The following is a 55,773-nucleotide window of genomic DNA, read 5'->3' as shown; positions in this document are numbered from 1 at the left end:
CAGTGACAAGCATAACTGCACTGATCAATACCTTTCTTATACTTGTTTTTGTTATTTGTTTAGCCATTACCTAGCCTTTGCAACCTACATGCTTATCATTAAGCCAGTTATAGTAGATATAACTCTCAAATTTTTGAAAAATTTACAAAAATAAAACGTTATTTATAAATCTAATAAACTTAGTGTAGCAAAGGGAAAAAATAAAAATAACTAAAAATTGCGATGTTGCTTATGCTATTTTTCTCTAAGTTTGAATAAATTCATTCTTTATTCTTAGAAATCCCAGCATTGAGATTCGGGTTTGAAAAATAGTGTCTGAGCAAGTAAGGATATTTAATTTGGGGCCATTCAAAATCTAGTTCTGTTGAATGACCCATAGCTAATAAAACTTAAGATTTTTGAGCGTGGTACACCGCAAATTTGTTATTTTTAGCCAGTGTTTCATAATCACTGAATTGTGCTTCTAAAATCGGTGGATATTTCAAGAAACTATTCGCTACTATGGTGAGCTTGCCTTTGGGTTTTAAGAATTGTTTAGAAAGAGCTAAAAAGTCTTCAGCAATTTGATAATCTGTTGAAATCCCGGTGTGGAATGGCGGGTTACTGATGATTAGATCAAATTGACCAGACACAGCTAGCATGCCATCACTCAAAATCACATTGCCTTCGAGGTTGTTTAGCTTTAGCGTCTGTTCGGTAGCATATACAGCTAACGCGCTGACATCTAAACAGTTCAGTTTCAATTCTGGTGTTTTTAGCCCTAAGTAAGTGGCGATAATGCCTGCACCACAGCCAAAATCTAGCACTTTGCCTTTGTACGGCACGGCAATTTGCTCGAGCAACAGACGAGTACCATCATCCAGTTTACCATGATTGAAAACGCCAGGCACACTTGCTACTTCAAAGCTTTGGTCGTTCACACTAACAGTGAATGTAGTTTGGTAGCTGCTGATATCAAAACGCTCTATTAAAGTTAAATCAGCAAATTCAAACAATACGCAGTGTTTCGCGCTTTCTAATTTATAAAATTCACCTGCAAAAGGTTTAAACTGCTTTTCAGCAGATTTAACGCCCCCTTTGTTGTCTCCAACAATTAATAAACGTGTTTTAGGTGAAGCGATAGCTCGGATATTATCAAGCATCATCAAGGCTTCTGGCTTTGACTTTGGATAGTAATAGATTATTAAATCTAGCTCTTCAAGAACTGGCAAACTATGACCAACATGACTAGTAATGCCTTTGTGTTTTTGTGAGTCTTGATGAGCAGCCACGTTGTAGCTAAAAGCGTGAATATCGCTATTTGGGTTTAATTGCTTTAACTCGCGAAGAAAGCCGTCGCGCATGGTGTTAATCACTAAAATGCGTTCGCCTGTCAGTTCTTCTTCGTTGCGAAGAAGCAATAAACTTGGATTTGCTAATCGACTCATAAATACTCTATTTAAAATCTCTACTTAATTTTGCGCAAAGGCAAAATTGTACCAACCCTGTTCATTAAGAATTACTGAGGATAGGTATTAACCCTATACCATTAAGATAAAAGAGCCATCAGGCTCTTTTAACTAACTAAACATTAATCCTAAAATTAGAATTTACTTTTAGTTGCTACGTTTGAACATTAAGTCCCAAACGCCGTGACCTAGACGATGGCCGCGCTGCTCAAACTTAGTCAGTGGACGATTGTCTGGACGAGGCACATAATCTTGTGTCTCAGAGATATTTTCGTAACCAGGTGCTGCAGTCATTACTTCTAGCATATGCTCTGCGTAGTTTTCCCAGTCAGTAGCCATGTGGAATACGCCGCCAATTTTTAGCTTTTGGCGAAGGCTTTCTACAAACTCTGGCTGCACAATACGGCGCTTGTGGTGGCGCTTCTTGTGCCAAGGATCAGGGAAGAATAACTGCATGGTTGTTAGGCTGCCATCGGCGATGCAATCAGCAAGTACTTCAACAGCATCATGTTCAAATACGCGCAGGTTAGTTAAACCTGCTTCGTCGGCTTCCATTAAGCACGCACCAACACCTGGGCGGTGTACTTCAATACCGATGAAGTTTAAATGCGGCGCATTTTTCGCCATTTCAACTAACGATTTACCCATGCCAAAACCGATTTCAAGTACGACGTCGTTGTCGTTGCCGAATACTTGTGAGAAATCTAGTAAGCCTTGGCTATGCTCTAAGCCCATGCTTGACCAACATTTTTCAATGGCAGCAGCTTGTCCTTTTGTTAAACGGCCTTCGCGCTTTACAAAACTACGGACTTTGCGGATGTATTTACCTTCATTTAGAGCTTCTTCTAAATTGGCTTTACTCGATTCGTTCATAATCAATTCTGTGCTGTAAAAATGGGCGCATATTATCCCTGTTCCACGGCCGAAGTACAATACTTGACTGGATATAAAAGGCCTCTACACTGTGCGCCGAGTAAAGTAATCATAGTCGTGGTGATATGCAGGTTTCAAAACAGCAAGCTAAATGGTTTGCCGAGCAAGTAGTAGAGTGGTACCACCTACATGGTCGTAAGACCTTGCCTTGGCAATTGGGCAAAACGCCTTATAAGGTATGGGTGTCGGAAGTGATGTTACAGCAAACACAAGTTGTTACTGTGATCCCTTATTTTGAGCGTTTTATGGCGCGCTTTCCGACGATTGTCGATTTAGCTGATGCACCAGAAGATGAAGTGTTGCACCATTGGACGGGGTTAGGTTATTACGCCAGAGCACGTAATTTACACAAGACAGCGAAAATTGTGCGTGACCAATATGGGGGTGAGTTTCCTGAAACTTTTGAACAAGTTCTCGATTTACCGGGTATAGGGCGCTCGACCGCTGGGGCGATTTTGTCGCTTTCACTAGGTCAGCCGCATCCGATTTTAGATGGTAATGTAAAGCGTGTCCTAGCTCGATTCTTTATGGTTGAAGGCTGGTATGGGGTTAAAAAAGTAGAAAATTTACTTTGGTCCTTAAGCGATACCATCACGCCAAAAGACAATGTCACTGAATTTAACCAAGCCATGATGGATTTAGGTGCTAGCCTTTGTTCACGCAGTAATTTTAATTGTGAAGCGTGCCCGTTAATGAGTCAGTGCCAAGCCTATGCAAACAACCAAGTTAAAGTTTTCCCTAACTCTAAACCGAAGAAAGAAAAGCCAAAAAAGCAGGCGTATCATTTGATAATTAACGCAGATAATAAGGTGCTTATGGAAAAGCGCCCAAGTTCGGGCATTTGGGGCGGTTTGTTTGGCTTCTTTGAATTTGAGTCATTACAAGACGTTGAGACTTTTATTGCTCAGCAGGGGCTTAAAGGAAAAGTACAATCTCTAGAATCGTTTGTGCATATTTTTACTCACTTTGAACTGACGATACATCCGCAAATTTTAAAGCTAGATACAATTGCTGATTGTGTTCATGATAATCAGCTTATCTGGTTTGACTTAGCAGAGCATCCAGAAGTTGGGCTTGCAGCTCCAACGAAAAAGTTAGTTAAACTCCTAGGCACAATGGGGTAGACTAACGTCATTAATCGAGCATTTAATTAGGTGATGAACTATGGCACGCACAGTGTTTTGTCAGAAATTACAAAAAGAGGCTGAAGGCCTTGCTTTTCAACTTTACCCTGGTGAAGTGGGTGAAAAGATTTTCAATAATATCTCTAAAGAAGCTTGGCAACAGTGGCAGCATAAGCAAACTATGCTGATCAATGAAAAGCACCTAAACATGATGGACCCAGATCACCGTCAGTTGCTAGAAGAGCAAATGGTCGGTTTCTTATTTGAGGGTAAAGAAGTAGAAATCGAAGGTTATCGTCCACCTGAGAAATAATCTTCTTAATCTTAATTTTTATCTAAATTAAAAAAGCCCCGCAAACTTGAGTTTGCGGGGCTTTTATTTGTTTCTTACTTTTCGGTGCTATTTGCGATTAGTGAAGAATACGCGCTCTGATGGTACCTTCAACTGCACTCAGCTCTTTTAGGGCCACTTCAGAATGGTCGGTATCTACATCAATAACGACATAACCAATTTTGTCATCGGTTTGTAGGTACTGAGCAGCAATGTTGATGCCGTGCTGAGCAAATGCTTGGTTAATTTGTGTAAGCACACCCGGGCGGTTGACGTGCACGTGCAATAAGCGGCTACGGTTCGCAAGCTCAGGTAACGATACTTCAGGGAAGTTCACCGCGCTTAGTGTAGAGCCATTATCTGAGTATTTAGCCAGTTTACCCGCGACTTCAATACCAATGTTTTCTTGTGCTTCTTGTGTCGAACCACCTACGTGTGGGGTTAAGATCACGTTATCAAATTCGCGCAGTGGAGAAACAAACTCTTCGTCGTTAGATTTTGGTTCTACCGGGAATACGTCGATTGCAGCACCAGCTAGCTTTTTATCTCTTAGAGATTCTGATAGAGCATCGATATCGACTACCGTACCGCGAGAAGCATTAATTAAAATCGCACCTTGCTTCATCACTTCAAGCTCAGCCATGCCGATAAGGTTTTTAGTCGATGGTGTTTCAGGAACGTGCAAGCTTACAACATCGGCGCGTTGTAAAAGTTGCGTTAGATTTTGAATTTGTTGTGCATTACCTAAAGTGAGTTTGTCTTCAATGTCGTAAAATTCAACTTTCATACCGATATTTTCAGCCATAATACCAAGCTGAGTGCCGATGTGACCGTAACCAATAATACCTAAGGTTTTACCACGGGCTTCATAAGAGCCAATTGCTGATTTGAACCACTCACCACGGTGAGCCATGGCGTTACGCTGTGGAATGCCACGAAGTAATAAAAGAATTTCACCTAGTACGAGCTCTGCAACTGAACGTGTATTTGAGAATGGTGCGTTAAATACCGCAATACCACGCTCTTTAGTCGCTTGTAAGTCAACTTGGTTTGTACCAATACAAAAGCAGCCTACCGCAACCAGTTTTTCTGCTGCATCAATAACGCGTTGATTTAAGTGAGTACGCGAGCGAATACCCACAAAATGAACGTCTGAAATACGTTCGATGAGTTCATCTTCAGGTAAGGAAGTCTTAACATAATCAATGTTGCTATACCCATTGCGCTTTAGGGTTTCAACTGCGCTTTGGTGTACGCCCTCTAACAACAGTATTTTGATCTTTTCTTTTGCTAAAGAAACCTTACTCATGACTCATTCCTATTTTACAATTTTAGGACCTTCTGGTGTCCCTGTGATAACGATGTCTGCGCCGCGCTCAGCAAATAAGCCGTTAGTAACTACGCCGACGATTTGGTTAATTTGTTGTTCAAGCTGCTTTGCATCGTTGATCTCTAAACCGTGCACATCCAAGATCACATTACCGTTGTCAGTGATCACGCCCTGACGGTAAACCGGATCGCCACCAAGTTTAAGAAGTTCTCTTGCCACATAACTACGTGCCATAGGGATCACTTCAACTGGAAGTGGGAATGCACCCAAAGTCTCTACATGCTTAGTGTTATCAACAATACAAATAAATTTATCAGCTACTGCCGCTACGATTTTTTCACGGGTTAATGCTGCGCCACCGCCTTTGATCATGTCATTACGTACATTGATCTCATCAGCGCCGTCAACATACACGTCTAGCTTAGCTACATCGTTTAACTCGTAAACTTCAATGCCTAGTGCTTTTAACTTTTCAGTAGAAGCTTCTGAGCTAGATACTGCGCCTTTAATGTCATCTTTAATGCTGCCTAACGCATCAATAAAATGATTTACCGTAGAGCCTGTGCCAACACCTACAATAGTGCCTTCTTCTACAAACTCTAGTGCAGCCCACGCCGCTGCTTTTTTCATTTCGTCTTGAGTCATTTCAGTTCCAAGGTTGTTGTCAAAAGTTGTCAATGCAAGTATACCGAAATCGTAGGCAAAATGACGTGTTTTAAGTGTTCATCTTTGAAGTTTTACCACTGGTAAAACTTCGTCGGTGTTAAAATCTGCTGTAAAGGCACATCCCATGCTTCTATTGGTAAGCTTTCTACTTTCTGACAATCGTGGGCAAGACCAATTAACTTAGGCTTTTCACGTTGTTCAGCATAGTGCTTGGCCAATGTTCTATCGTAGTAGCCACCACCCATTCCAAGTCGATTACCTTGCTCATCAAATGCAACTAAGGGCATTAGCAAAATATCTAATTCTGGAAGCGGGCAAATTTGGCTGCAATTCAGCTTAGGTTCCAAGATAGCATAGCGATTCGCCACCATGGGTGAGTTTTCTTCATATTGCTGAAATAGCAATGAGGCGCCGTTGAAAGGGTGAATTATAGGTAGGTAAACTTGATGTTTTTTAACTCTAAGCTCTTGAATTAGCTTGTTTGTGTTGAGTTCGCCATCATTGCTTAGATAAAGCCCTGTTTTGGCCTTTTCAGGGAGTTTTATGTGTTGAAAAAAATTAATAGTTAAGTTTTCTTCGGCTTGGTTTTGAAATGATGGAGTTAGGTTTCTTCTAGCTTCGCGCACTTTTTTTCTGATTTCAGTGCGCGATATTTTTGAATTGTGAATTTTACTCATGTTAAAAAGCGACTAGTTCAGGGAAAGCAAGTGCGATAGCTAATATGATCAACAGAACTATGAGTACAATGCCAAGACCATATTGCACTTTTTTACTGCGTTTAGGGGGGGGATCAAGCTCAAGTTCATCAAAAAGGTCGTCTTCTTGCCAATCATCTTCAACTTTATTTTCTTTCACGATCTCTTGTGAAGGTAAACGTTGCTCTAATTCTTCTAAGCGTTCTTCGATTCGAATAAGGCTAGAAGTAATGTAATCAAGCGCTTCTAGAATGCGCTCATCTTTAGAGTTTTGAATTGAGCTGGCGTTATTTGCATTGCTCTCAGCTGATTGCAGCTTGGCATGTAAACCAAAGCTGGCCAATAACTTTACTTGTTTTAGGCATTTTGCTTTTTCGCTGGGGGCAAATAAAGATTTGCCTTGCGTGAACGCGGTGATTTTTTGCGGCGTTGTTTTAAGTTTTAAGCTGAGCTGCTCGATGACGGCTGATTCACTCACGCTGCTATCGAAGCCGGCAAATACAACACGGTATTTGTCAGTCATGGAAAAACATCCTTAAATTCGCTAATGCTTCGAGTATACCCAAATTTTAAAGACATGCGAATGAAGGAGGGGCTTTATAATGGCCTTATATGCAAGATATAAGGCCATGATATAAGTTTTTAGTACTTAGCTGATTTGCCATTCGGTAGGGCGTTTTGAATAAATTCACGTAAGTCTTGATTCGATTGTTCTAAATCAGCACGACGTAAATACATCATATGACCTGAGCGATAACCTTTAAAGCTTAAACGGTCGCGCATTTTTGCACTTGGGTCGAGTTGCCACATTGTATATTTTGCATCGAAATAATTGGTTGCACCGTCATAGTATCCCGCTTGCACTAACACATTAAGGTAAGGGTTTTGCGCCATGGCTAAACGTAGTTGCTCGCCGGTGTTGTTGTTTGTTCGATCCCATGGATGAACCGAGCCAAACATATTGTATTTAATGTCGGTTTTGTAGTTTAACTCTTCACGTAGATAGTAATTAATAGCTGGCGTGAAAGAGTGTAGCCATGAGGTAAGCTCAGGCCAATAATCAGGGCGACTGCCAGCATCGCGTTTATCAATACCTAAATAACGAGAGTCTAAACGGCCAAGTGTTTGACCTCTGTCTCTTAGCAGCTCTTTCCAAAAAGCGCTGGTCGGAATATCTAAATTGTTCTGAGCGACAAAGGTTTCTGATAAACCACTGAACTTAGCAACTTGCTTAATTGTTTGTTGCTTTTCAGCATCGCTGATAAATGCACCTTTTGCCAATGCTGGTAGGTATTGGTTAATGGTGTAAGTTTCAACTTCGTCTAATACATCTAATAAGTCTTTATTTTGTAGCTCCGATGCTAAAGCTTTGTGGTACCAAGCCGCCGCCGCATAGTAAGGTAAGCGATTTGCAGCCTTTACTGGGCCTTGGCGTTTAATGCCAATGTCGGTAGGTGAAACCAATACCACGCCATTTAAGTACATCCATTGGCTGTTTTGTAGTTCGTGAGCAAGACCTGATACACGTGTAGTGCCATAGCTTTCACCAATTAAAAATTTAGGCGATAAAAAGCGGTTGTTGCGATTTACAAAAGTGTTTAGCCATTCAGCGAGGTATTTGATATCAGCATTAACACCAAAGAAACGCTTCTTCTGCTCTGCCTTACTAGGCATTTTTCCATCTTTGTTTGGTAAAACTCGCGAATAGCCAGTATTAACTGGGTTTACGAAAACAATGTCAGCGACGTCTAAAACTGAGTAAGGGTTGGTTTGTACACCGTACGGTTGAACCGGGTAACCTTCAGTATCGATATTTAAAGTTTTAGGGCCAGTGTAAGCAATATGCATCCACACTGACGCAGAGCCAGGACCACCATTAAAGGAGATTAGTAGTGGGCGCTTACTTAAGTCTTTAACATCGGTTTTTTTGTAATAGGTGTAATGTAAAGTGGCGATCGGGTGACCTTCCTCATCCCATACTGGCTGAGTCCCTGTGGTCGCAGTGTAATTAATTCTCTCACCAAGAATTTTAGTTTTATGTTTTGTGACAACTTGGTTGTCTATGTCGATTTGGCGGTTATGTTCACTTGCATTAACCGCTTGGCCGATCAGCAATGCTGCACTGATGATGATGTATTTTAGTTTCATTTTTTGATGTCCTCCGAAACTAAATAATGTTCTGCTCTTATTGAATATGCAAAGTTTATGAGTCCAAGTAAGGGCAAATTGAGATGGGTGTAAAAGTGATTGAAATTTATGCACCAGCTCAGTTCAATTTGCATAACTACGCACTTAATTGGTGCATTTTATCTAATTTTAAATGTTCTTAAATTGTTAACTTTATGTATTTTTTAAAGTTTTAATTTTGGTATAGAGCTTGATTATTCATTGCCAACATAACGCATCACAATGTCGAAGGGGGCAATATGAAAATGATCAGCGCTATCATCAAGCCATTCAAACTTGATGAAGTCAGAGAAGCATTATCGGAGCTGGGTGTAGAAGGTATGACAGTTGTTGACGTAAAGGGTTTTGGTCGTCAACGCGGTCACACCGAGCTTTACCGAGGTGCTGAATATCAAGTTGATTTTATTCCAAAAATCAAAGTTGAAATCGCAACACAAAGCGAAAATGCAGAGCGTATTGTTAACACCTTAAGCGAAGTGGCTCGCACCGGCAAAATCGGTGACGGTAAGATTTTTGTGTATGACCTAGACCAAATTGTACGTATCCGTACTGGTGAATTCGACGAAGAAGCGATTTAGGAGCAATAACAATGGAAAACAGCATTATAGAACTCAAGTTCTCTTTAAATACTTTTTACTTTTTAATATCAGGCGTATTGGTTATGTGGATGGCAGCGGGCTTTGCCATGCTTGAAGCGGGTTTGGTTCGCTCAAAAAACACCACTGAAATCCTAACAAAAAACATCGCGCTCTATGCCATTGCTTGTACAATGTTTTTGCTGGTGGGTTACAACATTATGTACGTTGACAATACCGCTGGTGGCATAGTGCCGAACTTTGGCGCGCTTATCGGGAGTGCTGCAGATGATGCAACCCATGCATTAGAAGCTGACTTTTTCTTCCAAGTTGTCTTTGTGGCAACTGCAATGTCAATAGTGTCAGGCGCTGTCGCTGAGCGAATGAAACTTTGGGCTTTCTTGGTATTCACCGTCGTTTTAACTGGTTTAATTTACCCAGTTGAAGGCTTCTGGACTTGGGGCGGTGGTTTCTTATCAGAAATGGGCTTTGTAGACTTTGCAGGTTCAGCGATTGTACATGGTGCAGGTGCAGCAGCGGCATTAGCGGGTGTATTACTGCTAGGAGCTCGTAAAGGTAAGTATGGTAAGAACGGTGAAGTTTACCCAATTCCAGGTTCAAATATGCCACTTGCAACACTAGGTACATTTATCTTATGGATGGGTTGGTTTGGTTTTAATGGCGGTTCGCAATTATTCATTGCTGATAAAGCAAATGCGGTGGCAGTCAGCCAAATTCTAGTAAATACTAACGCAGCTGCGGCAGCAGGTGCGATATCAGCATTACTAGTATGTAAATTACTTTGGGGCAAAGCAGACCTAACTATGATTTTAAATGGTGCATTAGCTGGTCTAGTTGTGATAACTGCTGAACCAGCTTCGCCATCACCTACACTGGCGGTACTACTTGGTGCACTAGGTGGTTCACTGGTGGTTTTCAGCATTGTTTTCCTTGATAAGGCTAAGATTGATGATCCAGTAGGTGCGATTTCTGTGCACGGTACCTGTGGCGCTTTAGGCATTATGTTAGTACCACTCTCAAATGGCGATGCGAACTTTGTGACACAGTTAATTGGTTTAGTCAGTATCTTTGCTTTCGTATTCATCGCTTCTTACATTGTATGGGCCGTCTTAAAGTCAACAATGGGCATTCGAGTTGGTGAAGAAGAAGAGTTATCAGGTATGGACCAGCACGACTGTGGTGTTGATGCTTACCCTGAGTTTGTTACGGTTCGCGGTCAATAGTTGTCAAAGTTTCAATTTGCACGTAGTGGGTGAAGAACAAATATCAGAAGTATCGAGTTAAGATTAACTGAGTGGTGTTCATGTGATGAGAGTTACCCACTACGTGCATTTTGAATACTAAATGATATCAAGCCTAACTTAGCAATGAGTTAGGCTTTCAGCTGTGATTAATCTAAGGTAATCTATGTTGAATTAACTGGCATTAATCATTCGTGAACTCAGGCATGGCCGAAAAAAAGACTCCTACCTCAAAATCGTCTACAAAAAAAGCAACACCGAAAAAAAGCGCTGCGCCAAAATCGAAAAGCACAAAAAAAACAACGAATAAAACCACAAAACAGTCAAAAGGCAGATTTGCCCAAATTAGACAAAGAACCTTGCTAGGACTTTGGCGTTTATTTTGGAAAGGCAGTATTGCTGTTATCGCGGTGTTAGCCTTTTATGTGATTTATCTTGATGCCAAAGTGACTAAGCAATTTGAAGGGAATAAATGGCAGTTGCCAGTACAGGTTTATGCCCGCACTATGGATTTTCGACCTGATCAATATTTATCAGAAAAAGAAGTGCTTTGGGAGTTAAAGCGCTTAAATTATTCAGAAGTAAATCAGCTTAGCCGCACAGGCCAGTATGTGATTGAAGGGCGAACTATCCGTATCTATCGACGCGCTTTTGAGTTTTATGATGGCGTTGAACAAGGCAAAGTATTTACCTTAAATTTTGCCGGTAAAAAATTAGCCAGCATAGTCAATGAGTCTGGTCGTCGTGTGCCAAAAGCTCGATTAGAGCCCGTACAGATTGCTCGTATTGGCAATGACTCAAAGCAAGACAGAGAGTTTGTACCACTCGATAAATTCCCCACGATATTAAAAGATGCGTTATTGGTTGTGGAAGATAGAAACTTCTATGAACATCATGGTGTATCTGTCATGTCTATTCTTAGAGCGCTTTATACCAATATTAAAGCAGGAAGAACGGTACAGGGTGGTAGTACTCTGACTCAGCAGTTAGCAAAAAACTTTTACCTAACTCGTGAACGTACCTTAACACGTAAGATCAATGAAGCCTTGATAGCGATGATCTTAGACTTCAGATATAGTAAAGATGCCATTTTAGAAGCCTATTTAAACGAGGTGTACTTAGGGCAGGCATATAATCAAGGTGTGCATGGTATGGGACTGGCGGCAGAGTTTTACTTTGCAAAGCCTGTCGATGAGCTTGAATTTGACCAAATTGCATTATTAGTCGCGATGGTCAAAGGGCCTTCTTATTACAACCCGAGACGTTATCCTGAACGTGTCCAAGAACGTCGTGATCTGGTACTTAGACTGCTAGCTGAAAATGGTTACTTAAGCACTAATGAATATCGTCAGTCATTAGAGCGACCGATAAAAGTTGAGCCACTTAACCGTAATCGCCAGCAAAGTTACCCCGGCTATCTTGAGTTGGTAAATCGAGAGCTAAAAGAATTGCTACCTGATAAGCAAGTGATTAATGCTGGTGTGAGGATATTTACCTATTTCGATTTGCAGAAACAAACGGCTATGGAGGAGTCTATTCGCAAAGGGCTGCCATATTTAGAGCGCAAATATAAAACAGAAAAGCTTGAAACAGCGATGCTTTCAGTCAATCTTGAAAAAGCGGGGGTATCTGCTTTGGTAGCTGGTCGAGATATGCGCTTTAGTGGTTTAAACCGCGCACTCGATACCAAACGACAAGTGGGATCGCTCGTCAAGCCTGCAATATATCTTTCGGCCTTTGAACAAAACACGCATAGTCTCGGCACCTTGTTAGAAGATGGGCCGCTAGAGGTCAAAGATAGCTCAGGGGATGTATGGACCCCTGAAAACTTCGATCATAAATTTAGAGGCAAAATGCCTTTGTATGAAGCATTCAGTAAAAGTATTAATATTCCGGCGGTAAACCTAGGATTAGATATTGGCGTGCATAAAGTCGCTGAAACCCTAAATGAATTAGGTATTCAGCAGCAGGTTGAACAATACCCTTCGTTACTTCTTGGCGCTCTAGAGCTTTCTTCATTCGATGTGGCACAGATGTATAGCACTATTGCTAGACAGGGCCGTTATCAGCCGTTAACCAGTATTGCAGCTATGACTAACTCTGTTGGGCGAGTATTGTATGAACATCGCACGCGTTCAGAGCAACGCTTTGCTGAAGAGTCGATTTATATGACCAATTATGGTTTAAAACGAGTGACTAAAGACGGCACTGCGAAACGTATTAATCTGCATTTCCCGTCTATTCAGCTAGCAGGAAAAACAGGTACCAGTAATGATTTAAGAGATAGTTGGTTTGCAGGCTTTGATCATAATACCGTTACAGTGGCTTGGCTAGGGCGTGATGATAACAAACCAACTGGGTTAACAGGCTCAAGTGGTGCATTGGAGTTGTATATTCGCTATTTGAAACCGCTGAATCCACAGGCCATTGCAGATCAAAGACCTGACGGTTTGCGCTGGGCGTTTGTGAACCCGAAAACAGGGCGCCAAGCTGCACCTAGTTGCGGTAAAGTTATTCAACTACCTATCCGTCGAGAGCAATTTAACCCTGCACCAACCTGCTTATAGTTTAAATTGCTTTATCGCTCCCTCAAGTTGCGTGCTCATGGCTGATAATGTATGAGCATCATCTTGAGTTGCTATTGCAGACTCTAGAGTGTGCTGTGCTACATCATTAATCGCAGTAGCATCACTAAGAGCTTGTTGTGTAGAGACTGATTGTTGTTGAACTAGTTGGCCAATGTGCTGGCCTTGGTTATCAATATCAATCATGCTGCTTTGCGCTTCTTGTAACACCTGATTAGTTTTTTCTGCTGCAAGCACGCCTTGTTCCATTTGCTCAACACTGCGGCGCATTTTATCTTGAGTAGTGTGTGAAGCCTGTTGAAGTGCATTAATGATGGTGTGAATCTCTTCAGTTTGCTGTTGAGTACGCTTGGCTAAAGTGCGGACCTCATCGGCAACCACAGCAAAGCCTCGACCTTGTTCACCTGCTCGAGCAGCCTCAATAGCAGCATTAAGCGCGAGTAAATTGGTTTGTTCGGCTATTTCACTGATTGCGACACTGACCTTACTAATATCTTGGCTATCTTGTGCCAGCTTATCAAGTGCTTGTCGACTTTCTTCAAACTCTTGTTGCAACATAGTCATATGTTTAGCAAGTTCAGTTGTGTTTTCACTGCCTTGTTTGACATGCTCGGCTGCTTTACTTGCTAATTTAGTCGCTTCTTGTGAAGAGTGTTCGACAGCGTTTGCGGCTTCGGTCATGTTTTCTAACGCAAATACGATAGTACTTATTTTTTGCTGTTGCTGGCTGACGTCTTCACGGGTACTTTGGCTGATTTCATTGAGTTTGCTGGTGGCATTTTGTAGGTTGCCACTGGTACTTTTTACATCCCCTAAAAGATTGACCATAGCATCAAGTACTTGATTGTATTGGTAAGCAATAATACTCATCTCGTCATTACCAATCGCCGTTGCTTTGGCGCTTAAATCACCTTGTGCAGCTTTGCTTGCGTTGTATTCAAATGCGCGAATATTGTCTACCACAGCAAAGTAAAAGCCGAACATAAGGTAACTCGCTAGCAGCAGTGACACAATCGCTGCAAGCACGACACTGTTTCTGAGCATTTGTTGAGACGATAGACGTTCGTTTAGTAATGTTTTTAAAAGTGGTGTTGCCGTATTGATGAGCATACTCACTTGTTCAAGCGTATCGCTTTTTAAATTATTGAATTGGCTCTGTGATAATTCTAATTCATCAGGGTCAAGTAAGTTGTTTTGAATACTGTTTTTAAAAGCCTGTACGGATCGTGTCACTTTATCTAGTTGCTGTGATAGCGCTGATTTTACAGCTTGATTATCTGTGATAGCCACAGCCAGTTTACCTTCTAAACGTTCAGCGTAACTGGGTAATGATTTATTGTAATTCGAGAGTGCAATAAAGGTGTCTGGGGTAAATGAACCCGCTTGGATCACCAATAATGCTTGCTCAGAAGTGAGATTTATTTGTTCGATCAAGCTCGGAACAGACTCAACCAAAGAGCGATTTATATAAGAGCGTGCAATATCGCCATCAATGGCAAGTTTTGATTGAATAGAGACTTGTTCGAGCGCGTGTTGTTGCACGCTATCTGTGATAATAAAGCCGTTGCTTCTGGCTAACTGACGATTTGCCTGCTTATTTTCAGACATAACATTTTGTAAAAGCGTTGGGTAGAGCGCTAAACCACTTTGTTGCTGCTGTGTGAGTGCAATATTTTGGCTGAGAATAGAGCTTAAGAAGAATAAGCTGACACTAAGAGGAACAAGTAAAATACCAAAAATTAGACTTATTTTGCTTTTGTATTTCAAATTGGCCATTAAAGAAATAGCGGGTGAGAAAAGCGTTTTTGATCCTTGCATGAGCGTCACTTGTTAATTGTGTGTATTAGATAGACCGAACAACTTTTAATTTTAGTTCAAAATTATTTTTTTCTTTAAAAAACAAAAAAGCCCACAAATGTGGGCTTTTAATTTATTGCTACAAAACTTCTTATAACTTTTTAAATACTTTTGCTGCTGCGGCAATCGTGTCAGCAATATCAGAATCTGTATGCATTGAGCTTACAAAGCCAGCTTCAAAAGCAGAAGGGGCAAGGTAAACACCTTCTTCGAGCATTAAATGGAAAAATTGTTTAAAGCGTTCTAAATCACATTCAGTTGCTTGCTGATAGCTGTTTACAGACTCAGCTGTTGTGAAGAAGAAACCAAACATGCCACCCACATAGTTTGTGGTCAGTGGAATACCCGCTTCATCAGCAGCTTGTTGGAAACCTTCGCACAGTGCTTTGCTTTTCGCTTCAAGCTCTTGGTGTAAATTACCCTGGCTTAATAGCTCAAGGGCTTTTAGACCTGCAGCCATAGCAATAGGGTTACCTGATAAAGTACCAGCTTGATACACAGGACCTACTGGCGCGATGAAATCCATGATTTCTTTTTTCCCACCGAAAGCACCTACTGGCATACCGCCGCCGATGACTTTACCTAAACAGGTTAGATCAGGCTGAATGTTGTAGTAAGCCTGTGCGCCGCCAAGAGCCACACGGAAACCCGTCATTACTTCGTCAAAAATAAGTACTGATTTGTGCTCATCACACACTGCGCGAAGTCCTTCAAGGAAACCTTCAACTGGCGGAATACAGTTCATGTTGCCCGCAACCGGCTCTACGATAATACAAGCAATTTCGTCTTTGTACTCATTGAAGATAGCTTTAACTTGCTCAATATCGTTGAATGCTACCGTTAATGTATGCTTGGCGAAATCTGCAGGAATACCCGGAGAGTTAGGCACACCCATAGTTAAGGCACCAGAACCTGCTTTAACTAATAGTGAATCAGCGTGACCGTGGTAACAGCCTTCAAACTTTAGAATTTTGTCACGGCCTGTGAAACCACGAGCAAGACGAATAGCACTCATTGTTGCTTCAGTTCCAGAGCTTACCATGCGTACTTTTTCGATTGATGGCACTAGTTCTTTTACTTTCTCAGCCATCAATATTTCAGTTTCAGTCGGAGCACCGTAACTAAGGCCGCGCTCAACTGCTTCTAAAACGGCTTGTTTAATTTCTGGATGGTTGTGGCCTAAAATCATAGGACCCCAAGAGCCCACATAATCAATGTATTTTTTATCGTCAGCGTCGTAAGTATAAGGACCTTCAGCATTGGTGATGAATAGCGGCGTGCCACCTACACCATTGAATGCACGCACTGGTGAGTTAACGCCACCAGGAATTGATTCTTGAGCGCGAGAAAATAAATCTTGGCTAATTGTCATGTATATAGTCCTATTTTAACTGTTACGTTTACGGCTGAACCAAGGTACATCTACTTCGTAGTTTTGTACTTGGTTTTCAACGCCTAAAGTTAACGCGAATAACGCCATGCGGATCAATACGCCATTTTGTACCTGGCGGAAGATTGCTAAATTGTCGTTATTGTTTAAATCATTGTCTAGCTCGTTCGCATCACTGCGGCTATCGCGAGGCAGTGGATGCATAAGCACAGAAGTAGGTTTACAGTGCGCATTATAAATAGCTTGGCTGATTCTAAAGCCACCACGGTATTTGTTGGCTTCTTCTTGGGACGGGAAGCGCTCTTCTTGAATGCGTGTTTGATAAACGATATCAGCGGCTAGGTTACCTTCCATCTTAGAAACAAGTTCGATTTGATGCCCTGCGTTCGATACAGTATCAAGAATATAGTCTGGCATTTGTAAGCCATCAGGTGCAACCATAGTAAATTTTACATCTTTATAGTGGCACAGCAGCTTTGATAAAGAGTGCACGGTACGACCATATTTTAAGTCGCCTACCAGCGCAATGTGCATGCCATCGATGCCACGCTCAAAGCGGTGTAGTTCTTTATCTATGGTTAAAAGGTCAAGTAATGCCTGAGTAGGGTGCTCATTTGGACCGTCACCACCGTTGATAACTGGCACGTCAGAGCCTGTTGCAAATTCAGCTACCGAACCTGCATCTGGATGACGCATAGCAACTGCATCTGCATAAGCTGAAATAACGCGCGCGGTATCGTATAAAGATTCACCTTTTGCAAGGGCTGAACTTTGCATGCCCGTCGTTTCACGAACCAAACCACCTAGCAAATTGAACGCAGTACCAAAGCTGACACGCGTACGTGTACTTGGCTCAAAAAATAGGTTAGCTAGAACAGCACCTTCAAGTACATTGGTACGTTTTTGCTTTTTAGCATATGGTTCCATTTTCTTTGCTACAGCAAAGATCTGTTCAATGGCATCTCTGTTTAATTGATTTACAGAGAGAATATTTTCACCTTGGAAACTTAACATGAGGCGATCCCTAATCAGAAAATGACGAGCGATTAAAAGCGAGGCTTTCAACCAATATATTTAGCAGGCCAAGACTGGCTGACTTGGCGCAGTATAATAGCATAATTAACCTGAGCTCTGGATAATAAATCTATCTCCAGCGCCTACTTTCAACGTTAACTGCGTTGAATTTACTTGCAATAGACCAGCTATTGACGCGTAAATTCGCCTGGTTATCGCTAAAAGTCTCCGGCTGCAGACTTGAAAAATTACTTATCATTTCAATATCAATACGTTAGTAAATCTCTTAACCAAAGTTCAGGTTAATTAAAAGCTAGGTTTGAGTATTGCGAGCATGATTATCGCTAAAAGCAATAACACCGGAAATTCATTAAAGATCCGATAAAAGCGGTCACTGCGCGTATTTCTATCATGTTTAAAATCGACAAGCAGTTTAAAGCAGTAGCCGTGGTAAATATAAAGGATGATCACTAAGACAAGCTTGTAGTGTAGCCAGAGGTTATATTTAAACCACTCTCGGCCGTACTCGAAAATCATTAACAGGCCAAAAACCAGAGTGAGCACAGCAAAAGGCGTCACAAAGAACAGTAATCTGCGCTCCATCACTTTTAACATGGCACTACAAGGAGGCTCTTGATTGATAGCGTGATATACAAATAAACGTGGCAGGTAAAAAATACCGGCAAACCATGCCACCATAAAGAAAATATGCAGTGCTTTATATATAAGTAATGCTGTCATTTAGCCTCCAGCTTAACTGGTTCTTATTGTTAGAATTTGACGGATCTGATCCCAGCGGACGACACCCATAACATGGTGTTCATCTTTTTGATTAAACACATATACGGCGCCACTTCGTTTATCGTTTAATAAATCAAAAGCGTCTGACATGGTTGCTTGGCTACTTAAGCCTTGCATCGGAATGTAAGAAATATTCATAGAGTCGTCAGACATCAAACTTAAATCGTATTCTGCCAGTCGATAGCCATTTTGTTCATCAAATACGATAAGTGGCGTGTGGCTATTAACCGCAGACAGCGACTCTTTAATTTGTTCTTTGTCATCAGAGTAGAGTAGTTTGAATTGCTCATTCATCTCTTCCACTATACCCACCTTTTGCAGCACTTCACTGGCGGGCGATACTTGGTAAGCTAAACCTTGAAAATTAAGTTGCTGTAAGAAGATTGAACGATTGCCAAATACTTGTAATGCTGTCACGTACGAAGTTGAAATCACTAACATCGCAGGGACGATAATTTGTGGGCTGGCAGTCAACTCCATTACGGCTGTTAGTGCTGCTAATGGAGCGTGTAAAGTTGCTGCTAGTAAGCCAGCCATACCAAGTACGCTGTAGGTACCTGCAATATGTTGGTCTGGGCTTATAAATTGACCGAAATAAGACATTAAGGTGCCCATTACAACACCTAAACCAATGACAGGCCCGATTAACCCACCAGGAATACCTAAACCAATCGCAAATAAAGTTGCCAGTAACTTAGCAATTAAAATAGTCGTGAGTAATTGAATGTTTTCAGGTGATGTCACAGCTAGCGTAATGGCACTCATACCTGAGCCCATAGCTTGAGGTACTAGATTACCGATTAAACCGGCAATTAACCCTGCTAGCATTAAGCGAGGGAACATGCTTAAAGGCTTAAATGTGCGGATGATCATCATTAGGTTTTGGTTAAATGCAAACGCGATAGCTCCCAAAATAACACCACAAATTACCAAATACGGATAATGCCAAAAGCTCAAAGGCGTGACACTGATAAGGGCGAGCTCGGTATCATGACCAAATACAAATTGTGTGGCTAACGCGCCTGTTACAGCGGCAAGCATGATAGGCACGAATATATGTACTTTATATTCACGCAGCACGACTTCCATTACAAAGATAACGGCAGCTAGAGGCGTATTGAATGAGGCGGCAATGCCAGCAGCTACGCCACACCCAGATAGAGTTCTTGCCGCATTCCAGGGGAGATGTAGTTGCTCTGATAACACACTGGCACCGGTTGCGCCCATATGTACAGAAGGACCTTCTCGGCCAACCGAAAAACCGCTAATTAGCGCCAAAGCACCACCAAAAAATTGGTTGGCAGTATTCCAAATCGGCATTTGCCCATAATGATGCTTAATGCGGTGAATAACAAAAGGTATACCAAGGCGGTAATGTTTAAAGCCAGTCATGGCAGCAAACAAAGCAATTAAAAAAGCCGCTAAAACGGGTAGGCTAACTCTTAAATGCTCTGGCAGTTGTGTAAAGTCATCATGAGAGTCGAGGAATAAACTTTGTATACCATAAATCGTAAGCCGGAATAGAATGATTAAAATTGCAGCGATCAAACCTGCAGCGACACCTAATAAGCATAACTGAACAGAGGTTTTTGGCTTGGCTAATTGGCGCCTAAGGGCGTCCAGAGACATGGCTTTATTCCGACAAAAAACAGGCCTCTAAGTCTATCAAATAAATTGTTTTTCGTCTTGTTTTAGCGCAAAGAAGATGGCTTTTCTAGCAAGCTGTCACTGGGTATTCTACAAACGGATTACTTGATTAAAATACTCGGGTATTAGATAATCGCGCCATTATCAGAATTAAGGGTCGAGAGCATGTCTGATCAGTTACCAATTCAATTTAGCGACGCTGCAGCAAAGCGTGTGAAAGAGCTTGTTGCAGAAGAAGAAAACCCAGATTTAAAACTACGTGTATACGTGACAGGTGGTGGTTGCTCTGGTTTCCAATATGGTTTCACATTCGATGAGAAAGTGAATCCGGGTGATTTGGAAATTGAGAAAAATGGCGTATCCATGGTTGTTGACCCAATGAGTATTCAATACTTAGTTGATGGTATCGTTGATTACACTGAAGGATTAGAAGGTGCACGATTCTTCGTAAACAACCCAAATGCAACGACAACTTGTGGCTGTGGCGCAAGCTTCAGTGTTTAAACACAGTATTAAAGAATTTAAAAAGCCACGCTGTTGCGTGGCTTTTTTTATGTGCTTTGCGTGACCCAAATCATTAATACAAAAAAGCCCAGAACAAACACGCTAAAAGACAGAATATAAATAAACCCTTTCTTACCTCTTTTAATCGGGATCCCTTGGCTTTTTAAAAACCAATACCAAAGTATGCATAGCACAACAGGTAGTAGAAATAGTACTCTGATCATAATCTTCCTTTTCAAAACTAATTTAATTGAGCTTTAGTCAATAATCTTATAAGAAAATTTCTTTATTCATTTTTTTAGAATAAAAAGTTGGTTATTTTGTATTGATTGTAAAGTTAATGCTCTAATATTTATCATTAAATTTATTATTTTTATTAGTGTAGTTACAAAATATAGTCTATACCTATTTTGGGACATGGGTACAAACTCTAGCTTTCCCATATCGCACTGTGATATACAGTATATGTTAAGTTGAGACGGGCATATTTCAACTTAAAGAAACAATAAAATCATCGAGTAGGAGATGTAACATTATGATGGGTAAAACTGTTTCTTCTGAAGAAAACGGTAAGTTAACTAAGTGGTTGAAAACAAAACGCCATGAGAAAGGTCACACAATGCGAAGCCTTGCGCAGGTTTTAGGTACACCGCATTCATTCATTGGTAAAATTGAAAACCAAGAGCGTCGCTTAGATGTGATCGAATTTTTACGCTATTGTGAAGCGCTAGAAGTTGATCCGCATGAAGGCTTAAGCTTACTTAATAAAGAAGAAGCATAAGTTTTAACACCTAAAGGTGCGTAGTGTTACGCACCTTTAGTTGTAGTTGAGTTTTGATGAAACTGCTTTTCTATGGCGTATAGCTTATGTCTAATCATGTAAAGAAACAGTAAAGAAGGGATCACCATCATTGCTGTAACAGCAAAAAACAACGCCCAATTACCTTCCAACCAGTCATCTATTACCACACCACTATAAGCTGATAATAAAGTACGACTTAAGCTACTTAAAGAAGCCAATAACGCATAATGGGTCGCACTAAAGGCACGATCGCATAGCATTGAAATAAAGGCTACCATAGCAACTAAGGACCAAGCTTGGGTAAAACCATCAACAACAATAGCCAGTGCATATAAATGCTCTTTTGGGCCTGCTAGGGCAATCCAAGAAAACATTAAATTAGAAGCAGCCATAGCAATGCCACTGACAAATAAGCCTTTTACTATGCCGTATTTGTGATTGAAAATGCTGCCTAAGAAAGCAAACACTATGGTAATGAGACCGGTACCAAGTTTTGAGTATTGGCCTATTTGCGTGTTGCTAAAGCCGATTTCCTTATAAAAAACAATAGACATTCTAGCTAAGAATGCTTCACCAATTTTAAATAAGAAAATAAAAGCCAATAGTGCAAAAGCGGTTTTAACGCCATTCTTGGTAAAGAAACTTTTAAAAGGTTCAACTAATGTTACGGCCAACCAAGCTAATAGGCGTTGCCATACGGAGTTACCGTTCGCAAATAGTTTACTCTGATACTCTTTTTCTAGTTGAGCGTGAGTGAGCTCTCGATGTGATTTTGGCTCGTTGGCAAAAAGAGTAACCAGCATCAACAATAAAACAATACCTGCGAGTACAAAATAAATTTGTGACCAATCAAAACTGGGTAAGTCAGCGAGAAAGAAGGGCAAAGCACCTAAAAGTGCATATCCTGACCACCAACCTGAGGTTGCCATTGCCGCTGCCGCAGTGGCCTTTTCACTCTCAGTCGTATCTAGCGAGTCAATACGAAAAGCATCTATTGCGATATCATGGGTTGCGCTGGCAAGAGCAATCAAGAAGCACAGCAAGGCTGCAATGAACAGTTGCTCTTTCAGAGTAATAAAACCAAGACTCAATGTTGCGATGAAAGTAACCATCTGGCCAAGTAAAATCCAGCTGCGTCGTTGACCTAATAGGTTGCCTAACAGGGGGAGTTTTAAACGGTCGAGTAATGGAGACCAGAGAAAGTTGATGGTATATGCGCCGAATACCACGCCAAACAAACCAATCATACTGCGGCTTAAGCCTTCATCTTTGAGCCAAGCAGACATTACAGAGCCAATGAGTACCCAGGGAAAGCCGCTGCTCAGGCCAAATAAAAAGATGGTGAAAAGGCGTTTATCTTTGTAGTAGCCTAAGTACTCACTTAGGCTAGTATTGATTTGCATGACAATCCCGTCAATTTAAAGTGGTGTGGCTTCCAAAATTTCAACGTTAAAAATCATTACGGGCTTTTTGGGCACAAAGTTATAACCGATCTTTTCGTTGAATCCAGTTTCGCTTTCCGTGATTTTATCAAGTATTTCGTAGCCTTCCATTACATTACCAAATACTGCAAAACCCCATCCCTTACCTGGATTTAAATGGTCGTTATCTTTCATATTAAAGAAAAATTGGCGAGTGGCTGTGTGGGGCTCATTATCTTGATATGCCATAGCCACAGTGTACATATCATTCTTTAAACCATTACCGCTTTCATTAAAAATCGGTTTGCGTTGGAATAAGCCATCATAGTCTTTGTCGTAACCACCCCCTTGGATGACAAAAAACTCATCTAATTCGGAGTACTGATCTTTCTCGATACGATGAAATACAGAGTTCTTGTAATCACCATTTACCACATAAGTTAAGAAGTTATTGACTGTAATAGGAGCTCGAGAGCGATCCAGTTCTACGACGATTTCACCGACACTGGTTATGATTTTCACTCTAGGAAATAAGTTATCCTTTTGTACAAAGCGGCCTTCTTTATTACTAGCAAATATATGACTGCTTATACAAAGTAAGCATAAGGTTATAAGCAACTTTTTCATAATTATCCTTTGAAGAAGTTAATTAAAGCAGGATCGGAGACAATACGGGTAATCACTTGTTCACTTAATTTGTTTAGCTGACCTTCTACTTTTGCTTGTTCATGCTTTAGAGGGCCAGTCATTTGGGCTTGACCTGTATAAGTCTTTTCAAATGAACGCTTTCCTTGTGTTGCTAAGACTTTGAACTTAGCTACAGCATTGCTTTCATGTTGCGTGTAAGACTCAGTTACTTTTGAATGAAAAGAATCAATGTTCAACGTCAAGGTGTTGTTGCTCATTGCAGTCAGTTGTGCGCCATTGGTTTTAAGGGCTTGCTCAAACGCCATTTGAACTCGCTGACTTAGTGCTGCATCAGGTAAATATTCTGCAGGCTCTTGATCGACCACTTTGATTGTGAATTTACTGATCCTATGGTCTTCGACCGCTAAGGTTACTGGTACATAAAAGTCGGCCACTTTGCCTGCTTTATATACCGGGTTTAAGATCACAGATTTTGGTTGGCTGGCACAACCTGCCAGCAACATGCCACACAATACAAGTGCAATTTTTTTCATTTTTAGCCTCTCTTTGTGGTACTTAGCACAGTAAATTTTTTATTGTTACCAATGACTTTACAGTTTCCGAATAAGCGGAGCAATTTTTCTTGATAGTCTAAATGACGATTACCAATAATACGTAATTCACCGCCGGATCTGAGCGTTTGCTTCGCTTGCAAAAACATCTGCCACGCAATATGATCTGTGATCGCTTGTGCTTGGTGAAATGGCGGGTTACACAAAACCAAGTCTGCACTGTTAGGTGCAAAATTTGTTAAACAATCATCTTGAACAAACTCACAATCTTGCACACGCTCAGGTAAGTTATTTTCGATATTTGCTTTGGCGCTGGCGACAGCCATGGCCGATTCATCAACAAAAGTAACCTTAGCATTTGGCATTTTTGCCAGTGTTTGTAAGCCGATAACACCATTTCCACAGCCTAAATCAATAATCCTTAACGGTTTCTTACCCTGTGGTAAATAATTGCTAAAAAAACGCGCGCCAATATCAAGGGAATCACGAGAAAATACATTAGCGTGGTTTAAGACAGTGAAATCAGTTTTTTCTAAAGGCCAACTCACCGGAAACTTACAAGTCTGCTTTTTGTGTTTTGTTTGACTAAAAATAAGACGTGATTTCTTAACTGCTAAACTGGTCGAAGGCTCAGCAATAAAATGGCTGAAGCTTTTTAATGTAGATGTGTGTATCTCTTTCGCTTTACCGGCAGCGATCACTGGCACATCATTCTCAAACTGACTAAGCAAACTAAGTTGATATTGCAAAAAGCCAGCATTTTTTGGGATTTTGATAAGAATAAGATCAACGTCGCTAGGTAAATCTGAGAGACTATCAAGTAATCCAGTGTGACGACTTTCTAACTCGTTTTCTTCAAGGTTATAAAGGCACGCTTGCTGACTGACATAAGAATCATTAAAACTGGTCACTTTGCGAGAGTTTTGCGTATCTAAAGCATGTAACGCACAGCTTAAGGCGCCAAAGCCATCATTTAATACCAAAATATGTTGTGCGTTAGTGTATTCGTTTTGAATATGTTCGATTAAATACTCATCGGCTGAATCCCACGCTTGTAGGCTTCTATTTTTTTGATAAAGGGGAAATCGATGTAAAGTTAGCGAGTGGCCGCCCAATTCAGCTTCAGTCGTCATAGTTTTTTATAAGTAGTCATTTTATGAGGTGAATAATAGCATGACATCAAAACTCACTAAACCTGAGTTACCCGAGGGGTTTGCTTATTTTCCAAATTTGATCTCATTTCAAAAAGGGCTCGACTTGTATGAACACCTCACTGGGGAGTTAAACTGGCAACAACCCAGTATTCAGGTTTTCGGTAAGTTTCATCCTATTCCTCGTTTGCAGAGCTTTGTGGCAGATGAAGGGGTACATTATGCTTACTCAAACCATACATTAGCTAATCAATGCTGGACGAAACCATTGGCTGCGATGCGCAGTAAACTTCAGAGCCACTATAATCAGACGTTTAATGCCCTGCTATTAAATTGGTATCGAGATGGTCATGACACTATGGGATGGCATAGTGATGATGAGGTTGAGTTAGGCGCTGAACCTTTAATCATTTCAATTTCTTTAGGCGCTGCACGTAAATTTAAGATCAAACATAAAACGACAGGTCAGCAATGGGAGTTAATGCTCGAGCACGGTTGTTGTTTAGTGATGTCAGGTAACAGTCAGCAACTTTTCCAGCACTCACTGCCGAAACAAAGCAAAGTAAAAGGCGGGCGTATCAACCTGACATTTAGAAGTATTGTTAAATAATCCTATCTCGGTATAGTAGCCACAATTGAAAAATGCAGAGTTTATATTCATGTCAATGCAATCTCAGATCGAAGAAAAAATCGCTGCGGCAATCGCTTGCAAGCATTTAAATGTCATAAATGAAAGCCATATGCACAGCCGTGGCGAAGAGTCTCACTTTAAAGTAATTGTGGTCAGTGAAGAGTTTGCGGGTAAGCGCCTATTACCGCGCCATCGACAAATTAACGACATTCTAAAAGTTGAATTAGCTGAGCATATTCATGCTTTGTCTATTCATGCCTATACGCCTGAGGAGTATTCAGAGCAGCATGGACAAATTCCTGAGTCACCAAAATGTTTAGGTGGTTCGAAATTCGATAAATAGTCAAAATTAGGGTTAAGCGAGACTTTATATCATCGAGTTAAGCCTAATTTTATAGCTGATCAGACCTGTATTTTTAAGATCAGCCTTTAAAATACGCTCCGTAAATTTAAATAAAGATAGGAATCATCATGGTCATTAAGCCGAAAATTCGTGGTTTTATTTGTACCAATGCACACCCCGCTGGTTGTGCCGCTCACGTTCAAGAGCAAATCGATTATGTAAAAGCACAAGGGCAGTTAGAAAACGGTCCTAAAAACGTACTTGTAATTGGTGCATCAACGGGTTACGGCCTAGCTTCTCGTATTACAGCAGCGTTTGGCTCTGGTGCTAAAACTCTGGGTATTTTCTTCGAAAAAGAAGGTACTGAGAAAAAGCCAGCTTCAGCAGGTTGGTATAACACGGCAGCTTTCCAAAATGCAGCAGAAGCGGCGGGTCTTTGGTCTAAAAATATCAATGGCGATGCGTTCTCTGATGAGCTTAAAGCTAAAACAGTTGAAACGATTAAAGCTGAAATGGGTAAAGTAGATTTAGTAATCTATAGCCTTGCATCTCCGCGTCGTACTGATCCTAAAACGGGTGAAACTCATTCATCGGTGCTTAAACCTATCGGTCAAGACATCACAACGAAGAACTTAAATACCTCTAAGCGTATAATCGATTCTGTAAGCGTAGAAGCTGCGAATGAAGACGAAATCGCTAACACAGTAAAAGTGATGGGTGGTGAAGATTGGGAGCTTTGGATCAATGCATTAAAAGATGCAGGCGTGTTAGCTGAGGGTTTCAAAACAAGCGCTTACACTTATATCGGTAAAGAGCTAACTTGGCCAATCTACGGTCACGCTACCATCGGTAAAGCAAAGGAAGATTTAGACCGAGCTACTATAGCAATTCGTGAAGCGACAGCCACTCTAAAAGGTGAAGCGTATGTTTCTTCACTCAACGCTGTTGTGACACAAGCAAGCTCAGCTATTCCTATCATGCCGCTATATATTTCAGCTTTATTCAAAGTGACTAAGGCAGATGGTATTTATGAAGGTACAATTGAACAGATCCACGGACTATTCAACGAAAACCTATATGGTGCAACCCCTCGTTTTGACGATGGTGGTCACCTATTCCAAAACTACAAAGAGCTAGAAGAGGACGTACAAGCGCGTATTCAGCATATTTGGGATACAGTTGATACAGACACCATTGATGAGTTAACAGACTATGTTGGCTACCACAATGAATTCTTGAAGCTATTTGGTTTCGGCGTTGACGGTGTTAACTACGAGCAAGACGTAGACACAGTAGTTGAGATTAACAACTTAGTTTAAACATCTAAACTACCTTAATAACTGGGCTGGCTCTGCCGGCCTTTTTTGCTTTTGCATAGTTCATTTTACTAACTTCTTAAGCTTTCTTTTTGCTCATCTAAAGTGATTCATTGCGTATTTCAGCAACTGGACTTTGGTCTAAATTGAACTAAATTCATTCTATTTTCTCCTCGAAAAGACCTTGTAAATCTGGATTAATTTCATAATTCCACTCGCATAGTGGGGGTTATTAATGTTAAAATCTCACATATATGTGAGGACTCGTCTACAAGGTTTTAGTTATGGATTGTTTTGTCGCTTGGCTTTGCCGAATACAGAATGGTCACTTTCTTGATCTTGGGGCAAAAAAAGATTTTTCAATTTCTTTCCGTTAATGTAATGCAAGTGCGTATGATCAACATAAAAAAAGGTCTGGACTTACCAATAGAGGGCGCACCTCAGCAAGTAATTCATGATGGCGTAGCTGTCAAACGAGTTGCCGTGCTAGGTGAAGAATTTATCGGTATGCGTCCAACCATGCATGTTCGCGTGGATGACCAAGTCAAAAAAGGCCAAGTTCTTTTTGAAGACAAAAAGAACCCAGGCGTCAAGTTCACTGCACCAGCTTCTGGTGTAGTTAAAGAAATTAACCGTGGTGCTAAGCGTGTTCTTCAATCTATCGTGATTGAAGTGCAAGGCAACGAGCAGGTTACTTTTGAAAAGGTGGCGGCTGCTGATTTAAGCAACCTAGACCGTGAAAAAGTAAAAGAAGTGCTTGTTGAATCTGGTCAATGGCCAGCGCTACGTGCTCGTCCATTCAGCCGAGTGGCAGCACTAGATGCAACTGCAAGTTCAATCTTTGTGACTGCAATCGACACAAACCCATTAGCTGCAGATCCTGCTGTGATCATTGCTGAAAACGTTGAAGCGTTTGAAGCGGGTCTTGCTGTAGTATCTCGCTTAACTGATGGTAAAGTGTTCGTATGTAAGCAAGCAGGTAGCAATGTACCAAGTTCTTCACTTTCTCAAGTTGAAGTTCATGAGTTTGGTGGTAAACACCCTGCAGGTTTAGTAGGTACTCACATCCATCACCTAGATCCAGTATCTGAAAACAAGCAGGTATGGCATTTAGGTTACCAAGATGTGATTGCATTCGGTAAGTTATTCCTTACTGGTGAAATCTACTCTGACCGTGTGGTTGCTTTAGCGGGTCCTCGCGTTAAGAATCCTCGCTTAGTTAAAACACAAGTTGGCGCTTCTCTAACTGATTTAGTTGCAGGCGAGCTTGAAGACGGTGATAACCGAGTCATTTCTGGCTCTGTGTTAGCTGGTAAAACAGCAACCGGCCCTCACGCTTTCCTTGGTCGCTACCATACTCAAGTATCAGTATTACTTGAAGGTCGCGAGAAAGAACTATTTGGTTGGATTGCACCAGGTAGCAACAAATTCTCTGTAACACGTACATTTATCTCACACTTAGCACCGAGCCGTTTGTTCAATATGACAACGTCTACAGGTGGTTCTAAGCGTGCAATGGTACCAATCGGTAACTATGAGCGTGTTATGCCACTCGACATTTTACCTACACCACTACTTCGTGACTTAATTGCACGTGATTTAGACAGTGCAATTGCGCTTGGTGCATTAGAGCTAGATGAAGAAGATTTAGCACTGTGTACCTTCGTATGTCCAGGTAAGTATGAGTATGGCGCAATCTTACGTGATTGCCTGACTACTATCGAGAAGGAAGGTTAATATCATGGCCTTAAAGAAATTTCTAGAAGACATCGAGCCGCATTTTGAACCTGGCGGAAAGCATGAAAAGTGGTATGCCCTGTATGAAGCAGTCGCAACCGTTTTCTACACTCCTGGTTATGTAAATAAAGGCGGCACGCACGTTCGTGATAACATCGACCTAAAACGTATTATGATTTTAGTGTGGATGGCGACGTTCCCTGCAATGTTCTTTGGTATGTTTAACATCGGTCACCAAGCTGCTCTAGCAATTGGTAACGGTTTTGAAATTGCCAACACTTGGCAGGCTGCTATTTTCCAAGCATTAGGTGGTGAGCTTACTGCACAATCAGGTATTGGTGCTAAGTTCTTCTATGGTGCATGTTTCTTCCTACCAGTTTATGCGACGGTATTTATCGTTGGTGGTTTCTGGGAAGTATTATTCGCTTCAATCCGTAAGCACGAAGTTAACGAAGGTTTCTTCGTAACGTCTGTATTATTCTCATTGATTCTTCCTTCTACAATTCCGTTATGGCAAGCCGCGTTAGGTATTACTTTTGGCGTTGTAGTTGCAAAAGAAGTATTCGGTGGTACAGGTCGTAACTTCCTTAACCCAGCATTAGCAGGCCGTGCGTTCTTATTCTTTGCATACCCAGCTGATATCTCGGGTGATACGGTTTGGACTGCAGTTGATTCATTCACAGGTGCAACAAACCTAGGTCTAGCGGCGCAAGGTGCACTTGATTACAACAATATGGCACTTTGGTGGGATGCTTTCTATGGCTTCGTACAAGGTTCTATGGGTGAGGTTTCAACGCTAGCACTAATGATTGGTGGTTTGTTCCTAATTTATGTTCGTATTGCGTCATGGCGTATCGTGCTAGGTGTATTCCTAGGTATGGTAGTGATGTCTCTACTTCTTAACATGATTGGTTCTGAAACTAACCCAGCATTTGCAATGCCTTGGCACTGGCACTTAGTACTAGGTGGTTTTGCATTCGGTATGTTCTTTATGGCGACTGACCCAGTTTCTGCGTCTTTCACAAATAAAGGTAAATTCGCATACGGTGCACTTATCGGTGTAATGGTTGTTCTGGTTCGTGTAGTTAACCCTGCATACCCAGAAGGTATGATGTTAGCAATTCTATTCGCTAACCTATTTGCACCATTATTCGACCACTTCGTTGTACAGTCTAACGTTAAGAGGAGATTGGCACGTGTCTAGTAACAATGAGACTATTGGCAAAACGCTAGGCGTTGTTGTTGGCCTATGTTTAGTATGTGCAGTTGTTGTTTCTTTAGCATCTGTTCAACTACGTCCATTACAACAAGCAAACAAAACTCAAGACGTGCAACGCAACATTCTTGCTGCAGCAGGTATTGATAGTTCAGCAGATGTTTTCAAAACATTTAACGAAAACATCGAAGCACGCGTTGTTGATATGAAAACGGGTGAGTTTGTTGAGACAGATCCAAACTCTTTCGACTTTGAATCAACTAAGTTCGATGCAAAGCGCAGTGTGAAGCTTGAAAAAGCGCAAGATAAAGCAGGTGTTCAGCGTATGACGACTGAATCTCCAGTTTACTTCTCTAAAGATGCTAGCGGTCAAGTAGACACTATCATTCTACCAATCCAAGGTTACGGTCTTTGGGGTATTATGTATGGTTTCTTAGCACTAGATGCTGATACTAAGACTGTTAAAGCAATTAACTTCTACAAGCATAATGAAACACCGGGTCTTGGTGGTGAAATCCAAAACCCACGTTGGACATCAATGTTCGAAGGTAAAAAGCTACCACTTGATATCGTAAAAGGTACTGCTGGTAACAACGAACACAAAGTAGATGGTCTTTCTGGTGCGACATTAACATCTGTAGGTGTTGATAACACAGTTGACTTCTGGACAGGCGACAAAGCCTTCGGTCCATTCCTTGCGAACGTACGTAAAGGAGCATTGAACTAATGGCAAATGCAAAAGAAATGAAAGAAGTCTTGTTTGGCCCTGTTTTTGCGAACAACCCAATTGCGCTTCAAGTACTTGGTATTTGTTCTGCACTAGCAGTGACATCAAGCCTTAAGAATGCACTTATCATGTCAATCGCTCTGACATTAGTATGTGCTTTCTCAAGTTTATTTATCTCTATGATCCGTAACCACATCCCATCAAGCGTTCGTATCATCGTTCAGATGACAATCATCGCTTCATTGGTAATCGTGGTAGACCAAACGCTTCAAGCGTTTGTTTATGCAACAGCGAAAGAACTTTCGGTATTCGTTGGTCTAATCATTACTAACTGTATCGTAATGGGTCGCGCAGAAGCATATGCAATGAAGACACCACCACTGATGTCATTCCTTGATGGTATTGGTAACGGTTTAGGTTACTCGGTAGTACTTCTAACTGTTGCATTCATTCGTGAACTAGGTGGTTCAGGTACACTCTTTGGTATCGAGATTTTACCACTTATTTCTGAAGGTGGTTGGTACCAGCCTATGGGTCTATTAATCCTACCGCCAAGCTCGTTCTTCATCATTGGTTTCTTCATCTGGGTACTTCGTACTTATAAGAAAGACCAAGTAGAAGCGAAGGCATAAGGAGAGAGAGATGGAACAATATATTAATTTATTCGTTAAAGCGGTTTTCATTGAAAACTTAGCGTTATCTTTCTTCCTAGGTATGTGTACTTTCCTTGCTGTATCTAAGAAAGTAACTACATCAATGGGTCTCGGTGTTGCAGTAATTTTCGTTCTTGGTGTTGCTGTTCCAGTAAACCAGTTAGTTTACTCTGCAATCTTAGCGCCAGGTGCACTAGAGTGGTTAGGCTTCCCTGAAGCTGACTTAAGCTTCCTTAAGTTCCTAACTTTCATCGGTGTAATCGCAGCACTTGTACAGATCCTTGAGATGACTCTAGACAAGTTCTTCCCTGCGCTATACAACGCACTAGGCATCTTCTTACCACTAATCACTGTAAACTGTGCGATTTTCGGTGCAGTAGCATTCATGGTTGAGCGTAACCTGAACTTCGGTGAGTCTGTGGTATTTGGTTTAGGCTCAGGTGTAGGTTGGGCACTAGCAATCGTGTTACTTGCTGGTATCCGTGAGAAGATGAAGTATTCAGACGTACCAGATGGTCTTCGTGGTTTAGGTATTACCTTCATCACAGTAGGTCTAATGGGTCTTGGCTTCATGTCATTCTCTGGTATTTCACTTTAATTTAGCGAGGAAAAATCATGCTTGAGGTATATTTAGGCGTAGGGATGTTCATCGCTATCGTTGTAATGCTTGTATTGATCATCATTGCAGCGAAGTCGAAGCTTGTACCAAGCGGTGACATCACAATCAGCATTAACGGTGACCCTGAAAAGGCAGTTACTTCAGCACCAGGTGGTAAACTACTAGGTGCACTAGCAGACGCTGGTATCTTCATTTCATCTGCTTGTGGCGGTGGTGGTTCTTGTGGCCAATGTACCGTTCACGTTAAAGCGGGTGGTGGTGATATCCTGCCAACTGAGCTTGACCATATTTCAAAAGGTGAAGCGCGTGAAGGTTGTCGTCTAGCGTGTCAGGTTGCTGTTAAAACTGACATGGAAATCGAAGTAGAAGAAGAAATCTTCGGTGTTAAGAAGTGGGAATGTACAGTTATCTCTAACGATAACAAAGCGACATTCATCAAAGAGCTTAAGCTTGGTATCCCTGATGGTGAGGTTGTACCTTTCCGTGCAGGTGGTTACATCCAAATTGAAGCGCCAGCTCATCACGTTAAATACGCTGACTTCGATATTCCTGAGGAATATCGTGCAGATTGGGAGCGTTTTGGCTTCTTCAATCTTGAGTCTAAAGTTGACGACGAAACGATCCGTGCATACTCAATGGCTAACTACCCAGAAGAGTACGGCATCATCATGCTTAACGTACGTATCGCGACTCCGCCGCCAAACAACCTAAGCCTACCATGTGGTAAGATGTCATCGTTCATCTGGTCACTTAAAGAAGGTGATAAAGTGACTATTTCTGGTCCATTCGGTGAATTCTTCGCGAAAGAAACTGATGCAGAAATGGTGTTCGTAGGTGGTGGTGCTGGTATGGCGCCAATGCGTTCACACATCTTCGATCAGCTTAAGCGTCTTAACTCAGACCGTAAGATGTCTTTCTGGTACGGTGCTCGTTCTAAGCGTGAGATGTTCTACGTAGAAGATTTCGATGGCCTTGCGGCTGATAACGAAAACTTTGAATGGCACGTAGCGCTTTCAGATCCTCAACCAGAGGACAACTGGGAAGGTTACACCGGCTTCATCCATAATGTTCTTTTAGAAAACTACCTGAAAGACCATGAAGCGCCTGAAGATTGTGAGTTCTACATGTGTGGTCCTCCAATGATGAACGCGGCTGTAATCAACATGCTTAAAGATTTAGGCGTTGAAGACGAAAACATCTTACTAGATGACTTCGGTGGCTAAATCAGCGTTATCTCAGTGAACACTTCACTGAAATAAGATAGACTTAAACCCCAAGTAATAAGCTTGGGGTTTTTTTTGGGATAGAGAAAAGTATGAAGAAACTTGTAGGTATTTTTGTATTACTGACGACGGTTGTTTTGACAGGGTGTTTTGACGACAAACAAGAGCTTGAACCTATTGTTATTCAGGGTAAAACAATGGGGACCACTTATACGGTTAAAGCTTTTCCAATTAATGAAAATTTAATTGCTGAGACATTAAAAACAGAAGTTGATAACACTTTAATTGCAGTGAATCAGTCTATGTCACCTTGGGTGCAAAACTCAGAGATTAATCAGTTCAATACGTTGGCTGCAAATACTTTTATGCCTATCAGTGATGACTTTAAGTCAGTTGTGAAAGAGTCAGTTCGTTTAGGTGTTTCAACAACAACACTAGATGTCACCATGGGCCCTCTAATAGATTTATGGGGTTTTGGCCCAGATAAACGCCCAACAAAAACACCTTCACAGTCTCAACTGGATGAAATGAAGGCTCGTATAGGTGTTGATAAGTTAGTGTTAACAGACGAAGGGTTAGCGAAAACTATTGATGGTTTAGAGTTATCTTTTTCAGCGACAGCTAAAGGTTTTGGTATTGATAAAGTTGCTGAGCTTTTAGAAGCTAAAGGGATGACAAATTACATGGTTGAAATTGGCGGTGAGCTCAGAATTGCCGGTACTAAAGCTCAGTCACAACCTTGGCGTATTGCGATTGAACAGCCAGATGCGCCAGCAGGGCAGAGGCAAGTGCATAAAGTTATTGAACCAGGCAATAACGGCATGGCGACTTCAGGTGATTACCGTATTTTCTACGAAATGGATGGCGAGACCTATACGCACTTGATTGATCCAGCTACAGGTAAGCCAGTTAAGCATGACTTAGTATCGGTAACTGTGCTACACCCATCAGCAATGACTGCTGATGGCTTGGCAACAGCACTTACTGTCATGGGCACAGAGCGAGCAAAAGCATACGCAGAAGAGCACAATTTAGCTGTATATTTAATTAGTAAAAGTAATGAAGGGTTAGTGACCTATTCAAGCCCGGCTTTTGCGCCTTATTTGTAAATAAGGCTATTTTGATTAATTAGTCGAAATAGTACACTAAGCGCGTTATAATAACGGCTGTTTAAATGCCGTCATTTGGCTCAGATACACTGAGCCGTTAAACTGTTTTTAAGGGGCCTGTGCATGTCACTATTTTTCCTAACTTTTGGGTTACTTATTTTAATTGTTGCAGCCATGGCTGTCGGTGTAATCGTGCAAAAGAAATCTATGGCAAGCAGCTGTGGCGGTTTAGGCGCGGTTGGTATTGAAAAGTCATGTGATTGCGATGATCCATGTGACCGTCGTAAAAAGCGTATGGCGAAAGAACAAGCTTGGAAAGAGAACCAGATTCTTTAATTTAAACTAAGCAAATTATCTTTAATTAAATGCGAGCTAAGGCTCGCATTTTTGATCTGAGGCTAAAATGACGAAGACATGGTATTTCCTAAGGCACGGTAAACCTGTTACTACAGGTATTCTAACTGGTTCTAAAACTGACGTTGCAGTGTCTGAGTTAGGGTTAGCAGCGATGGAGTCTGCTTTACCAAAAACAGTTCAATTTGATGCCTGTATTTCCTCCCCCATGCACCGTTGTCTGGGCTTTGCGAAAAAGCAATCTAGGCAATCAAGCTTACCACTGGTGATAGCAAAGCAGCTTCAAGAAATGGATTTTGGGGATTGGGATGGTCGAACTTATGAGTGGCTTTGGGAGAGCACAAAGAATCCAAGTATAGGTGAATTTTGGCAGGCACCTTGGCAACATACGCCGCCAAATGGAGAGTCCCTTTGCGCATTTAGGTCTCGTGTTAGACTATGGTGGGAGGCAGAGCTATCAACTCGGCATACAACACATAACCTAGTTGTGACTCATGGTGGTGTGATCAAACAAATCTTAGCTGAAGTCCTTAACTTACCATTAGATTCTCTTTCCTCTATCAATAGTTTAGACGTTGGCTATGCTACATTGGTAAAGATAGAAGTTTACTTTGATGAAGCACATAAGGCGTGGCCTAAAGTTGTGTTTTAGCCATCTAGACTTCATAATACGGTTTTTCTGATTAATCTTGGGAATAAGCTGAAACTGCTTAACTGTCCCCGCAACTGTGAAGTGCATTTAAATGCACGAAGTCAGATACCAAGGTCAGAAAAATCCTCTTGAGCGGGCGTACTCAAGAGCACACAATTTTAGCCGTAATTCGGTTAGGACTGTGCGTTCGTGTCTGCCCAAACGTTAGTAAGGGTACGAATGCAATCAGCTTGTCAGCACTCTGAATTTGCTCTGCAAGTTTCAAACTTAAATTTGGTGCTAGATAATCATCAAATATTACAAAATATCTCTTTCGATGTAACTGAAGGGCAGTTTATTGGTTTATTGGGTCCTAATGGGGCTGGTAAGTCATCGCTGCTTCGTTGCCTTTACCGTTTTTTTATCCCTTCTAGTGGACAAATAACCCTTTTTAACAAAACGATTTCAAGCTTCTCGCATAACGAATATGCCCAGCAAGTTGCAGTGGTTTTGCAAGAAATGCCTGAGCATTTTAATCTATCGCTTTATGATGTGGTTGCAATGGGTGTAACACCTCATAAAAGTTTATTTTCATCGTTAAATAAAGCCGATCATGAACTAATTGCAAAGTCTATTGAACAGGTTGGTCTGGTACACAAAATCAACGAGGCATTTGCTCACCTTTCTGGTGGTGAAAAACAAAGGGCATTGATCGCGAAAGCCATGGCACAAAAGCCTAGGCTATTGATTATGGATGAGCCAACCAGTCACTTGGATGTGAAATACCAAATACAAATTATGGAGCTTGCCAAAGCAATGGGGATCACAGTGATCGCTTCTTTCCATGATTTAAATCTTGCGGCAGCTATGAGTGATAGCTTGCTGGTACTACAACAGGGTGAGTTATATAAAAGTGGAGCGCCAAGCGGTGTGCTAGATGCGCAATTACTCAGTGATGTATTTGATGTCTGTGCTGAGGTCTCGCAAGTACCTTGCCCGTATAGAGACAAAACCCATATTCCTCATATCCGCTACCACTTTGGATATCAACTATGAAGCCGCTTATTTCGCTGTTAATTTTGCTGATAAGCTGCTTTTTTAGTGCTTTAGTTGCCGTTAAGCATGGCGCGATTGATATTAGTGTGAGTGCTGTTTGGCAAACATTATTTGCTTATGATGCCAATGCCTTTGAGCAAAAAATTGTTATGGAACTACGTATTCCCAGAGTGATTTTGGCATTTGTTGCTGGTAGTGGCTTGGCATTGGCGGGCATTATTTTGCAAACAGTGACCCGTAACCCTTTGGCAGATCCTTACCTCTTTGGTATTTCATCAGGCGCATCATTTGGCGTCGTGTTACTCATCACATTTACAGGTATCACAGCTGGTTGGGCGATGTCAGGGGCGGCGTTTTTAGGTAGTGCGCTGGCAATGACCCTATTGTTGCTGATTGCCTATGGACAAAGGGCGAGACAGGTAGAAGCGATGTTACTCGCCGGTGTTGCCTTATCTTTCTTATTTAGCGCATTTACCAGCTTGCTGTTGTATTGGAGTGATCCACAAGCTGTGAGTGCCATTATGTTTTGGAACTTAGGCAGCTTTAGTCGCGCTGATTGGCAATGGTTGTGGTTGCCCTGTTCAATTGTATCACTATGTATGGCTTGTATGCTGTTGTTTAGGCGTGGTTTAAACGCACTATTACTGGGTGATGAAAGCGCTGCAACATTAGGTATTCAGGTGGCTAAATTACGTTTAGTCATGTTGCTATTGAGCTCATTGCTGACCGCGGTATTGGTTGCTATGTGTGGTGGCATTGGCTTTGTCGGGTTAATGATTCCGCATTTGGTACGTTTTTTCATTTCACAGGCAACTTCCATTGGTCTGCTGTGTACCGCTTTAAGTGGTGGCTTAATGATGATATGGGTAGATCTATTTGCCCGTACTATTCTTGATAATCAAGAGCTTCCCATTGGTGTTATCACTGCTGCAATAGGCAGTGTGTTCTTTTTAACTTTACTGACTCTCAAACAAAAAAGGCCTTAGCGTATGTTCTCAGTTAAAGCACTTGATACGCGTTCTCGCGAACTTATCGAAAAGAAAATAAACCTGAAAACCAAGCCTTTGGGTGCGTTAGGTGAGCTAGAAACATTGGCTAAACAGCTGGTGACTATTTTCTCACAGGGTATAGAACCTGAGCAGCTTTCAGCATTTAGACCACAAATCAGCAAACCCACTCTAACAGTGTTTGCAGGTGATCACGGTATTGCTGCAAAAGGTGTATCTATAGCACCTAGTGAAGTAACAGGCCAAATGGTAGCGAATTTCGCGTCAGGAGGCGCTGCAATTAATGTTTTCAGCAAACAATTAGGGTGGCAACTCGAGATAGTCGATTGCGGTATTCTAGGTGAACCCGACCAGACCTTAGGTGTTACGTCACAACGTTTGGGGTCAGTCACGCGTTCATTTGATGAGTGTGAAGCGCTAACGCAAGCTCAAGAAGCGCAAGGTTTTGAGTTTGCTAAGAAGCTTGTTCATAAACAATATCAGCAAGGCTGTAATACTTTTGCATTTGGTGAGATGGGCATTGGCAATACCAGTGCAGCATCGGCTATTTTTAGTGCGCTGAGTGGACTCTCTGCTGAATACACGGTTGGGCTTGGCACGGGTGTATCAAACGAAGTGGTAGATAAAAAAGTTGAGCTGATTAATAGCGCGCTTGACTTACACCGAGATAAACTGAATGACCCGCATGCAATCTTACGTTGTTTGGGTGGGTTTGAGATCTGTCAAATGGTCGGCGCCATGTTAGCCGTTGCTGAGTTACAGCAGGTTATTGTTGTCGATGGTTTTATCGCAACGGCAGCGGCATTACTGGCTATTCGTATTGAGCCAAACAGTCAAAGCTATATGGTGTTTGCCCATTGCTCTTCTGAGCAAGCACACTTGCAAATGTTAAATTCAATTAATGCTAAGCCTCTTTTAGATCTTGGTCTTAGATTGGGTGAAGGGACTGGGGCTGCATTGAGCTTACCCTTGCTACAAAGTGCTCTGGCGTTTTACAACGACATGAATAGCTTTGATGACGCGAATGTCACGAAAGTTGTTTGATATGAATAAACAACACTTTTTATTGGCGGTGAGCTTTTTAACTCGCGTGCCAGTGCATTTTAAACAAGAGATTGAAGACAATGCACTCAGTGAAGCCAGTGGTTATTTTGCCTTAGTTGGTTTGTTGTTGGGTTTTGCCTTGGCTGTTATCTTTGGTGTTGCGTCTTTGATTTTACCGCCAAGCGTTTGTGTGATCCTCACCCTCGCTCTGGGTATTTTAATTACTGGCGCATTTCATGAAGACGGTTTTGCCGATGTCTGGGACGGTTTTGGTGGCGGTTGGACTGTCTCGCAAAAGCTGTCGATTATGAAAGACAGTCGCTTAGGCACGTATGGTGCCAGCGCACTTATTTTATTACTGTTATTAAAGTTTCAGCTGCTGAGCCTGCTTAGTGATAGCTCTACACAAGTATTGTGTGCACTGGTATTAGGTCATACTTTAAGTCGTGCAGTGGCGACGAGCATCATTGGTAAGCTTGCTTATGTGCAAGAAGATGCGCAATCAAAAGTAAAGCCAGTCGCCATGTCACTTTCTTCTCATGCAAAAGATTTCCTCGCATTAACCTCACTGTGCGTGCTATTTGTGCTGTGGCTCTTTACACCGTTGTCTTTAATGAGTGTGATTATTTTAGTTGCTGTTTTATTTTTAACTCGCCAGCTGTGTATAAGCTGGTTTAAGCAACAGCTAGGTGGGTATACAGGAGATTGCTTAGGCGCCGCACAACAATGTTGTGAAATCATGATTTATTTAACTTTAGTGGCGCTCTGGGTGTAGTGGATGCGAGAGATTAGCTATGACTCAAAATAACATTCATCTCATTTTAGGTGGCGCGCGCTCTGGCAAAAGCAATTTCGCTGAACAAACGGCGTTGGATTTATACGCTTCAGGCAAAGTCAGCAAACTTGTATACATCGCCACGGCAGAAGTTAAAGATGCTGAGATGGCTGAGCGCGTATCACATCATCGAGCAACGCGAGATAAGCGCTGGCAAGTGATTGAAGAGCCATGGCACTTAGCCGATGCATTGCAAAAATTTGGTAGCGACACCTGTGTATTAATCGATTGTTTAACCTTATGGTTAACGCATGGGTTATGTGAAAAATCAGAGTCTGAATTACAAATGCAAAAGCAGCGTTTGCTCGAGGCATTACAACATACACAAGCATCAGTTTTGCTTGTCAGCAATGAAGTAGGTCATGGCATCGTGCCCCTCGGCGAGTTAAGCCGCGTGTTTGTAGACCAGTCTGGCTGGTTAAATCAAGATATCGCCAAAGTTGCGCAGCGTGTTGATTTTATCATGGCTGGTTGCCCGTTAAGGATTAAGTAAGTGACTAAGATGAAAACATTAATGGTACAGGGCACCACCTCTGATGCGGGTAAAAGTACCTTGGTTGCGGGTTTATGCCGCGTGCTTGCTAGGGAAGGGATTAATGTTGCGCCGTTTAAACCTCAGAATATGGCACTCAATAGTGCGGTAACACCTTGTGGCGGCGAAATAGGCCGAGCTCAAGCACTACAAGCTATTGCTGCGAAACAGCCTTTAAGTACTGATTTTAACCCTATTTTACTCAAGCCCAATAGCGACACGGGTGCGCAAGTCATTATTCATGGCCGTGCCATTAGCAATATGGAAGCGGCGAAATACCATGACTATAAAAAAGTCGCAATGCAAGCAGTGCTTGAATCGCATCAAAGATTAGTGTCTGATTTTGATGCCATCATAGTAGAAGGCGCAGGAAGTCCTGCGGAAATCAATCTGCGAGAGAACGATATCGCCAATATGGGGTTTGCTTGTGAAGTGGATTGCCCAGTGATCATTATTGCTGACATTGATAAAGGTGGCGTGTTCGCACACCTTGTTGGCACCTTAATGTTACTCAGTGAATATGAGCAGTCCTTGGTGCAAGGCTTTGTGATCAACCGTTTTCGAGGCGATATTGCTTTGTTGCAATCGGGTCTTGATTGGCTCGAAGAAAAAACGGGTAAACCTGTGTTAGGTGTGCTGCCTTATATGCATGGCTTAAACATCGACGCTGAAGATGCCGTCGCAATGGATAATGTAGTGACTGACAAAAAACTCACGATAAGTGTGTTGTTACTGCCGCACATTAGTAATCACACTGACTTTGATAGCTTGCGGTTAAATCCTCAAATCGATTTGCGCTATGTAAAACATACCGAGCAAATCGGGCAAATTGATCTGATTATTATCCCAGGTAGTAAAAACGTCATTAACGACTTAGCTTTTTTACAGGCGCAAACATGGCAAACCGAAATACAGCGTCACTTACGTTATGGCGGTAAGGTGCTAGGCGTGTGTGGTGGTTTACAAATGTTGGGTCAACGCATTTGTGACCCTGATGCCATAGAAAGCTCACAGACAGAAATTACAGGATTAGGGTTAGCTGAGTTTGAAACAAAGCTTACGCAAACCAAAACCCTGACTCAGGTGCAGGGTAAGTGTGTTATCAATCAGCAAAGCGTGGATATTAAAGGCTATGAGATTCACTGTGGGCAAAGTAGCGGTCCCGCCCTTGAAAAGCCATTTATGTATTTTACCGATCATCCACAAGGTTTCCTGAAAGATGGTTTTGTATCTGATGATAACCAGGTTGTTGGAACTTACTTACATGGTTTGTTTGATGAGCCCAAGGCGGCGGAAGCCATTTTACACTGGGCGAGTAATGGCAGGCTAACAGAAACAAATTTTAGTCTAGATGAGCATCGTGAAAAACAGTTAGAGTGGCTGGCAGATGAATGTGAAGCGCATTTAGATATAAACAAAATTAAAGCATTAATCAATTTATAGGGTGTGAATTATGAGCGAACAAGATAGGCATCAACAGAGGCAACAAAAAGTCAAAGAGAAAGTTGATGAAAAGGTTGCCGCTGCTAATATCGAAAAGGGCATTTTTCAGGTTATTACTGGTAATGGCAAGGGTAAATCGACGTCTGGTTTTGGGGTTGTGACGCGTTGTGTCGGTCATGGTCAAAATGCTGCTGTGGCGCAGTTTATTAAAGGTATGTGGGACTGCGGAGAGCGTAACTTACTTGAAAAAGTAGGTGTACCTTTTGCAGTAATGAAAACCGGTTTTACCTGGGAAACGCAAAATCGTGAAACAGACACTGCTGCAGCGGTTGAAACTTGGCAGCAAGCCAAAAAGTGGTTAGTAGACGATAGCATAGATTTAGTGTTACTTGACGAGCTGACCTATATGGTGAGCTACGATTATTTAGACTTAGATGAAGTTATCAGCGTTATCGAGAATCGTCCGAAAATGCAGTCTGTGATCGTGACAGGTCGTGGTGCGCACCGTCGTTTAACTGAGCTTGCTGACACGGTGAGTGAAGTGAGAAATGTGAAGCATGCTTTTGAATCCGGTGTTAAAGCACTAAAAGGATTTGACTACTGATGTGGCTAAAAAGGACTTTATTGATCATCTTTTTGCTGCTTACAAGTCAATATGTAGCAGCAAATCAATCACAAAATTCGTCACAACCGGATACTCAACATAAAGCGCAACGTATTGTGGCTTTAGCGCCGCACGTTGTTGAAAACTTATTTGCCATAGGCGCAGGCGATAAAATTGTCGGCACCGTTGAGTATGCAGATTACCCAGAGCAAGCACTTGAGATCCCAAGAATTGGCGGCTATCACGGTATTCAACTTGAGAAATTACTGGCCTTAAAACCTGATTTGGTGATCGCGTGGCAAACAGGTAATAAAAAAGCCGATCTTGAAAAGCTCGAGAAGCTAGGTATTAAAGTGGTTTATAGCGAAACCAATGACCTAACTAAAGTATCAGAGCAACTGATAAAGTTTGGTGAGCTAACTGGTCATCAAGCACAAGCCAAACAAGTGGCTAAAGAGTTTGATGCGCGTTTAGCCAAATTACAAAGTCAATATCAAGACGCAAGGTCGTTGGATGTATTTTATCAACTTTGGCCTGAGCCCATGATGAGTGTGAATAAAAACACCATGATCCACCAGGTATTGTCTATTTGCAAAGTGAATAATGTGTTTGCTCACAGTCGAGCTGACTACCCGCAAATTAGTATCGAAAATGTGCTTAAGTTTAAGCCTCAAGTAATCGTATTACCTGAAGAGAAAACAAAGAAAGACGTGCAGCATACTAATTGGCAAAACTGGCCTCAGATCCCAGCAGTCGAACATCAGCAGTTTATTAGAGTCAATGCCGATCTATTACACCGATTTAGTGTGCGAGCACTCGATGGGGTTGCTGACTTATGTGGTAAACTGTCGCAATCTCGCCGTTACTATCAAGAGCAATCATAATGAAGACTTGGTCAGACTTTACCGCTGAACAAAGCCAGCAAACCTACCTTAAAGACACGCTAGAGTATGTCGCTAAAAAACGCAGTGAAGGCGTGACAGTGTTCCCTCCCGAGCGAAAGGTATTTTCAGCATTTGATGCCACGCCATTTGAACAAGTTAAGGTGGTCATTTTAGGCCAAGATCCTTATCACGGACCAGATCAAGCTCATGGTTTATGTTTTTCAGTATTGCCGGGAATTAAACCGCCTCCGTCATTGGCAAATATGTATAAAGAGCTGGTGCAGGACATAGAAGGGTTTAGTATTCCTGATCATGGTTGTTTAATGCCATGGGCAGAGCAAGGTGTGTTATTACTTAATACTGTATTGACGGTTGAACAAGGACAAGCACATTCGCATAAACATCTAGGTTGGGAAAAGTTCACTGATAAGGTGATTGACGAAATTAACCAATATAGAGAAGGCGTGGTGTTTTTATTATGGGGCGCCCATGCACAGAAGAAGGGTAAAAACATAGATAAAACGCGTCATCATGTTTTACATGCGCCACATCCATCGCCATTGTCAGCTCACAGAGGCTTCTTTGGTTGTCAGCACTTTTCAAAGACAAACGCGTTATTAACCAGTATGGGGAAATCCCCGATTAACTGGCAAGTTTAAACACACTTCCAAAAACGAAAAATGGCTCCCGAAGGAGCCATTTTTTTAGATTAAATCTAGTTCTTCTAGATCTAAGTTGTCTGCAAAATAGTCAAGTTCTTGTAGCTCTTTGCGAAGACGTTGTTTTTCTTTATAGGCTTCAATTTCGCGCCATTTTCGTTTTTGTTTTTTTAAAGAGGTGCGTTTTGTTGTTTCAGGACTTTCTAATACTGCAATGATATCGTCTAGGCTATCCATGATGTTCTCCCATTGATTATTGACCTCAAATGACGGTTTTACGTCAGCTCTGTATATTTGATATACGTTTCGAGCAACTTCGGTATATCATAACTCGCTTAAAAATAAAACAACTATGTGTTGCTTTTGTTACAGTAAGGTAACAGTTTGATGAAGATGAAACGCGGGGGAATCTGGCTTTTGAGCATAAAAAAACGCCGCATAATGCGGCGTTTATATTGAATATGTTTATTAATTATAGTGCTTTAAAACGCGCTTCTAGCGTTTCTTGTGCCTCAGCAAAAGCACGAATACCTTCAGCAAGCTTTTCAGTGGCCATCGCATCTTGGTTATGCTGCCAGCGGAATTGCGCTTCGGTTAATGGCGTAGGCTTAGCTTGTACTTCATAGTCGTTCTCAAGTAAGTACTCTTGTGCGTCAGTCAGCTCACCAAGCTCTTCAAGCAGTGCAGGGCTAATGGTTAGCTTGTCACAACCCGTTAAAGCAATGATTTCACCGGTATTCCTAAAGCTTGCACCCATTACCACAGTGTTATAACCATACTGCTTGTAGAAAGAGTAGATGCTTCGAACAGATTGCACACCTGGGTCTTGCAGTGGATCAGCTGGCTTTTCTAGCCCGTTAGCAACGTGCCAGTCAAGAATACGACCCACAAATGGTGAGATTAGGAAAACATTGGCATCTGCACATGCACGGGCTTGTGCACTGCTAAATAATAGCGTTAGGTTACACTTAATACCCTCTTTCTCTAACTGTTCAGCTGCTTTGATACCTTCCCAAGTTGATGCAATCTTGATTAAGATTTTGTCTTGGCTGATACCTTGCTCTTTGTACAGTGCAAGTAAGGTTTTTGCTTTAGCAATCGTCGCTTCTGTATCAAAAGATAAGCGCGCATCTACTTCTGTTGAGATATAACCCGGGACAATATTGGCAATCTCTTTACCAATTAATACAGCAAAGTAATCACACGCTAATTCGACTTGTTTGTCTGCGTCAGACTCGTTCGCTTTTGCGTAATCCCAAGCTTGTGTTAAATAGGCTTGATAGGCTGGCATTTCAGCTGCTTTTAAAAGCAGTGAAGGATTAGTGGTTGCATCTTCTGGTTGATGCTTGCGAATGGCTTCAATGTCGCCAGTATCGGCAACGATTGATGAATGCTGTTTTAGCCTATCTAATGCTGATGTCATTATGTTTCCTCATTCCTCTTACAGCTTATGGGCAAACTCTACTTCTCCTATGTTGCAATAGCGTGAATGGCATGAATAGGTCAATTGTCCTTATTTGACACTCACAAGTTGAGAATTAAAAAATATTCAAAGGAAGAAGAAGAGCACATATCCCGCTTTACTTGCTACTTAACAATCTTCACTTGCAGTAACAAAGGGATAGTGTTGAAATTGACACTAATTAATTTTTAAGTCAATAGGTAAGCCATGATCACAGTGATCTCTCCCGCGAAAAACTTAGATTACGATACGCCAGCGCATATCGACACTTTCACGCAGCCTGAGTTACTTGAACACTCAGAAGAGTTGATGACAGTGTGTCGTGAATTATCACCGCAGCAAATTGGCAGCTTGATGAAAATTAGTGACAAGCTTTCAGGTTTAAATGCTGCACGCTTTAGTGAGTGGACACAGCCTTTTACACCTGACAATGCGAAACAGGCGGTACTGGCATTTAACGGTGATGTATACGCTGGGTTAGACGCTGCATCGTTAGATGAAGGTACGCTAAGTTATGCACAGTCTCACTTACGCATTCTTTCTGGTTTATATGGCGTATTAAAGCCACTTGACTTGATGCAGGCTTACCGCTTAGAAATGGGTACTAAGCTTGAAAATACCCGTGGTAAAAATCTCTATGAGTTTTGGGGCACAGTGCTCGCTGAGAAACTCAATGAAGCTTTAATAGCTGAAGGTACGACGCAATTAGTGAACCTTGCATCGAACGAGTATTTTAAAGCTGTAAATAAAAAAGCGCTTAAAGCTGATATCATTACCCCGGTGTTTAAAGACTGTAAAAATGGTCAATACAAGGTGATCAGCTTCTATGCGAAGAAAGCCCGTGGCATGATGGCGCGCTATATCATGGAAAACCAAGTGACATCACTTAAAGCGTTAAAAGCATTTGACGTCGCGGGTTACTATTTCAGTGCAGAAGCAACTCAAAAAGAAAATGAGCCTGTTTTCTTACGCGCTGAACAAAACTAAGTAAGCCACTCATAATGTGTTAATCAGTGCGGGCTAAATACCGTCTGCACTGATCTTCCTACCATCGAATCATCTTCTACACAATTTAGAGTAATAATGAATAAAAACGTCCTTTTCTTGGCTATCTGTCAGGGCTTGATCACCACGGGTAATATCTTATTAGTGACAATTGCTGCGCTTGTGGGTCAAGCATTAAGCCCATCGAGTGCACTTACAACGTTACCGGTAGCAACACAAATGTTGGGATTATTGTTGACTACAGTGCCAGCCTCGTTATTAATGGCTAAAATAGGCCGTAGAAAAGGTTTTAGTTTGGGTAATCTTATTGGGATCAGTGGTACGATCTTAGGGTTTTATTCATTACTGAATAGTCAGTTTTGGCTATTTTCATTAGCTACTTTTTTAATTGGAGTTGGCATTGGGTTCGCAACCCTATATCGTTTTGCAGCCATTGAAGTGAGTGACAATCCTGCTACTGCAATTTCAGCAGTGATGGCCAGCGGTGTCGTGGCGGCAGTATTAGGTCCAAATTTAGCGGTTTGGGTGAATAATCATTACCCTGAAATTAATTATGCCAATGCCTTTGTTGCCTTGATGGGCCTTTATATCTTGGCATTTTGTTTATTACAGCTTGTGAAGTTTAATGAGCTCAGCCAAGCAAGCGCAGATAAACCACAACGGCCTTTATCTGAGATTATGACGCAGCCTAAGTTTTTGCTTGCCGTATTGATTGCGATGATCAGCTACACCACAATGAACTTGTTGATGACCGCCACACCTTTGGCGATGCATCGCCATGGTTATGATCTTGCTGAGTCAGCACTTGTGATTGAATGGCATGTTTTAGGGATGTTTGTACCCTCATTTTTTACCGGTAAGCTAATTAATCGCTTTGGTCAGAGCAACATCATGCAAGCAGGTGTAGTCATTGTACTGCTGTGTTGTTTGGTGAATTTAATGGGGCTGAGCCATTGGCATTTCTTAGTGGCGTTGTGTTTGTTAGGTGTTGGTTGGAACTTTATGTTTATCGCTGCTACACAAATGGTCAGCGAGAGCTATTTGCCCCATGAGCGGGCTAAATCACAAGCCAGTAATGAATTCCTCGTTTTTAGTATGGTGACGGTTTCTTCATTGGGCGCAGGCTGGCTTGAGGCTGAAATAGGCTGGCAGTTATTAAATATGCTGACTATCCCTGTGATGCTTTTGGCCGCGGGTATTATCTGGCGATTAAAGCCTAGGTTAAAAGTAGCTTTAGAGACATAATTAGAGACATAAAATGAAAAAGGGTCTGAAAGACCCTTTTAACTTCAACTAAGCTTGATAGTTACTTTTTCTTTTTAACTTTGGCTTTTGCCTTTTTCTTAGCTTTTATTTTAGCCGGATCTTTTTTCTTTTTAGGCAGCTTAGCTGGTTTGTTTTTAGGTTCTAAGCCTTTAATAACACGAGATTTTAGTTGTTGTTCGGTGTAACGCTGAACCTTACCTAAAATTGCCATATCATGGGCTTCAACTAAAGAGATAGCCGTGCCTTTTTTACCTGCGCGACCTGTACGGCCGATACGGTGTACGTAAATGTCTGCTGTACGCGGCATATCGAAGTTAAATACATGGGTTATGTCTTGAACATCAATACCACGCGCGGCTACATCAGTCGCTACTAGAATACGTGTTCGGCCCGCTTGGAAGTTGGCCATGGCCGTCATACGCTTGTCTTGAGGCATCTCACCACGTAACCAAGTGGTTTTAATATCGTGAGAATAAAGCTCACCAACAAGCTTTTCTAGTCGCTCACGCGTTTTAACGAAGACAATCGCTTTTTGTACTTCCTCTTCGTTCTTAAGTAACTCAACAAGTAGCTTTAGTTTGTGATTATAGTCATCAGCTAGGTGCACCCATTGATGAATTTTTCCTTTCTCTTTGCGTGATGGCTCAGCTTCAAGTAAGGCTGGGTCATTAAGAATGCGATCGGCGAATAACTCCACACTGTCGCCTTCAAGGGTGGCAGAGAATAAGAAACATTGACGGCGATTTTTTGCTTCATCACAAATACGTAGCATTTCTTTTTTGAAACCCATGTCTAGCATGCGGTCGGCTTCATCAAGAATAAGTAGCTCAACGTTTTCTGCGTGGAAGTTTTCAGTTTCAAGATATTCCATCAAACGACCCGGCGTCGCGATTAAGATATCGTTGTTCTTTTCGAAAATTTCTTTGTGACTGCCGTAGTTAATACCACCGGTTACGACACCAATTTTAAGGTGGGTATTTGCCGCAAGTAACTGACATTGCTCATGTACTTGGTAAGCAAGCTCACGGGTAGGCGTCATAATTAATACACGTGCAAAGCCTGGATCGCGACGTGGGAAATCTAACAAGTATTGGATTGCAGGAATTAAAAACGCAGCTGTTTTACCCGTGCCTGTTGGTGCTGAGGCAAGAATATCTCGACCCATCAGACCTTCAGGAATAGAAAGTTGTTGAATGCTGGTGGCGGTTTTGAATCCCATTTTATCAATAGCTGAGAGGACTTTACCGTCTAGATCAAATTCAGAAAATTGCATAGTGCATCATAAATAAAGGACAATGTGCTCAATTATACGCGTGATAGTGAATTTGGAAAAGCGAGATTATGGCAGGCTTTGCGTTTAAGCAGTTTTGTATAGAGCAAGAGAACACCGCAATGAAGGTCTCAACCGATGGAATTTTGCTTGGTGCTTGGGTGAATTTGTCAGGAGTAAAAAGCTTGCTAGATGTCGGTGCAGGCACAGGGCTATTGTCTTTGATGTGCAAGCAACGTTCTGAATGTTTAGCTGTGACAGCCGTTGAGATTGAATCTGGTGCGTTTCAAGATGCGCATTTGAATATCCAAAACAGCCCATGGCAGGATGGTATTATTTTACATCAATCTGCTATTCAAGATTTTCAGAGCGATATTCAATTCGACTTGGTGATCAGTAACCCACCATATTTTAATGATAGCTTAAAAGGTCCATCGGCAGCCCGAAATTTAGCGCGCCATACGGATTCATTGAGTTTCAGTGCGTTACTAAATGAATTTAAACGTTTATCTCATCCATTAAGTTGTTTAGCAGTGGTGCTACCTTACAAAGAAGGATTAGAGTTTATTGCGCTAGCTCAACAACAAGATTTGCATCTTGTGCGTAAATGCGAGGTGAAAACGACAGAGCGCAAGGCTGCCAGCCGTTTATTACTCGAGTTTGAATATGCTTCTAACAGAGTTTTTGTTGAGCCTGAGAATACGGTGTTGTGTATTCATGAAAACGGTCAATACAGCGAAGACTTTACAACACTTTGTCGTGACTTTTACTTAAAAATGTAAAGATGTTCCTTAATTGGGGAGTTTGCGCATTTTTGATTTAGATGCGCTAGAATACAAGGTTATATCTGGCTGTTTATATGTGCTGGATACCTTTTCTTTTTATAAATATTTCACGGGGTTTGTATGTCAGATAAGTGCTATATCACAGCACAGCAGTTGCTTGAGGATTCTTTTCGTTTAGCCGCGCAAGTTTATGATGATGGTTTCCGTCCTGACTTCATCATTGGTATTTGGCGAGGTGGTGCGCCTATCGGTATCGCTGTGCAAGAGTATTACGATTACAAAGGTATAGAGACAGATCATATTGCTGTGCGTACATCTTCTTACTATGGTATCGGCAAACAATCAAAAGAAATTAAAGTACACGGTCTTCATTACATTATCGAAAATGCGAATGCAGATGACTCGTTACTCATTGTGGACGATGTGTTTGATTCAGGCCGCAGTATTTTTGCATTAAAAGAAAAGCTTTCTGAGCTAATGCGTTTAAACTTGCCTAAAGACATTCGTACAGCTTGCCCTTACTACAAGCCAAAGAATACTAAAGTACCTATGAAGCCTGATTATTTCATTCATGAATCAGATGAGTGGTTAGTGTTTCCGCATGAGTTATCAGGTTTAACGCCAGATGAAATCGCAGAGGGTAAATCAGATTTAAGTAATATCAGTGAGTTATTTACTAAATAGCATTGCAGACAAAAATAAAAAAACCGCATTTTGAAATGCGGTTTTTTTAAGTAATGATTTTGAGACTAATAATGTTCTATGCCCATCCATCGTAACGTTTTTTACGAGAGAGCAATAAAGTTAGAATTACACCAATTAGTAAACCACCAATACCAATAGCTCCACCATACGTTAACATGAGATGTTGTTCAGCTTGATCTGAGTTCAGGGCTTTTTGCTTTTCATCTTCTACAGATTTTTCTAAGCGTTGGATCGTTTGCTGTAAATTTTGATTTTCAGATTCTAGGTCTTGATTGAGCTGCTGTAAGCGAGGTAAATCTGTCTGTGCATCATTCAATGCTTGTTGAGTTTGCTGTAGTTGTAAGCCTAACTCATCTAACTGCATGGCAAAGCCAGCTTGGGTTGAAACAAATTGTGATTCAACCCACACTTCGCGTCCTTTGTCGTCAGTGATTTGCTGAAAACCATTTTCATTACCTTGCATCAGCGCAATTTGACTGCCTGCATCTACTGAACCGACAATACGGTAATTTTTGCCAGGTCCAGAATGTACATAAACGAATAGATTATCTGAAATATAGGCTACATTTTCGCTAGCGTTGTTTGTTTCAGCAGCTTGCACCTCTTCAGCGAGTGAATAGTGCGAAACAAGTGCGAAAAGTGTTGGCACTAAAATACGTTTTAACATCCGTGACCTTTATAGAGAGTAGTTTTTTCAGATAGTATGAATTTCAAAGGGCAATATCAAGTGAAGCGCTAAACTTCCTTGAACTTGCGGCAAAAAGATTGCAAATGGCTACTGCTTTGTATATTTTTACCCTTCTACAATTTTATAGGTAATCACTTGCCCTAATGGACACAGAGATAGAACTGAAGTTTTTACTTTCAGACAATGAGGTTCCGCTGATCCCTGGCCTCATTATGCAGTTTGCTAAAACTGTTAAAAATAAACCCGCCAAAAATTTAAAAAATGCTTATTTTGATACCCCAAACAGAGAGCTTAGAGCGCTTGATATTGGTTTGAGAACACGTTGCTGTGATGGTGATTGTGAGCAAACGATCAAATTGGCAGGGCAAGTCGTTGGGGGGTTACATCAACGTCCAGAGTATAACTTACCGCTTGATTCAACAAGGCCAAACTTAAATGCATTTAAGCCAAATATATGGCCACATGGTATGCAGGTTACGGCAATAAATGACAACCTTTATCCTATTTTTAGTACAAACTTCATCCGCCGTACATGGTTGATTGAAACTGAGCAGGGCTCAACAATAGAAGTGGTGCTAGACAAAGGCGAGATTGTTGCTCAGGGTCAGGTCGAGAGCATTTCAGAGTTAGAGATCGAGTTAGTCGAAGGCGATCGCAATGACTTATTCCTGCTTGCTGATCATCTAGTCGCAATGGGTGGCTTGAGAATGGGCTTATATTCTAAAGCAGCTAGAGGATATCGTTTAGCGGATGATAAGCCACTAACGGCTAATAAATACATTGGTGTTGTGAAACTGAACCGCCATGCAACTCAAGAAAAAGCACTTGTGCAGTGTGTGAATTATGGCATTGAGTTTGTACAAAAGCACGAGCAATGTTATTTCAACAAACCAAGTTTAAAAACTTTAAAGCGTGTGATTGATGGCGTAAACCTTATTAAGCATGCCTTTAAATTATTTACTCCAATTGTGGAAGGGCGTTCAACAGAACGATTACTTGGAGAAATTGATTGGTTAATGTCAGAGCTTGATTGGGTTGAAAATGCGATTCACCTCAAGACCTATACATCTAAACGTCATGCTTATTATAAAAAAATCAATAATGCAGATGCGCTTGCAGCTTTAATCGCTGAATTAAAAGCTGAACAGCCAAGCGTCAATGATATTGAAGATTTATTTAATAGCCCTCGCTACAACAAGCTTTTGCTCTCTTTAACTCTATGGTTAGTTGATAAGGGCTGGCGTCAAGAATGGAGTCAAAATGCAGTTACTGCTGCAGAATTACCTATTAAAGAAGTAGCAAATACCGCCTTCGAAAAAGATTGGCATGGACTTCAATCAGCTTTGCCTGAAGGCAAGAGTTTGTCTACAGAGGATTATCTATCACTTCGCTCGAGACTGGACAGGGCTTTGCTGAGTGGTAATTGTTTGGGGTCTTTGTATGATAAAGAGATACGCCAAGCATTTCGTACACCTTGGATTGATATTGCCTATGGCATCTATGAGTTAGAAACATTAGCCTACCTTAAATTATTGTGTGAAAGGCAAGACTCATCTGAACTTGAAGAAATAAAAGCTTGGCTTGTTAAAAAAGCTGATTTTTTAGTTCAGGCAATGGAACAAAGCCGTAAAGTCTCTCTAAATAGCATGCCTTATTGGCGATAAAATATGATGAAGCTCTATAAAATGGCTTTATGGAGCTTTTTCTTATTTCTTTCATTAGATACAAAGGCCAATTGGATAACTTGGCATAGTAAAGATAATTTAGTTATCAAGTTTCAAACGCAAGATTCTGGCGTAATTGCAATTCAGGCAGCCACTTTCATTCCTAATGCGGATCGCATGAGTTTAATCGCCTTACTAAACGATACCCAAAATGCGTCAAATTGGCTCAAAAATGTTAGCAAAGTTGAAAAAATTAATTCTCCCAATAGTGCTGAAGATATTGTTTATACTGAGCTTGCAGCGCCTTGGCCTGTTACAGATAGGGTAATGCTTACACACTCTTGTCATAAAAAAATTAACGAATCGAAATCAAAAATCATAATCCGATCTGTAGGTGAAGCTAAATTAAATAAATTCATAGAAAAAGATATAAATGCTATTTTAGTCACCCCCGTAGAAGGGTTTTGGCTGCTTGAAGACAAACAAAATGGTCTTCATATTCAGCATGAGATTTATGCCAATCCGCAAGGTAAAATACCACGTTGGTTAAGTAATAAAACCGCTTTAAAAGGGGTTAGGCATACTTTCAATAACTTAGCTCATTTTCTCCTTAAGCCTCAGTATTCAAAGTCATTTAAGTTAGAGATGTCTAATTGTATCGGCTTTGAGTAATCGCAATTCCTCTACTACAATCAGCAAACGACTACCCAAAAAAACGCCACGTATGATCGACATTGATGACAAGGTGTTGGCAGATCTGAAGTCTGGTTTTAGTTTGCCCTCAAAGCCTGAAGTATTACAAAATTTACAAAATGAATTGAATAGTGATGAGCCTGAACTTGGTAATATTGCTGAGATTATAAGTGAAGATGTAGGGACTGCTGCTGCAGTCTTGAAGGTTATTAATTCTCCAGCTTACGGCATGTCAAGAACCATTTCAGATATACGACAGGCTGTGATACTTTTAGGTGTAAATTGCATTACACAATTAGTGACAGGCCATTTGCTAAAGAATGCCTTTGAACAGGAGGAATGTAGTATTTCACTGCAGCGGTTTTGGGATAATGCTACCGATATGTCGCAATTGGCAATGGCAATAGGTAAACAAATTAAAACTACTGTACCGCTAGAAAACCTTCAACTTCTTGGGTTATTCCATGATTCAGGGATACCCGCAATGGCAATGCGCTTTGATAATTATAATGATTTGATGACACGAGCTTATCAAAGGGGTGAGAAGAGTCTGCTCTACTACGAGGAGCAAATATATCCGGTAAGTCATACCATCGTTGGCTATTACCTAGCATCCTCTTGGCACCTTCCTAAGCCTATCTGCCAAATGATTTTACGACATCACGATGAATCATACTTAAAGGAAGAAACAGACCCAACACTCAAAGCGACTTTCGCGGCAATGAAACTAGCAGAGAATTTATCCTTTGAAGCAAAGCATTTTAGACCTTGCGGTGATTGGTTCGCATTTAAAGATTTGGTGTTAGTTGCATTAGAATTAAGTGACGATGATTACACTAACCTTAAAGAAGATGTAGAAGAGTACTTTATACACTAACGACTATTTTTTGGTAAAACTTAGGTGTTAAAAAAGGCGCTTCTTTTCAGGCAAGCGCCTTTTTAACAGATGACTTAAAATTATAAGCCAGCAGCAGCTCTTAGTGCGTCTGCTTTGTCTGTTTTTTCCCAGCTGAATGCGGTGAAAGTATCATCACCTACCGTCATTTCAAACGGCTCACGACCGAAGTGACCGTATGCTGCAGTCATTTGGTACATAGGGTGAAGAAGGTCTAGCATCTTAGTGATACCGTAAGGACGTAAGTCGAAGTGCTCACGAACTAACTCAACTAACTTCTCTTCAGAAACTTTACCAGTACCAAACGTATCAATTGTGATTGACGTTGGCTCAGCTACACCGATAGCGTAAGAAACTTGGATTTCACACTTATCAGCAAGGCCTGCTGCAACAATGTTTTTAGCAACATAACGACCAGCGTAAGCTGCACTACGGTCAACCTTTGATGGATCTTTACCAGAGAAAGCGCCACCACCGTGACGTGCCATACCACCGTATGTGTCAACGATGATTTTACGGCCTGTTAGACCACAGTCACCTACTGGACCACCGATCACGAAACGACCCGTTGGGTTGATGAAGTATTTAGTATCTTCAGTTAATAACTCTGCAGGTAGCGTGTGCTTGATGATGTTTTCCATAACAGCATCAACCAGTGCATCCTGCTCGATGTCTGGGTTGTGCTGAGTTGAAAGTACAACAGCATCGATAGCAACAGGTTTACCATCTTCATATACGAAAGTTACCTGAGATTTAGCATCAGGACGTAACCAAGGTAGGATACCTGATTTACGCGCTTGTGCTTGACGCTCTACTAATAAGTGTGAGTAGTAAAGTGGCGCAGGCATAAGCGTTGGTGTTTCGTTCGTTGCATAACCAAACATTAGACCTTGGTCACCCGCACCTTGCTCTTCTGGCTTAGAACGGTCTACGCCTTGTGCAATTTCAGGAGATTGTTGACCGATAAGGTTCATAATGCCACATGTGTCACCGTCAAAACCTACATCAGAAGACGTGTAACCGATATCTGTGATTACTTTACGCGTGATTGACTCTAGGTCTACCCAAGCATCTGTTGAAATTTCACCAGAGATGATCGCAACGCCTGTTTTAACCATAGTTTCACAAGCAACACGTGCGTGTTTGTCTTGCGTAATGATTGCATCTAGTACCGCGTCAGAGATCTGATCAGCGATTTTATCCGGATGACCTTCAGAAACAGACTCAGAAGTAAATAAGTGTTTTGCCATTGTATCTATGCTCACAAATATTGCGCTTCACGAACATCGGGGATAGCGCGAAAAAATAAGGGGCGTATTCTATCTAAAACAAATTAACTTGCCTAGCTTTTTTACGCCTAGACGTCTGAATTAGATTTTTTCAATTGCAGATCTTGAAATAAGCAGGTTTAGCTCTCTTTTTCTCAGGTATTTACGTTGCAGAAAGCACCATAAATGAGTCAGAATGAGAACACTGACATTTCAGCGCAACATTATTAAAGGTAGGAGAATTCATGCCGTCTCGCAAAGAACTTGCAAATGCCATTCGCGTTCTGTCTATGGACGCAGTACAAAAAGCTAAATCAGGCCACCCTGGAGCACCAATGGGCATGGCCGATATCGCAGAAGTACTGTGGCGCGATTATTTAAAGCACAACCCAAGCAACCCAGAGTGGGCTGACAGAGACCGCTTTATTCTGTCAAACGGTCACGGCTCTATGCTTATTTATTCTTTGTTGCACCTGAGCGGTTATGATCTTTCTATTGATGATCTGAAAAACTTCCGTCAAATGCAT

The 55,773-nt window shown here is 41.5% G+C and carries 59 protein-coding genes and 1 riboswitch (2 of these 60 running past the window's edge); of the genes, 36 read left to right on the top strand and 23 right to left on the bottom strand.

Translation table 11 applies throughout. The features are described 5' to 3' along the window. The 3 genes from CWB72_RS04520 to trmB all read right to left on the bottom strand — a co-directional run. Window positions 1-67: the beginning of a sensor histidine kinase gene (locus CWB72_RS04520; protein ID WP_138629567.1), read on the bottom strand. 1,556 nt of this gene lie to the left of the window's left edge; only the first 67 of its 1,623 coding nucleotides appear in the window; its start codon is at window positions 65-67; its stop codon lies beyond the left edge, outside the window. Window positions 68-389: 322 nt separating this feature from the next. Next, complete coding sequence (locus tag CWB72_RS04515) at window positions 390-1,427, bottom strand: methyltransferase (protein ID WP_138629565.1); 1,038 nt, start codon at window positions 1,425-1,427, stop codon at window positions 390-392. 168 nt (window positions 1,428-1,595) lie between these two features. Beyond that, window positions 1,596-2,321 (bottom strand): tRNA (guanosine(46)-N7)-methyltransferase TrmB, encoded by a 726-nt coding sequence (gene trmB / locus CWB72_RS04510; protein WP_138629563.1) that lies wholly within the window; start codon window positions 2,319-2,321, stop codon window positions 1,596-1,598. 125 nt (window positions 2,322-2,446) lie between these two features. Here trmB and mutY point away from each other — a divergent pair, with 125 nt between their 5' ends. Together mutY and CWB72_RS04500 are read left to right on the top strand one after the other, a co-directional pair. Beyond that, window positions 2,447-3,505, top strand: a complete 1,059-nt coding sequence (gene mutY, locus CWB72_RS04505) for an A/G-specific adenine glycosylase (RefSeq protein WP_138629560.1) — start codon at window positions 2,447-2,449, stop codon at window positions 3,503-3,505. A 40-nt stretch (window positions 3,506-3,545) separates the two neighbouring features. Next, window positions 3,546-3,818 carry an oxidative damage protection protein gene (locus tag CWB72_RS04500; protein WP_058030911.1) on the top strand — a complete coding sequence of 91 codons (273 nt, stop codon included), beginning with the start codon at window positions 3,546-3,548 and terminating at the stop codon, window positions 3,816-3,818. 97 nt (window positions 3,819-3,915) lie between these two features. On the opposite strand, the gene serA is transcribed toward CWB72_RS04500, so the two are convergent. From serA to CWB72_RS04475, 5 genes are all read right to left on the bottom strand, one after another. After that, window positions 3,916-5,145, bottom strand: coding sequence for a phosphoglycerate dehydrogenase (gene serA / locus CWB72_RS04495; RefSeq protein WP_058030910.1), 1,230 nt, complete (start codon window positions 5,143-5,145; stop codon window positions 3,916-3,918). Between the two features lie 9 nt (window positions 5,146-5,154). Further along, window positions 5,155-5,811 (bottom strand): ribose-5-phosphate isomerase RpiA, encoded by a 657-nt coding sequence (gene rpiA / locus CWB72_RS04490; protein WP_138629558.1) that lies wholly within the window; start codon window positions 5,809-5,811, stop codon window positions 5,155-5,157. 92 nt (window positions 5,812-5,903) lie between these two features. Then, window positions 5,904-6,509 carry a 5-formyltetrahydrofolate cyclo-ligase gene (locus tag CWB72_RS04485; RefSeq protein WP_138629556.1) on the bottom strand — a complete coding sequence of 202 codons (606 nt, stop codon included), beginning with the start codon at window positions 6,507-6,509 and terminating at the stop codon, window positions 5,904-5,906. A 1-nt stretch (window position 6,510) separates the two neighbouring features. Further along, window positions 6,511-7,050 (bottom strand): hypothetical protein, encoded by a 540-nt coding sequence (locus CWB72_RS04480; protein WP_138629554.1) that lies wholly within the window; start codon window positions 7,048-7,050, stop codon window positions 6,511-6,513. A 119-nt stretch (window positions 7,051-7,169) separates the two neighbouring features. After that, window positions 7,170-8,675 (bottom strand): S10 family peptidase, encoded by a 1,506-nt coding sequence (locus tag CWB72_RS04475; RefSeq protein ID WP_138629552.1) that lies wholly within the window; start codon window positions 8,673-8,675, stop codon window positions 7,170-7,172. 278 nt (window positions 8,676-8,953) lie between these two features. Between CWB72_RS04475 and CWB72_RS04470 the strand changes: the two genes are divergently transcribed. From CWB72_RS04470 to mrcB, 3 genes are all read left to right on the top strand, one after another. Further along, a complete protein-coding gene (locus tag CWB72_RS04470) occupies window positions 8,954-9,292 on the top strand; it encodes a P-II family nitrogen regulator (RefSeq protein ID WP_130254678.1) in 339 nt (112 codons plus the stop codon). 11 nt (window positions 9,293-9,303) lie between these two features. After that, complete coding sequence (locus CWB72_RS04465) at window positions 9,304-10,533, top strand: ammonium transporter (protein WP_138629550.1); 1,230 nt, start codon at window positions 9,304-9,306, stop codon at window positions 10,531-10,533. A 224-nt stretch (window positions 10,534-10,757) separates the two neighbouring features. After that, the gene (gene mrcB, locus CWB72_RS04460) at window positions 10,758-13,118 is read left to right on the top strand and encodes a penicillin-binding protein 1B (RefSeq protein WP_138629548.1); all 2,361 of its coding nucleotides are present in this window, start codon (window positions 10,758-10,760) and stop codon (window positions 13,116-13,118) included. Here the strand turns inward: mrcB and CWB72_RS04455 are convergent. From CWB72_RS04455 to CWB72_RS04435, 5 genes are all read right to left on the bottom strand, one after another. Continuing rightward, window positions 13,113-14,954 carry a methyl-accepting chemotaxis protein gene (locus CWB72_RS04455; protein ID WP_138629546.1) on the bottom strand — a complete coding sequence of 614 codons (1,842 nt, stop codon included), beginning with the start codon at window positions 14,952-14,954 and terminating at the stop codon, window positions 13,113-13,115. The genes mrcB and CWB72_RS04455 overlap by 6 nt on opposite strands. Before the next feature lie 130 nt (window positions 14,955-15,084). Then, complete coding sequence (gene hemL / locus CWB72_RS04450; RefSeq protein ID WP_138566915.1) at window positions 15,085-16,365, bottom strand: glutamate-1-semialdehyde 2,1-aminomutase; 1,281 nt, start codon at window positions 16,363-16,365, stop codon at window positions 15,085-15,087. Window positions 16,366-16,380: 15 nt separating this feature from the next. Next, the gene (locus tag CWB72_RS04445) at window positions 16,381-17,397 is read right to left on the bottom strand and encodes an aspartate carbamoyltransferase (RefSeq protein ID WP_130254683.1); all 1,017 of its coding nucleotides are present in this window, start codon (window positions 17,395-17,397) and stop codon (window positions 16,381-16,383) included. 306 nt (window positions 17,398-17,703) lie between these two features. Further along, a complete protein-coding gene (locus CWB72_RS04440; protein ID WP_138629544.1) occupies window positions 17,704-18,138 on the bottom strand; it encodes a CopD family protein in 435 nt (144 codons plus the stop codon). A gap of 12 nt (window positions 18,139-18,150) precedes the next feature. Beyond that, a complete protein-coding gene (locus CWB72_RS04435; protein ID WP_138629542.1) occupies window positions 18,151-19,827 on the bottom strand; it encodes a chloride channel protein in 1,677 nt (558 codons plus the stop codon). A gap of 183 nt (window positions 19,828-20,010) precedes the next feature. Between CWB72_RS04435 and erpA the strand changes: the two genes are divergently transcribed. Beyond that, a complete protein-coding gene (gene erpA, locus CWB72_RS04430; RefSeq protein ID WP_058030898.1) occupies window positions 20,011-20,349 on the top strand; it encodes an iron-sulfur cluster insertion protein ErpA in 339 nt (112 codons plus the stop codon). Between the two features lie 47 nt (window positions 20,350-20,396). On the opposite strand, the gene CWB72_RS20510 is transcribed toward erpA, so the two are convergent. Then, complete coding sequence (locus CWB72_RS20510) at window positions 20,397-20,573, bottom strand: hypothetical protein (RefSeq protein ID WP_165385505.1); 177 nt, start codon at window positions 20,571-20,573, stop codon at window positions 20,397-20,399. 311 nt (window positions 20,574-20,884) lie between these two features. Between CWB72_RS20510 and CWB72_RS04425 the strand changes: the two genes are divergently transcribed. Further along, complete coding sequence (locus tag CWB72_RS04425) at window positions 20,885-21,130, top strand: helix-turn-helix domain-containing protein (RefSeq protein WP_138566919.1); 246 nt, start codon at window positions 20,885-20,887, stop codon at window positions 21,128-21,130. A gap of 26 nt (window positions 21,131-21,156) precedes the next feature. Here CWB72_RS04425 and CWB72_RS04420 read toward each other — a convergent pair whose 3' ends face one another. The 4 genes from CWB72_RS04420 to CWB72_RS04405 are packed head-to-tail and all read right to left on the bottom strand — an operon-like array spanning window position 21,157 to window position 24,904. Beyond that, a complete protein-coding gene (locus CWB72_RS04420; protein ID WP_138629540.1) occupies window positions 21,157-22,554 on the bottom strand; it encodes an AmpG family muropeptide MFS transporter in 1,398 nt (465 codons plus the stop codon). A gap of 15 nt (window positions 22,555-22,569) precedes the next feature. Further along, entirely contained in the window at window positions 22,570-23,199 is a 630-nt protein-coding gene (locus CWB72_RS04415; protein ID WP_138566921.1) for a peptidylprolyl isomerase, read from the bottom strand. Between the two features lie 2 nt (window positions 23,200-23,201). Next, window positions 23,202-23,753, bottom strand: a complete 552-nt coding sequence (locus CWB72_RS04410) for a YajG family lipoprotein (protein WP_138629538.1) — start codon at window positions 23,751-23,753, stop codon at window positions 23,202-23,204. A gap of 2 nt (window positions 23,754-23,755) precedes the next feature. Next, a complete protein-coding gene (locus CWB72_RS04405) occupies window positions 23,756-24,904 on the bottom strand; it encodes a methyltransferase (protein WP_138629536.1) in 1,149 nt (382 codons plus the stop codon). Window positions 24,905-24,944: 40 nt separating this feature from the next. Between CWB72_RS04405 and CWB72_RS04400 the strand changes: the two genes are divergently transcribed. From CWB72_RS04400 to ung, 21 genes are all read left to right on the top strand, one after another. After that, a complete protein-coding gene (locus tag CWB72_RS04400; RefSeq protein ID WP_138629534.1) occupies window positions 24,945-25,532 on the top strand; it encodes an alpha-ketoglutarate-dependent dioxygenase AlkB family protein in 588 nt (195 codons plus the stop codon). Window positions 25,533-25,581: 49 nt separating this feature from the next. Next, a complete protein-coding gene (locus CWB72_RS04395; protein ID WP_130254693.1) occupies window positions 25,582-25,896 on the top strand; it encodes a BolA family protein in 315 nt (104 codons plus the stop codon). A 128-nt stretch (window positions 25,897-26,024) separates the two neighbouring features. Then, the gene (fabV, locus tag CWB72_RS04390; protein WP_138566924.1) at window positions 26,025-27,215 is read left to right on the top strand and encodes an enoyl-ACP reductase FabV; all 1,191 of its coding nucleotides are present in this window, start codon (window positions 26,025-26,027) and stop codon (window positions 27,213-27,215) included. 390 nt (window positions 27,216-27,605) lie between these two features. Continuing rightward, window positions 27,606-28,949 (top strand): Na(+)-translocating NADH-quinone reductase subunit A, encoded by a 1,344-nt coding sequence (locus tag CWB72_RS04385; protein WP_138629532.1) that lies wholly within the window; start codon window positions 27,606-27,608, stop codon window positions 28,947-28,949. Window positions 28,950-28,953: 4 nt separating this feature from the next. Further along, window positions 28,954-30,153: an NADH:ubiquinone reductase (Na(+)-transporting) subunit B gene (locus tag CWB72_RS04380; RefSeq protein ID WP_138629530.1), complete on the top strand. Its 1,200-nt coding sequence runs from the start codon at window positions 28,954-28,956 to the stop codon at window positions 30,151-30,153. Further along, on the top strand, window positions 30,146-30,892 hold the full coding sequence (locus tag CWB72_RS04375; protein WP_138629528.1) for a Na(+)-translocating NADH-quinone reductase subunit C: 747 nt from the start codon (window positions 30,146-30,148) through the stop codon (window positions 30,890-30,892). Before CWB72_RS04380 ends, CWB72_RS04375 begins: the two co-directional genes overlap by 8 nt. Beyond that, entirely contained in the window at window positions 30,892-31,524 is a 633-nt protein-coding gene (locus CWB72_RS04370; RefSeq protein WP_058030887.1) for an NADH:ubiquinone reductase (Na(+)-transporting) subunit D, read from the top strand. The genes CWB72_RS04375 and CWB72_RS04370 overlap by 1 nt, the downstream gene beginning before the upstream one ends. Window positions 31,525-31,534: 10 nt before the next feature. Beyond that, complete coding sequence (nqrE, locus tag CWB72_RS04365; RefSeq protein ID WP_058030886.1) at window positions 31,535-32,143, top strand: NADH:ubiquinone reductase (Na(+)-transporting) subunit E; 609 nt, start codon at window positions 31,535-31,537, stop codon at window positions 32,141-32,143. Between the two features lie 17 nt (window positions 32,144-32,160). After that, window positions 32,161-33,387 (top strand): NADH:ubiquinone reductase (Na(+)-transporting) subunit F, encoded by a 1,227-nt coding sequence (nqrF, locus tag CWB72_RS04360; RefSeq protein WP_130254698.1) that lies wholly within the window; start codon window positions 32,161-32,163, stop codon window positions 33,385-33,387. A 92-nt stretch (window positions 33,388-33,479) separates the two neighbouring features. Continuing rightward, window positions 33,480-34,496, top strand: a complete 1,017-nt coding sequence (locus CWB72_RS04355; protein WP_138629526.1) for an FAD:protein FMN transferase — start codon at window positions 33,480-33,482, stop codon at window positions 34,494-34,496. A 123-nt stretch (window positions 34,497-34,619) separates the two neighbouring features. Further along, window positions 34,620-34,832: a (Na+)-NQR maturation NqrM gene (gene nqrM / locus CWB72_RS04350; RefSeq protein WP_058030883.1), complete on the top strand. Its 213-nt coding sequence runs from the start codon at window positions 34,620-34,622 to the stop codon at window positions 34,830-34,832. A gap of 67 nt (window positions 34,833-34,899) precedes the next feature. After that, window positions 34,900-35,502: a histidine phosphatase family protein gene (locus CWB72_RS04345; RefSeq protein ID WP_138629524.1), complete on the top strand. Its 603-nt coding sequence runs from the start codon at window positions 34,900-34,902 to the stop codon at window positions 35,500-35,502. 11 nt (window positions 35,503-35,513) lie between these two features. Continuing rightward, window positions 35,514-35,635: riboswitch (cobalamin riboswitch) on the top strand. Window positions 35,636-35,721: 86 nt separating this feature from the next. Further along, window positions 35,722-36,537 carry an ABC transporter ATP-binding protein gene (locus CWB72_RS04340; protein ID WP_138629522.1) on the top strand — a complete coding sequence of 272 codons (816 nt, stop codon included), beginning with the start codon at window positions 35,722-35,724 and terminating at the stop codon, window positions 36,535-36,537. After that, window positions 36,534-37,523 (top strand): FecCD family ABC transporter permease, encoded by a 990-nt coding sequence (locus tag CWB72_RS04335; protein ID WP_138629520.1) that lies wholly within the window; start codon window positions 36,534-36,536, stop codon window positions 37,521-37,523. The genes CWB72_RS04340 and CWB72_RS04335 overlap by 4 nt, the downstream gene beginning before the upstream one ends. A gap of 3 nt (window positions 37,524-37,526) precedes the next feature. Further along, a complete protein-coding gene (cobT, locus tag CWB72_RS04330; protein WP_138566932.1) occupies window positions 37,527-38,588 on the top strand; it encodes a nicotinate-nucleotide--dimethylbenzimidazole phosphoribosyltransferase in 1,062 nt (353 codons plus the stop codon). 1 nt (window position 38,589) lies between these two features. Further along, window positions 38,590-39,363: an adenosylcobinamide-GDP ribazoletransferase gene (locus CWB72_RS04325; protein ID WP_138629518.1), complete on the top strand. Its 774-nt coding sequence runs from the start codon at window positions 38,590-38,592 to the stop codon at window positions 39,361-39,363. 19 nt (window positions 39,364-39,382) lie between these two features. Then, window positions 39,383-39,916, top strand: a complete 534-nt coding sequence (cobU, locus tag CWB72_RS04320; RefSeq protein WP_138629516.1) for a bifunctional adenosylcobinamide kinase/adenosylcobinamide-phosphate guanylyltransferase — start codon at window positions 39,383-39,385, stop codon at window positions 39,914-39,916. A gap of 9 nt (window positions 39,917-39,925) precedes the next feature. Beyond that, complete coding sequence (locus CWB72_RS04315) at window positions 39,926-41,398, top strand: cobyric acid synthase (protein ID WP_138629577.1); 1,473 nt, start codon at window positions 39,926-39,928, stop codon at window positions 41,396-41,398. Between the two features lie 10 nt (window positions 41,399-41,408). After that, window positions 41,409-42,002 (top strand): cob(I)yrinic acid a,c-diamide adenosyltransferase, encoded by a 594-nt coding sequence (cobO, locus tag CWB72_RS04310; RefSeq protein ID WP_138629514.1) that lies wholly within the window; start codon window positions 41,409-41,411, stop codon window positions 42,000-42,002. Next, a complete protein-coding gene (locus CWB72_RS04305; RefSeq protein WP_138629512.1) occupies window positions 42,002-42,886 on the top strand; it encodes a cobalamin-binding protein in 885 nt (294 codons plus the stop codon). Before cobO ends, CWB72_RS04305 begins: the two co-directional genes overlap by 1 nt. Further along, the gene (gene ung, locus CWB72_RS04300; protein WP_138629510.1) at window positions 42,886-43,545 is read left to right on the top strand and encodes a uracil-DNA glycosylase; all 660 of its coding nucleotides are present in this window, start codon (window positions 42,886-42,888) and stop codon (window positions 43,543-43,545) included. Before CWB72_RS04305 ends, ung begins: the two co-directional genes overlap by 1 nt. A 45-nt stretch (window positions 43,546-43,590) precedes the next feature. Here the strand turns inward: ung and CWB72_RS04295 are convergent, their stop codons facing one another. Together CWB72_RS04295 and tal are read right to left on the bottom strand one after the other, a co-directional pair. Beyond that, on the bottom strand, window positions 43,591-43,782 hold the full coding sequence (locus tag CWB72_RS04295; RefSeq protein WP_138629508.1) for a DUF3545 family protein: 192 nt from the start codon (window positions 43,780-43,782) through the stop codon (window positions 43,591-43,593). 235 nt (window positions 43,783-44,017) lie between these two features. Beyond that, entirely contained in the window at window positions 44,018-44,968 is a 951-nt protein-coding gene (gene tal, locus CWB72_RS04290) for a transaldolase (RefSeq protein ID WP_138629506.1), read from the bottom strand. Between the two features lie 246 nt (window positions 44,969-45,214). Between tal and yaaA the strand changes: the two genes are divergently transcribed. After that, complete coding sequence (gene yaaA, locus CWB72_RS04285; protein WP_138629504.1) at window positions 45,215-45,994, top strand: peroxide stress protein YaaA; 780 nt, start codon at window positions 45,215-45,217, stop codon at window positions 45,992-45,994. 96 nt (window positions 45,995-46,090) lie between these two features. Beyond that, on the top strand, window positions 46,091-47,257 hold the full coding sequence (locus CWB72_RS04280) for an MFS transporter (RefSeq protein WP_138629502.1): 1,167 nt from the start codon (window positions 46,091-46,093) through the stop codon (window positions 47,255-47,257). 61 nt (window positions 47,258-47,318) lie between these two features. Here CWB72_RS04280 and srmB read toward each other — a convergent pair whose 3' ends face one another. Continuing rightward, the gene (gene srmB, locus CWB72_RS04275; protein WP_058030869.1) at window positions 47,319-48,551 is read right to left on the bottom strand and encodes an ATP-dependent RNA helicase SrmB; all 1,233 of its coding nucleotides are present in this window, start codon (window positions 48,549-48,551) and stop codon (window positions 47,319-47,321) included. A gap of 68 nt (window positions 48,552-48,619) precedes the next feature. On the opposite strand from srmB, the gene CWB72_RS04270 reads away from it, so the two are divergent. Together CWB72_RS04270 and CWB72_RS04265 are read left to right on the top strand one after the other, a co-directional pair. Continuing rightward, window positions 48,620-49,330: a tRNA1(Val) (adenine(37)-N6)-methyltransferase gene (locus CWB72_RS04270; protein ID WP_138629500.1), complete on the top strand. Its 711-nt coding sequence runs from the start codon at window positions 48,620-48,622 to the stop codon at window positions 49,328-49,330. Window positions 49,331-49,453: 123 nt separating this feature from the next. Then, window positions 49,454-50,017, top strand: coding sequence for a phosphoribosyltransferase (locus CWB72_RS04265; protein ID WP_058030867.1), 564 nt, complete (start codon window positions 49,454-49,456; stop codon window positions 50,015-50,017). Window positions 50,018-50,093: 76 nt separating this feature from the next. Here CWB72_RS04265 and CWB72_RS04260 read toward each other — a convergent pair whose 3' ends face one another. Continuing rightward, a complete protein-coding gene (locus tag CWB72_RS04260; protein WP_130254716.1) occupies window positions 50,094-50,705 on the bottom strand; it encodes a TIGR04211 family SH3 domain-containing protein in 612 nt (203 codons plus the stop codon). A 164-nt stretch (window positions 50,706-50,869) separates the two neighbouring features. On the opposite strand from CWB72_RS04260, the gene CWB72_RS04255 reads away from it, so the two are divergent. Genes CWB72_RS04255 through CWB72_RS04245 form a run of 3 tightly spaced genes read left to right on the top strand, consistent with a single transcriptional unit; the run spans window position 50,870 to window position 53,960 of the window. Beyond that, window positions 50,870-52,390 carry a CYTH and CHAD domain-containing protein gene (locus tag CWB72_RS04255; RefSeq protein WP_130254717.1) on the top strand — a complete coding sequence of 507 codons (1,521 nt, stop codon included), beginning with the start codon at window positions 50,870-50,872 and terminating at the stop codon, window positions 52,388-52,390. A 3-nt stretch (window positions 52,391-52,393) separates the two neighbouring features. Then, window positions 52,394-53,062: a hypothetical protein gene (locus CWB72_RS04250; RefSeq protein WP_138629498.1), complete on the top strand. Its 669-nt coding sequence runs from the start codon at window positions 52,394-52,396 to the stop codon at window positions 53,060-53,062. A gap of 52 nt (window positions 53,063-53,114) precedes the next feature. Beyond that, window positions 53,115-53,960, top strand: a complete 846-nt coding sequence (locus tag CWB72_RS04245; protein ID WP_138629496.1) for an HDOD domain-containing protein — start codon at window positions 53,115-53,117, stop codon at window positions 53,958-53,960. A gap of 80 nt (window positions 53,961-54,040) precedes the next feature. Here the strand turns inward: CWB72_RS04245 and metK are convergent, their stop codons facing one another. Continuing rightward, window positions 54,041-55,228, bottom strand: a complete 1,188-nt coding sequence (gene metK / locus CWB72_RS04240) for a methionine adenosyltransferase (RefSeq protein ID WP_138629494.1) — start codon at window positions 55,226-55,228, stop codon at window positions 54,041-54,043. Between the two features lie 263 nt (window positions 55,229-55,491). Here metK and tkt point away from each other — a divergent pair, with 263 nt between their 5' ends. Further along, window positions 55,492-55,773: the beginning of a transketolase gene (gene tkt, locus CWB72_RS04235; RefSeq protein ID WP_138629492.1), read on the top strand. The gene runs 1,713 nt beyond the window's last position; only the first 282 of its 1,995 coding nucleotides appear in the window; the start codon lies at window positions 55,492-55,494; the stop codon falls past the right edge of the window.

The organism is Pseudoalteromonas phenolica, from assembly GCF_005886345.1.
In the GTDB taxonomy this organism is placed as follows: Bacteria; Pseudomonadota; Gammaproteobacteria; order Enterobacterales; family Alteromonadaceae; genus Pseudoalteromonas; species Pseudoalteromonas phenolica_A.
The sequence above is the reverse complement of the archived record's forward strand: the minus strand, read 5'-3'. Positions and strand labels throughout refer to the sequence as shown.

What these genes read in the sequence shown, in the direction of transcription:
- CWB72_RS04475 (WP_138629552.1), bottom strand. Translation starts at nt 8,675, where the DNA reads ATGAAACTAAAATACATCATCATCAGTGCAGCATTGCTGATCGGCCAA.
- cobO (WP_138629514.1), top strand. Translation starts at nt 41,409, where the DNA reads ATGAGCGAACAAGATAGGCATCAACAGAGGCAACAAAAAGTCAAAGAG.
- CWB72_RS04355 (WP_138629526.1), top strand. Translation starts at nt 33,480, where the DNA reads ATGAAGAAACTTGTAGGTATTTTTGTATTACTGACGACGGTTGTTTTG.
- CWB72_RS04270 (WP_138629500.1), top strand. Translation starts at nt 48,620, where the DNA reads ATGGCAGGCTTTGCGTTTAAGCAGTTTTGTATAGAGCAAGAGAACACC.
- ung (WP_138629510.1), top strand. Translation starts at nt 42,886, where the DNA reads ATGAAGACTTGGTCAGACTTTACCGCTGAACAAAGCCAGCAAACCTAC.
- CWB72_RS04265 (WP_058030867.1), top strand. Translation starts at nt 49,454, where the DNA reads ATGTCAGATAAGTGCTATATCACAGCACAGCAGTTGCTTGAGGATTCT.
- CWB72_RS04435 (WP_138629542.1), bottom strand. Translation starts at nt 19,827, where the DNA reads ATGTCTCTGGACGCCCTTAGGCGCCAATTAGCCAAGCCAAAAACCTCT.
- CWB72_RS04305 (WP_138629512.1), top strand. Translation starts at nt 42,002, where the DNA reads ATGTGGCTAAAAAGGACTTTATTGATCATCTTTTTGCTGCTTACAAGT.
- CWB72_RS04380 (WP_138629530.1), top strand. Translation starts at nt 28,954, where the DNA reads ATGGCCTTAAAGAAATTTCTAGAAGACATCGAGCCGCATTTTGAACCT.
- CWB72_RS04500 (WP_058030911.1), top strand. Translation starts at nt 3,546, where the DNA reads ATGGCACGCACAGTGTTTTGTCAGAAATTACAAAAAGAGGCTGAAGGC.
- CWB72_RS04515 (WP_138629565.1), bottom strand. Translation starts at nt 1,427, where the DNA reads ATGAGTCGATTAGCAAATCCAAGTTTATTGCTTCTTCGCAACGAAGAA.
- CWB72_RS04260 (WP_130254716.1), bottom strand. Translation starts at nt 50,705, where the DNA reads ATGTTAAAACGTATTTTAGTGCCAACACTTTTCGCACTTGTTTCGCAC.
- tal (WP_138629506.1), bottom strand. Translation starts at nt 44,968, where the DNA reads ATGACATCAGCATTAGATAGGCTAAAACAGCATTCATCAATCGTTGCC.
- CWB72_RS04280 (WP_138629502.1), top strand. Translation starts at nt 46,091, where the DNA reads ATGAATAAAAACGTCCTTTTCTTGGCTATCTGTCAGGGCTTGATCACC.
- CWB72_RS04400 (WP_138629534.1), top strand. Translation starts at nt 24,945, where the DNA reads ATGACATCAAAACTCACTAAACCTGAGTTACCCGAGGGGTTTGCTTAT.
- yaaA (WP_138629504.1), top strand. Translation starts at nt 45,215, where the DNA reads ATGATCACAGTGATCTCTCCCGCGAAAAACTTAGATTACGATACGCCA.
- CWB72_RS04345 (WP_138629524.1), top strand. Translation starts at nt 34,900, where the DNA reads ATGACGAAGACATGGTATTTCCTAAGGCACGGTAAACCTGTTACTACA.
- CWB72_RS04410 (WP_138629538.1), bottom strand. Translation starts at nt 23,753, where the DNA reads ATGAAAAAAATTGCACTTGTATTGTGTGGCATGTTGCTGGCAGGTTGT.
- trmB (WP_138629563.1), bottom strand. Translation starts at nt 2,321, where the DNA reads ATGAACGAATCGAGTAAAGCCAATTTAGAAGAAGCTCTAAATGAAGGT.
- serA (WP_058030910.1), bottom strand. Translation starts at nt 5,145, where the DNA reads ATGAGTAAGGTTTCTTTAGCAAAAGAAAAGATCAAAATACTGTTGTTA.
- CWB72_RS04455 (WP_138629546.1), bottom strand. Translation starts at nt 14,954, where the DNA reads ATGCAAGGATCAAAAACGCTTTTCTCACCCGCTATTTCTTTAATGGCC.
- CWB72_RS04470 (WP_130254678.1), top strand. Translation starts at nt 8,954, where the DNA reads ATGAAAATGATCAGCGCTATCATCAAGCCATTCAAACTTGATGAAGTC.
- rpiA (WP_138629558.1), bottom strand. Translation starts at nt 5,811, where the DNA reads ATGACTCAAGACGAAATGAAAAAAGCAGCGGCGTGGGCTGCACTAGAG.
- CWB72_RS20510 (WP_165385505.1), bottom strand. Translation starts at nt 20,573, where the DNA reads ATGATCAGAGTACTATTTCTACTACCTGTTGTGCTATGCATACTTTGG.
- CWB72_RS04335 (WP_138629520.1), top strand. Translation starts at nt 36,534, where the DNA reads ATGAAGCCGCTTATTTCGCTGTTAATTTTGCTGATAAGCTGCTTTTTT.
- mutY (WP_138629560.1), top strand. Translation starts at nt 2,447, where the DNA reads ATGCAGGTTTCAAAACAGCAAGCTAAATGGTTTGCCGAGCAAGTAGTA.
- cobU (WP_138629516.1), top strand. Translation starts at nt 39,383, where the DNA reads ATGACTCAAAATAACATTCATCTCATTTTAGGTGGCGCGCGCTCTGGC.
- CWB72_RS04315 (WP_138629577.1), top strand. Translation starts at nt 39,926, where the DNA reads ATGAAAACATTAATGGTACAGGGCACCACCTCTGATGCGGGTAAAAGT.
- CWB72_RS04255 (WP_130254717.1), top strand. Translation starts at nt 50,870, where the DNA reads ATGGACACAGAGATAGAACTGAAGTTTTTACTTTCAGACAATGAGGTT.
- CWB72_RS04325 (WP_138629518.1), top strand. Translation starts at nt 38,590, where the DNA reads ATGAATAAACAACACTTTTTATTGGCGGTGAGCTTTTTAACTCGCGTG.
- CWB72_RS04440 (WP_138629544.1), bottom strand. Translation starts at nt 18,138, where the DNA reads ATGACAGCATTACTTATATATAAAGCACTGCATATTTTCTTTATGGTG.
- CWB72_RS04245 (WP_138629496.1), top strand. Translation starts at nt 53,115, where the DNA reads ATGATCGACATTGATGACAAGGTGTTGGCAGATCTGAAGTCTGGTTTT.
- CWB72_RS04395 (WP_130254693.1), top strand. Translation starts at nt 25,582, where the DNA reads ATGTCAATGCAATCTCAGATCGAAGAAAAAATCGCTGCGGCAATCGCT.
- CWB72_RS04405 (WP_138629536.1), bottom strand. Translation starts at nt 24,904, where the DNA reads ATGACGACTGAAGCTGAATTGGGCGGCCACTCGCTAACTTTACATCGA.
- CWB72_RS04425 (WP_138566919.1), top strand. Translation starts at nt 20,885, where the DNA reads ATGATGGGTAAAACTGTTTCTTCTGAAGAAAACGGTAAGTTAACTAAG.
- CWB72_RS04420 (WP_138629540.1), bottom strand. Translation starts at nt 22,554, where the DNA reads ATGCAAATCAATACTAGCCTAAGTGAGTACTTAGGCTACTACAAAGAT.
- nqrM (WP_058030883.1), top strand. Translation starts at nt 34,620, where the DNA reads ATGTCACTATTTTTCCTAACTTTTGGGTTACTTATTTTAATTGTTGCA.
- CWB72_RS04415 (WP_138566921.1), bottom strand. Translation starts at nt 23,199, where the DNA reads ATGAAAAAGTTGCTTATAACCTTATGCTTACTTTGTATAAGCAGTCAT.
- CWB72_RS04465 (WP_138629550.1), top strand. Translation starts at nt 9,304, where the DNA reads ATGGAAAACAGCATTATAGAACTCAAGTTCTCTTTAAATACTTTTTAC.
- CWB72_RS04340 (WP_138629522.1), top strand. Translation starts at nt 35,722, where the DNA reads ATGCAATCAGCTTGTCAGCACTCTGAATTTGCTCTGCAAGTTTCAAAC.
- CWB72_RS04485 (WP_138629556.1), bottom strand. Translation starts at nt 6,509, where the DNA reads ATGAGTAAAATTCACAATTCAAAAATATCGCGCACTGAAATCAGAAAA.
- mrcB (WP_138629548.1), top strand. Translation starts at nt 10,758, where the DNA reads ATGGCCGAAAAAAAGACTCCTACCTCAAAATCGTCTACAAAAAAAGCA.
- srmB (WP_058030869.1), bottom strand. Translation starts at nt 48,551, where the DNA reads ATGCAATTTTCTGAATTTGATCTAGACGGTAAAGTCCTCTCAGCTATT.
- metK (WP_138629494.1), bottom strand. Translation starts at nt 55,228, where the DNA reads ATGGCAAAACACTTATTTACTTCTGAGTCTGTTTCTGAAGGTCATCCG.
- CWB72_RS04385 (WP_138629532.1), top strand. Translation starts at nt 27,606, where the DNA reads ATGATCAACATAAAAAAAGGTCTGGACTTACCAATAGAGGGCGCACCT.
- CWB72_RS04445 (WP_130254683.1), bottom strand. Translation starts at nt 17,397, where the DNA reads ATGTTAAGTTTCCAAGGTGAAAATATTCTCTCTGTAAATCAATTAAAC.
- CWB72_RS04480 (WP_138629554.1), bottom strand. Translation starts at nt 7,050, where the DNA reads ATGACTGACAAATACCGTGTTGTATTTGCCGGCTTCGATAGCAGCGTG.
- fabV (WP_138566924.1), top strand. Translation starts at nt 26,025, where the DNA reads ATGGTCATTAAGCCGAAAATTCGTGGTTTTATTTGTACCAATGCACAC.
- cobT (WP_138566932.1), top strand. Translation starts at nt 37,527, where the DNA reads ATGTTCTCAGTTAAAGCACTTGATACGCGTTCTCGCGAACTTATCGAA.
- erpA (WP_058030898.1), top strand. Translation starts at nt 20,011, where the DNA reads ATGTCTGATCAGTTACCAATTCAATTTAGCGACGCTGCAGCAAAGCGT.
- CWB72_RS04250 (WP_138629498.1), top strand. Translation starts at nt 52,394, where the DNA reads ATGATGAAGCTCTATAAAATGGCTTTATGGAGCTTTTTCTTATTTCTT.
- CWB72_RS04295 (WP_138629508.1), bottom strand. Translation starts at nt 43,782, where the DNA reads ATGGATAGCCTAGACGATATCATTGCAGTATTAGAAAGTCCTGAAACA.
- CWB72_RS04370 (WP_058030887.1), top strand. Translation starts at nt 30,892, where the DNA reads ATGGCAAATGCAAAAGAAATGAAAGAAGTCTTGTTTGGCCCTGTTTTT.
- nqrF (WP_130254698.1), top strand. Translation starts at nt 32,161, where the DNA reads ATGCTTGAGGTATATTTAGGCGTAGGGATGTTCATCGCTATCGTTGTA.
- hemL (WP_138566915.1), bottom strand. Translation starts at nt 16,365, where the DNA reads ATGACAATTAGCCAAGATTTATTTTCTCGCGCTCAAGAATCAATTCCT.
- nqrE (WP_058030886.1), top strand. Translation starts at nt 31,535, where the DNA reads ATGGAACAATATATTAATTTATTCGTTAAAGCGGTTTTCATTGAAAAC.